The organism is Actinoplanes sp. CA-015351 (assembly GCF_050955685.1).
In the GTDB taxonomy this organism is placed as follows: Bacteria; Actinomycetota; Actinomycetes; order Mycobacteriales; family Micromonosporaceae; genus Actinoplanes.
Genome location: NZ_CP192102.1, coordinates 8,142,774 through 8,200,444 on the forward strand (window position 1 = coordinate 8,142,774; position 57,671 = coordinate 8,200,444).

At 69.0% G+C, this 57,671-nt stretch carries 47 protein-coding genes, 1 tRNA gene and 1 pseudogene (2 of these 49 cut by a window edge); 21 read left to right on the forward strand and 28 right to left on the reverse strand.

What is annotated here, in order from left to right:
• The 4 genes from hpt to dacB all read right to left on the reverse strand — a co-directional run.
• Window positions 1–59: the beginning of a hypoxanthine phosphoribosyltransferase gene (gene hpt, locus ACQP2E_RS37060; protein ID WP_111649658.1), read on the reverse strand. The gene continues 517 nt to the left of window position 1, outside the view; 59 of the gene's 576 nt are visible here — the first part of the coding sequence; it begins with the start codon at window positions 57–59; its stop codon lies off the left edge, out of view.
• 64 nt (window positions 60–123) lie between these two features.
• Complete coding sequence (tilS, locus tag ACQP2E_RS37065) at window positions 124–1,113, reverse strand: tRNA lysidine(34) synthetase TilS (protein ID WP_433827597.1); 990 nt, start codon at window positions 1,111–1,113, stop codon at window positions 124–126.
• A gap of 1 nt (window position 1,114) precedes the next feature.
• Complete coding sequence (locus ACQP2E_RS37070) at window positions 1,115–2,155, reverse strand: zinc-dependent metalloprotease (RefSeq protein ID WP_433827598.1); 1,041 nt, start codon at window positions 2,153–2,155, stop codon at window positions 1,115–1,117.
• A gap of 61 nt (window positions 2,156–2,216) precedes the next feature.
• Window positions 2,217–3,986 (reverse strand): D-alanyl-D-alanine carboxypeptidase/D-alanyl-D-alanine endopeptidase, encoded by a 1,770-nt coding sequence (gene dacB, locus ACQP2E_RS37075; protein ID WP_433827599.1) that lies wholly within the window; start codon window positions 3,984–3,986, stop codon window positions 2,217–2,219.
• 1,230 nt (window positions 3,987–5,216) lie between these two features.
• On the opposite strand from dacB, the gene ACQP2E_RS37080 reads away from it, so the two are divergent.
• The gene (locus ACQP2E_RS37080; RefSeq protein ID WP_433827600.1) at window positions 5,217–5,726 is read left to right on the forward strand and encodes an inorganic diphosphatase; all 510 of its coding nucleotides are present in this window, start codon (window positions 5,217–5,219) and stop codon (window positions 5,724–5,726) included.
• A gap of 491 nt (window positions 5,727–6,217) precedes the next feature.
• Here the strand turns inward: ACQP2E_RS37080 and eccD are convergent, their stop codons facing one another.
• A complete protein-coding gene (gene eccD, locus ACQP2E_RS37085; protein WP_433827601.1) occupies window positions 6,218–7,609 on the reverse strand; it encodes a type VII secretion integral membrane protein EccD in 1,392 nt (463 codons plus the stop codon).
• Between the two features lie 144 nt (window positions 7,610–7,753).
• Between eccD and eccCa the strand changes: the two genes are divergently transcribed.
• Together eccCa and mycP are read left to right on the forward strand one after the other, a co-directional pair.
• Window positions 7,754–11,563, forward strand: a complete 3,810-nt coding sequence (eccCa, locus tag ACQP2E_RS37090) for a type VII secretion protein EccCa (protein WP_433834234.1) — start codon at window positions 7,754–7,756, stop codon at window positions 11,561–11,563.
• A 135-nt stretch (window positions 11,564–11,698) separates the two neighbouring features.
• The gene (gene mycP, locus ACQP2E_RS37095; protein ID WP_433827602.1) at window positions 11,699–12,922 is read left to right on the forward strand and encodes a type VII secretion-associated serine protease mycosin; all 1,224 of its coding nucleotides are present in this window, start codon (window positions 11,699–11,701) and stop codon (window positions 12,920–12,922) included.
• Window positions 12,923–13,060: 138 nt separating this feature from the next.
• On the opposite strand, the gene ACQP2E_RS37100 is transcribed toward mycP, so the two are convergent.
• From ACQP2E_RS37100 to ACQP2E_RS37120, 5 genes are all read right to left on the reverse strand, one after another.
• Entirely contained in the window at window positions 13,061–14,239 is a 1,179-nt protein-coding gene (locus ACQP2E_RS37100) for a MarP family serine protease (RefSeq protein WP_433827603.1), read from the reverse strand.
• A 28-nt stretch (window positions 14,240–14,267) separates the two neighbouring features.
• Window positions 14,268–14,996 carry an NUDIX hydrolase gene (locus ACQP2E_RS37105; RefSeq protein ID WP_433827604.1) on the reverse strand — a complete coding sequence of 243 codons (729 nt, stop codon included), beginning with the start codon at window positions 14,994–14,996 and terminating at the stop codon, window positions 14,268–14,270.
• Window positions 14,993–15,547: a TlpA family protein disulfide reductase gene (locus ACQP2E_RS37110; RefSeq protein WP_433827605.1), complete on the reverse strand. Its 555-nt coding sequence runs from the start codon at window positions 15,545–15,547 to the stop codon at window positions 14,993–14,995. The genes ACQP2E_RS37105 and ACQP2E_RS37110 overlap by 4 nt, the downstream gene beginning before the upstream one ends.
• Window positions 15,544–16,272: an endonuclease III gene (nth, locus tag ACQP2E_RS37115; RefSeq protein ID WP_433834236.1), complete on the reverse strand. Its 729-nt coding sequence runs from the start codon at window positions 16,270–16,272 to the stop codon at window positions 15,544–15,546. The genes ACQP2E_RS37110 and nth overlap by 4 nt, the downstream gene beginning before the upstream one ends.
• Window positions 16,273–16,379: 107 nt before the next feature.
• Complete coding sequence (locus ACQP2E_RS37120; RefSeq protein WP_433827606.1) at window positions 16,380–17,561, reverse strand: CapA family protein; 1,182 nt, start codon at window positions 17,559–17,561, stop codon at window positions 16,380–16,382.
• A 206-nt stretch (window positions 17,562–17,767) separates the two neighbouring features.
• Here ACQP2E_RS37120 and ACQP2E_RS37125 point away from each other — a divergent pair, with 206 nt between their 5' ends.
• From ACQP2E_RS37125 to ACQP2E_RS37140, 4 genes are all read left to right on the forward strand, one after another.
• Window positions 17,768–18,445 (forward strand): Crp/Fnr family transcriptional regulator, encoded by a 678-nt coding sequence (locus ACQP2E_RS37125; RefSeq protein ID WP_014447921.1) that lies wholly within the window; start codon window positions 17,768–17,770, stop codon window positions 18,443–18,445.
• A 171-nt stretch (window positions 18,446–18,616) separates the two neighbouring features.
• The gene (locus ACQP2E_RS37130; protein WP_433827607.1) at window positions 18,617–20,002 is read left to right on the forward strand and encodes a carboxyl transferase domain-containing protein; all 1,386 of its coding nucleotides are present in this window, start codon (window positions 18,617–18,619) and stop codon (window positions 20,000–20,002) included.
• Window positions 20,003–20,052: 50 nt separating this feature from the next.
• Window positions 20,053–22,059: a biotin carboxylase N-terminal domain-containing protein gene (locus ACQP2E_RS37135; protein WP_433827608.1), complete on the forward strand. Its 2,007-nt coding sequence runs from the start codon at window positions 20,053–20,055 to the stop codon at window positions 22,057–22,059.
• 235 nt (window positions 22,060–22,294) lie between these two features.
• Complete coding sequence (locus ACQP2E_RS37140) at window positions 22,295–22,801, forward strand: hypothetical protein (protein ID WP_433827609.1); 507 nt, start codon at window positions 22,295–22,297, stop codon at window positions 22,799–22,801.
• 425 nt (window positions 22,802–23,226) lie between these two features.
• Here ACQP2E_RS37140 and ACQP2E_RS37145 read toward each other — a convergent pair whose 3' ends face one another.
• The 5 genes from ACQP2E_RS37145 to ACQP2E_RS37165 form a co-directional block, all read right to left on the reverse strand.
• On the reverse strand, window positions 23,227–24,213 hold the full coding sequence (locus ACQP2E_RS37145; protein WP_433827610.1) for a serine/threonine-protein kinase: 987 nt from the start codon (window positions 24,211–24,213) through the stop codon (window positions 23,227–23,229).
• 31 nt (window positions 24,214–24,244) lie between these two features.
• Complete coding sequence (locus tag ACQP2E_RS37150) at window positions 24,245–27,883, reverse strand: adenylate/guanylate cyclase domain-containing protein (protein ID WP_433827611.1); 3,639 nt, start codon at window positions 27,881–27,883, stop codon at window positions 24,245–24,247.
• A complete protein-coding gene (locus tag ACQP2E_RS37155) occupies window positions 27,880–28,719 on the reverse strand; it encodes an MBL fold metallo-hydrolase (protein ID WP_433827612.1) in 840 nt (279 codons plus the stop codon). The genes ACQP2E_RS37150 and ACQP2E_RS37155 overlap by 4 nt, the downstream gene beginning before the upstream one ends.
• A 95-nt stretch (window positions 28,720–28,814) precedes the next feature.
• On the reverse strand, window positions 28,815–29,306 hold the full coding sequence (locus ACQP2E_RS37160; RefSeq protein WP_433827613.1) for a RidA family protein: 492 nt from the start codon (window positions 29,304–29,306) through the stop codon (window positions 28,815–28,817).
• 85 nt (window positions 29,307–29,391) lie between these two features.
• The gene (locus ACQP2E_RS37165) at window positions 29,392–29,547 is read right to left on the reverse strand and encodes a DUF4177 domain-containing protein (protein ID WP_433827614.1); all 156 of its coding nucleotides are present in this window, start codon (window positions 29,545–29,547) and stop codon (window positions 29,392–29,394) included.
• A gap of 121 nt (window positions 29,548–29,668) precedes the next feature.
• On the opposite strand from ACQP2E_RS37165, the gene ACQP2E_RS37170 reads away from it, so the two are divergent.
• From ACQP2E_RS37170 to ACQP2E_RS37180, 3 genes are read left to right on the forward strand one after another with little or no spacing between them, the layout of a single operon-like run.
• The gene (locus tag ACQP2E_RS37170; protein ID WP_433827615.1) at window positions 29,669–30,430 is read left to right on the forward strand and encodes an Rv0361 family membrane protein; all 762 of its coding nucleotides are present in this window, start codon (window positions 29,669–29,671) and stop codon (window positions 30,428–30,430) included.
• A 15-nt stretch (window positions 30,431–30,445) separates the two neighbouring features.
• Window positions 30,446–31,396 (forward strand): ArsA-related P-loop ATPase, encoded by a 951-nt coding sequence (locus ACQP2E_RS37175; protein WP_433827616.1) that lies wholly within the window; start codon window positions 30,446–30,448, stop codon window positions 31,394–31,396.
• 48 nt (window positions 31,397–31,444) lie between these two features.
• Window positions 31,445–32,572: an ArsA family ATPase gene (locus tag ACQP2E_RS37180; RefSeq protein ID WP_433834238.1), complete on the forward strand. Its 1,128-nt coding sequence runs from the start codon at window positions 31,445–31,447 to the stop codon at window positions 32,570–32,572.
• A gap of 35 nt (window positions 32,573–32,607) precedes the next feature.
• Here the strand turns inward: ACQP2E_RS37180 and ACQP2E_RS37185 are convergent, their stop codons facing one another.
• A complete protein-coding gene (locus ACQP2E_RS37185) occupies window positions 32,608–32,907 on the reverse strand; it encodes a WhiB family transcriptional regulator (RefSeq protein WP_111654190.1) in 300 nt (99 codons plus the stop codon).
• A gap of 310 nt (window positions 32,908–33,217) precedes the next feature.
• On the opposite strand from ACQP2E_RS37185, the gene ACQP2E_RS37190 reads away from it, so the two are divergent.
• The gene (locus ACQP2E_RS37190; protein WP_433827617.1) at window positions 33,218–35,647 is read left to right on the forward strand and encodes a transglycosylase domain-containing protein; all 2,430 of its coding nucleotides are present in this window, start codon (window positions 33,218–33,220) and stop codon (window positions 35,645–35,647) included.
• Window positions 35,648–35,705: 58 nt separating this feature from the next.
• Here ACQP2E_RS37190 and ACQP2E_RS37195 read toward each other — a convergent pair whose 3' ends face one another.
• On the reverse strand, window positions 35,706–36,158 hold the full coding sequence (locus ACQP2E_RS37195) for a GatB/YqeY domain-containing protein (protein ID WP_433827618.1): 453 nt from the start codon (window positions 36,156–36,158) through the stop codon (window positions 35,706–35,708).
• A gap of 24 nt (window positions 36,159–36,182) precedes the next feature.
• Here ACQP2E_RS37195 and ACQP2E_RS37200 point away from each other — a divergent pair, with 24 nt between their 5' ends.
• Together ACQP2E_RS37200 and ACQP2E_RS37205 are read left to right on the forward strand one after the other, a co-directional pair.
• On the forward strand, window positions 36,183–37,079 hold the full coding sequence (locus ACQP2E_RS37200; protein WP_433827619.1) for a metallophosphoesterase: 897 nt from the start codon (window positions 36,183–36,185) through the stop codon (window positions 37,077–37,079).
• Between the two features lie 73 nt (window positions 37,080–37,152).
• A tRNA-Pro gene (locus ACQP2E_RS37205) sits at window positions 37,153–37,229 on the forward strand.
• Window positions 37,230–37,336: 107 nt separating this feature from the next.
• On the opposite strand, the gene ACQP2E_RS37210 is transcribed toward ACQP2E_RS37205, so the two are convergent.
• Window positions 37,337–37,612, reverse strand: coding sequence for a hypothetical protein (locus ACQP2E_RS37210; protein ID WP_111654186.1), 276 nt, complete (start codon window positions 37,610–37,612; stop codon window positions 37,337–37,339).
• 138 nt (window positions 37,613–37,750) lie between these two features.
• Here ACQP2E_RS37210 and pyrE point away from each other — a divergent pair, with 138 nt between their 5' ends.
• On the forward strand, window positions 37,751–38,275 hold the full coding sequence (gene pyrE / locus ACQP2E_RS37215; RefSeq protein WP_111654185.1) for an orotate phosphoribosyltransferase: 525 nt from the start codon (window positions 37,751–37,753) through the stop codon (window positions 38,273–38,275).
• 146 nt (window positions 38,276–38,421) lie between these two features.
• On the opposite strand, the gene ACQP2E_RS37220 is transcribed toward pyrE, so the two are convergent.
• Together ACQP2E_RS37220 and ACQP2E_RS37225 are read right to left on the reverse strand one after the other, a co-directional pair.
• Window positions 38,422–39,489: an aspartate-semialdehyde dehydrogenase gene (locus ACQP2E_RS37220; protein ID WP_433834240.1), complete on the reverse strand. Its 1,068-nt coding sequence runs from the start codon at window positions 39,487–39,489 to the stop codon at window positions 38,422–38,424.
• Window positions 39,490–39,494: 5 nt separating this feature from the next.
• Window positions 39,495–40,760: an aspartate kinase gene (locus tag ACQP2E_RS37225; RefSeq protein ID WP_111654183.1), complete on the reverse strand. Its 1,266-nt coding sequence runs from the start codon at window positions 40,758–40,760 to the stop codon at window positions 39,495–39,497.
• Between the two features lie 148 nt (window positions 40,761–40,908).
• On the opposite strand from ACQP2E_RS37225, the gene ACQP2E_RS37230 reads away from it, so the two are divergent.
• The 7 genes and pseudogenes from ACQP2E_RS37230 to ACQP2E_RS37260 all read left to right on the forward strand — a co-directional run bounded on the left by ACQP2E_RS37230 (window position 40,909) and on the right by ACQP2E_RS37260 (window position 47,810).
• The gene (locus ACQP2E_RS37230) at window positions 40,909–41,676 is read left to right on the forward strand and encodes a hypothetical protein (RefSeq protein ID WP_433827620.1); all 768 of its coding nucleotides are present in this window, start codon (window positions 40,909–40,911) and stop codon (window positions 41,674–41,676) included.
• Between the two features lie 188 nt (window positions 41,677–41,864).
• Complete coding sequence (gene leuA / locus ACQP2E_RS37235) at window positions 41,865–43,589, forward strand: 2-isopropylmalate synthase (RefSeq protein ID WP_433827621.1); 1,725 nt, start codon at window positions 41,865–41,867, stop codon at window positions 43,587–43,589.
• 59 nt (window positions 43,590–43,648) lie between these two features.
• Window positions 43,649–44,314: an HNH endonuclease family protein gene (locus tag ACQP2E_RS37240; RefSeq protein ID WP_433827622.1), complete on the forward strand. Its 666-nt coding sequence runs from the start codon at window positions 43,649–43,651 to the stop codon at window positions 44,312–44,314.
• Window positions 44,315–44,373: 59 nt separating this feature from the next.
• Window positions 44,374–44,610: pseudogene (locus tag ACQP2E_RS37245) on the forward strand (hypothetical protein); the annotation flags it as partial.
• A 93-nt stretch (window positions 44,611–44,703) separates the two neighbouring features.
• Window positions 44,704–45,378 (forward strand): hypothetical protein, encoded by a 675-nt coding sequence (locus ACQP2E_RS37250; protein ID WP_433827623.1) that lies wholly within the window; start codon window positions 44,704–44,706, stop codon window positions 45,376–45,378.
• A gap of 11 nt (window positions 45,379–45,389) precedes the next feature.
• Complete coding sequence (locus tag ACQP2E_RS37255) at window positions 45,390–46,256, forward strand: calcium-binding protein (protein ID WP_433827624.1); 867 nt, start codon at window positions 45,390–45,392, stop codon at window positions 46,254–46,256.
• A gap of 30 nt (window positions 46,257–46,286) precedes the next feature.
• Entirely contained in the window at window positions 46,287–47,810 is a 1,524-nt protein-coding gene (locus ACQP2E_RS37260; protein ID WP_433827625.1) for a beta-N-acetylhexosaminidase, read from the forward strand.
• 28 nt (window positions 47,811–47,838) lie between these two features.
• Here ACQP2E_RS37260 and ACQP2E_RS37265 read toward each other — a convergent pair whose 3' ends face one another.
• The 8 genes from ACQP2E_RS37265 to ACQP2E_RS37300 form a co-directional block, all read right to left on the reverse strand.
• A complete protein-coding gene (locus tag ACQP2E_RS37265; RefSeq protein ID WP_433827626.1) occupies window positions 47,839–48,876 on the reverse strand; it encodes an ABC transporter ATP-binding protein in 1,038 nt (345 codons plus the stop codon).
• Between the two features lie 18 nt (window positions 48,877–48,894).
• On the reverse strand, window positions 48,895–49,935 hold the full coding sequence (locus ACQP2E_RS37270; protein WP_433827627.1) for an ABC transporter ATP-binding protein: 1,041 nt from the start codon (window positions 49,933–49,935) through the stop codon (window positions 48,895–48,897).
• Window positions 49,936–49,946: 11 nt separating this feature from the next.
• Window positions 49,947–50,948, reverse strand: coding sequence for an ABC transporter permease (locus tag ACQP2E_RS37275; protein WP_433827628.1), 1,002 nt, complete (start codon window positions 50,946–50,948; stop codon window positions 49,947–49,949).
• Window positions 50,949–51,065: 117 nt separating this feature from the next.
• On the reverse strand, window positions 51,066–52,850 hold the full coding sequence (locus tag ACQP2E_RS37280) for an ABC transporter substrate-binding protein (RefSeq protein WP_433827629.1): 1,785 nt from the start codon (window positions 52,848–52,850) through the stop codon (window positions 51,066–51,068).
• Window positions 52,851–52,923: 73 nt separating this feature from the next.
• Entirely contained in the window at window positions 52,924–53,931 is a 1,008-nt protein-coding gene (locus ACQP2E_RS37285; protein WP_433827630.1) for an ABC transporter permease, read from the reverse strand.
• A gap of 407 nt (window positions 53,932–54,338) precedes the next feature.
• Window positions 54,339–54,932 (reverse strand): recombination mediator RecR, encoded by a 594-nt coding sequence (gene recR, locus ACQP2E_RS37290; RefSeq protein ID WP_433827631.1) that lies wholly within the window; start codon window positions 54,930–54,932, stop codon window positions 54,339–54,341.
• A 4-nt stretch (window positions 54,933–54,936) separates the two neighbouring features.
• Entirely contained in the window at window positions 54,937–55,260 is a 324-nt protein-coding gene (locus ACQP2E_RS37295; RefSeq protein WP_111654168.1) for a YbaB/EbfC family nucleoid-associated protein, read from the reverse strand.
• 156 nt (window positions 55,261–55,416) lie between these two features.
• Window positions 55,417–57,671: the 3' portion of a DNA polymerase III subunit gamma and tau gene (locus tag ACQP2E_RS37300; RefSeq protein ID WP_433827632.1), read on the reverse strand. It continues 730 nt past the right edge of the window; the window shows 2,255 of its 2,985 coding nt (coding positions 731–2,985); the start codon falls outside the window, past its right edge; the stop codon is at window positions 55,417–55,419.

Here is a 57,671-nt window from a genome sequence, read left to right on the forward strand (position 1 = left end):
TGCTCCTCCGAGATGATCACGTGGTCGATGTCGGTGTCGTACCAAGAACCATCAGCCATGGCCTAAGCCTGCCCCATGGAGGTTACCGATAGTCGAACGGGGCCGGATTCCGTTCTGCTTGTCTCACTTGATATGGGCCGGAACCACCCGAACGAGGTGATCGGACCGGCGCGCAACGGCGATGCCGTCGGGCAGGAACACCGGACCCTGGCCGTGCCAGTCGGCCACCAGTGCGTCCATCGCCACCACGTGCTTGTATGCCAGCGCGCCACCAGGCGCGCCCAGCTCCCGCGCCCACCGGTGCAGCACCCGCCCGCGGACCGCCCCGGAGAGCCCGGCCAGCGCCGCGACCGACAGCCCCTCGGGAGCGCGGACCATCTCCAGCGCCTCGCCGGCCAGCTCGTCCAGCGCCTCGTTGTCCGCCGCCACCAGCGAGGCGGTACGCGCCAGGTTGCTCACCACGGCCGGGCCGAGCGCGTCGACAAGCGCCGGCAGCACGGTGCCGCGGACACGCGATCGGGCGTACGCCGGATCGGTGTTGTGCGGGTCCTCCCAGGGCGCCAGCCCGAGGGCCGCGCACGCCTTGCGGGTGTCCGACCGGGCCACGTCGAGCAGCGGGCGACGGAACACCCCGCGCCGCCCCGGCATCCCGGACAGCCCGCGTGGGCCGGCGCCGCGGGCGAGCGCCAGCAGCACGGTCTCCGCCTGGTCGTCGCGGGTGTGCCCGAGCAGCACCGCGGCCGCGTCCAGCTCGGTGGCGGCGGCGGTCAGAGCTTCGTACCGGGCGGTACGCGCGGCCGCCTCCGGTCCACCGGTCAGCCCGGCCACCGAGACGGTATCGATGCGCACCGGATCGAACCCGGCGTCACGCGCCCAGGCGGCCACCGAGCGGGCCCGGCGGTCCGAGCCCTCCTGCAGGCCGTGGTCGACGGTGACCAGACCGACCCGGTCAAAGGCACCCTGCTGCTTCAAGAAGTGGGCAGCCGAGGCGAGCGCGAGCGAGTCGGCGCCACCCGAGCAGGCCACCAGGATCAGCGCGTCACCGGGCAGGTCGGCCAGGCCGCGGCGGACCGCGGTTCGCACCGCGGCGACCGGAGCCGGGATCCGGGCCATGTCAGCCGTGCACCCGGGCGACGTACGCGTCCGGGTCGGCCAGCTCCTCCAGCCGCGGCAGGGTCAGCGGCGACTCGAATGCCTTGTTGAACCCGGCCATCCCGACCCGCTCCACCACCCCGTGCACGAACTTGCGGCCCTCGGCGTACTGACGCATCTTCACGTCGAGGCCGAGCAGCCGGCGAACCGCCTTGTCCAGGGAACTGCCGCTTTCCCGGCGCCTGTTGAACTTGGCCCGGATCGAGTCGACAGTCGGGATGACCTCGGGGCCGACCCCGTCCATCACGAACTCGGCATGCCCCTCAAGGAGCGTCATCAGCGCCGTCAGCCGATCAAGCACGGCACTCTGCGCGGGTGTCTGCACGATGTCGAGCATCGAGACCCGGCTGTCCGGATCGCGGACCGCGTCGGAGAGTGTGGCGACACCCCGGCGCAGCCGCTCCAGGATGTGCTCGCCGCCCTGCGACGCGTCGACGAACGCCTGCACCTCGCCGAGGAAGTAGCCACGCATCCACGGCACCGCGGTGAACTGGGTGCGGTGTGTCACCTCGTGCAGGCAGACCCAGAGCCGGAAGTCGCGGGGATCCGCCTCGATCCGGCGCTCCACCTCGACGATGTTCGGAGCGTTCAGCAGGAGCTGGCCGGGCTCGCCGGAGAAGACCTCGTATTGCCCGAGGACGCGACCGGAGAGGTACGCCAAAATGCTGCCGGCCTGCACCCCGGTGACCCGGGAGCCGATCGCGTCGGCGAGCGGGCCGGGCGGCTTGTCACCGGCGATCCGGCTCACCAGCGGGCCGATCACCCGCTGAAGGCCGGCGATGTTCACCTTGGCCCAGTCACGCCTGTCCACCACACGGACCGGTGGGACCTCCACCTGCGAGGTCAGCCCGGTGTAGGCCGCCACGTGCCCGGCGGCCTCCTCGGTGAGCGCCCGCAGCTCGGAGACGACCTGTGTGGCCTCCTCGAGCGAGACCGCGGGGCCGGTCTTGGAGAGCGCGCCCGCGGTGGCGGCGGCCAGATCCCAGTCAACGAACTGCGCCATGCAGCCCACCGTACCCGTGCGGATCCAGGTGGCACTCCGGTGAAACCCCGGGTCTTGTCAGTCAGCAGCCGCACGCCACCAATCGCGCGGCGATCTTGTCGAGTCCGGCCCGAGCCGCGATCGCACTCGCCCCGCCGACCGCCATGATCGCGAAGACCAGCACCCGGCCGTCCTTGGTGATCAATACTCCGGCCAGGGTGTTCACCCCGCTCAGCGTCCCGGTCTTGGCCCGGACGATGCCTTGCGCCGACTGGTTCGGACTCGGCGTCACGAATCGGGTCCGCAGCGTGCCGGACCAGCCCGCCACCGGGAGGCCGTTGAAGAGCGCACTCAGGTCGGCGTTCGAGCCGTTCGCCGCCAGGGCGAGGGTCTGCACCAGCATGTTCGGGCTGATCCCGTTGTGCCGGGAGAGGCCGCTGCCGTCGTACAGATTGGCCTCCTCGGCCGGGAGGCCGAGCTCTTTCAGCTTCGCGATCATCGCCTCGGCGGTGCTGTCGAAGCTGGCGACCTTGCCGGCGGCGAGCGGAACCTGCCGCGCGACCGCCTCGGCCAGCACGTTGTCGCTCTGCTGAAGCATCCAGTCGACGATCTGCACGAGCGGCGGCGAGTCGACCTTGCCCAGCTCCTTGCCGGGCGTCCAGCCGGTCTCAGCGGGCGCCGACGCGCCCGGAGCAGCACTGGCCCCGGTGGATTCCGCGAGCTTCGGCGCGGTTCCGGCCTTCACCGACGCGGTGACACCGAGGTATTCCGCGAAAAGCTTGCCCGCCGCGTTCGCCGGGTTGGAGTACCGCGGGTCGCCACCGAAGTCGTTGTGCACCGGCTCGATCCGGCCACCGTTCGTCATGAACGGCTGGATCCGCGCCACCTGCCCGTCACCGATGTCACTCGAACCCCAGCCGGTCGCCGTCTCCGGACCCTCATAGAGCGACATGTCCACGAAGACCCGGGTCGCCGCGGTCCCACCGAGCGCGTTCTTGACCAGCTCGGCGAGCTTGTCCAGCCGCGCCGCACCGGGGAAGAGCTGGTTCTTGTCCACCGACATCGTCGGATCGCCCGCCCCGATGATCACAACCTCGCCCGGGTTCTCCCCGGCCACCACGCGGGTGGTCAGCCGATAGGCCGGCCCCCGGGCGGCGAGTGCGGCGGCCGCGGTCAGCAGCTTCGTCGTCGACGCCGGAGTGGTCGGCACTTCGGCGTTCTTGGCGTACAGCGAGGTCGACGTGGCCGCGTCCAGCACCGAGACGTGCACCTCGTTGCCCAGCACGCTCGAATTCACCAGCGGGTCGAGCGCCTCCTGCACCGCCGCGGTGTCCGGCGTCGCTCCTCCGGCCTCGGCCGCGGCAAGCACCGGCGTAGGCGTCGGGTCCGGCGACGGCGGCGCCACGCTGGGCGAACTCTCCGCCTCAGCGCCCAGCCATCCATCGACCGGCCCCGGCCGCACCACCAGACCCACTGCCGCCACCAGCGCCAAGAGGATCACAACCGAAAGAACAGAAACCAATTTGATACGGGATTTGCGCACCGGCGCCGCCTCGACCAAGCGATCACCGTCGCTGGTCGCGGCCGCTGCGCCGCCGCCGGGAGGACGCGCGTCTCCGCCCTCCCGTTTCCCGGCCTCGGGTGCGGGCGGGACCGGCCGGGTCATGTTGAGTGGCACGGAGGCCCGCCCGTAACTGCCACCCGAGGTCGGCTTGACCTCAGGCACACCGGCGGCCCCCGTACCGGCGTTGCTGATGTCGCTGGCGTTGCGGACGTTGCTGGCGTTACCGACATTTCTGACATTCGCGACAGGAGCAATGGCCGCTCCGGACGCCGCAGCGGCGTTCCGCACACCGGGGAACTGTGCGGTCGCGCCCGCGTCCGGCCGCGAAGCCGGGACGGGCGGAGTCTGCGGTACACCAGGGAACTGAGCCGTAGCGTCCGCTTCCGGCTGCGGGACGGGCTCGGCAGATCGCGGCGGGCCGGATCCCCACGGGCTACGCGGCGAATTCCACGACCCGACCGGCCCGGGACCGCTGGGCGGATACTCCCCGCTCCCACCGGTCGGCTCACCCTGCGCGGTAGGCGGCGGGTTCGCCCAGGTCGGCTCGGCCGGCCCCGGACTGGCCCAGCCCGGCTGCTCGGCCGGCGGGGAACTGGCCCAGCCCGGCTGCTCGATAGGCATCACGGGCTGCTGCCCCAGCACATTCCCACCAGCAGGCGGCCGCGACCAATCCACCGGCGGAACCGCAGCGTGCCCAGCAGACGGCAGAGCAGAAGCCTGACCGGCCGAAGCCGGAACCGCCGCGCCACCCGGACTGGCCTGCGGCGCTGCGGATTGCGGCGTCACGGCTTGCGGCGTCACGGACTGCGGCGTGACGGGAAGCGGCGCCACCGGCGGTGAGGCCGGAGGCGGCGTTACCGATCCGCGCCCCGGTTGTGGCGCCACCGGCGGCGAAGCGGGCGGCGGCGTCACCGACGCACGACCGGGACCGGATAACGGCACCGAAGGCGGCAGTGGGCTCTGCCCCGAAGCAGGCGGCGGCCCGCTCACGCGCCCCGGAACCTGCTGAGTGCTGCCCGCCCAGCCATAACCGGCCGACGGGTCCGAGATCGGTGAGCCGGGCCACGGCACCGTACCGGGCACGCTCGCACGCCCCGGAGTAGCCGGCGGCTGTTGCCCGGCCGAATACTGGCCCCCCGGGGCCGAATCTTGCTGCCAGGGGAAAGGCTGTCGATGTGACTCGGGCGACGGCGGCACCCCGGCACGCCCAGCAACCGGCTGCGCCGGGTTCACCTGCCCGGATTCGGCCTGGTCAGACCCGGGCACGCCGGACCGTCCAGTGGCCGCTTTACCCTGTTCGGCACCGGATTGCGAACTCGACACGCCGTCATTGGCCGCGTCGTCATGTGAATCTTGCCTCGTCACACGCCCCTCCTCGCCCGTGGCGTCAGACTTAGGGGAGACTAGCGACATCCGGCACACCGTTGCGCGCGGATCCTGCGGGCCCCTGTTCCATGCCCCGCTTCCCCGCCCGGCGAACCGGTCTCATCACGCGGGCAAGCAAAAGGGGAGCAAATAATGGATTTCGACGTCTTGGTTGAGATCCCCAAGGGGCAGCGCAACAAGTACGAGGTAGACCACAAAACAGGTCGTATCCGGCTCGACCGGACCCTCTTCACCGCGACACAGTATCCCGCGGACTACGGCTTCATCGAGGGCACCCTGGGCCAGGATGGCGACCCGCTGGACGCTCTGGTGCTGATCCAGGAGCCGACTTTCCCGGGCTGCCTGGTTCGTGCCCGCGCGATCGGCATGTTCCGGATGTCCGACGAGAAGGGCCGCGACGACAAGGTTCTCTGCGTGCCGTTCGAGGACCCGCGCCAGGAGCACCTGCGGGACATTCACCACCTGGGCGAGTTCGACCGGATGGAGATCCAGCACTTCTTCACGGTCTACAAGGACCTGGAGCCGGGCAAGTCGGTCGAGGGCGCAACCTGGGTGGGCCGCATCGAGGCCGAGAACGAGATCCGCGCCTCCTTCAAGCGCGCCGAGGTCGCCGAGGCCGAGGGCGACGGCGAGCACCACTGACCAACAGCTCCCGCCTGAACCGCTGACGACCGCACCTGCGTGCCCCAAAGCCCGCAGGTGCGGTCGCTCAACTATCGCCATCTGTGGACCGGTAGCGGTTTCGGGGCGTCGTGGCAGTTTCCCGGTGCAAGGTGGCGCTCGGAGATCTTGTGCGGTTCGGCCGGCCGATCGACCACGAGTGCACGACTTTGCGGGACGGCCACCCGTGCCGTTTCGACGTGGTGAGCGAGATGCTTCGCAGATCTTGTGGAGTTCGGCGCACCGCTTGCGCACAACTCCGCAAGATCGGCCAGGCCTCTTCGATCTTGCGGAGTTACGCGCACACGTGTACGGAGAAGTCCACAAGATCCAGCCGAGGCAGAGCGGCGCGCGGCAGAGCGGCGCGCGGCAGAGCGGCGCGCGGCAGAGCGGCGCGGGGCCAAGCGCGGCAGAGCGGCGCGCGGCAGAACGCGGCGGGGCGGCGCCGGGCGGAGCTGGGGTGGACCTCGGGTTCAGGGCAGGCCGGATAGGGCTGTGTAGAGGCCGGCCACCGCGCAGGCCAGCGGGATCACGGCGATCACGGTCAGGCCTTCCAGCAGGTCGGCGGCTCGGCTCAGGTACGGCGAGGGCGGCCGGTGGACGTACCGTGCGCCTGCTGTGACCGTGAGCGTTCCGATCAGCAGGACCGCTCCGATCAGGCCCGGCAGCAGGGTCTTGTCCCACGCCACGGTGAGCAGGAGATCGGCGCCGAGCGCGGCGAAGCCGCCGAGGCCGGCCGTCAGGAGCGGGATCCGCAGCCGTCCGGTCACGAAGAGCCGGGCACGCAGCAGCAGCGCCGTGGCGCAGACGCCGGTCAGGATCCGTGCCGAGAGGCCGCCTTCGAGCGCGAGCAGGACGAACGCCACCAGCGCGAGCAGTGCATGACCGAGCAACAAACCAGTCAAGATCTCATCGGTACGGTCGACCGCGGCGAACACGGCAACCCGGTCCGGCGGTTCGTCAGTCTCGGAGTCCGGGCGGCCCGGTCCACGGGCTGGAAGCGCCAGCGGTGGCAGCGGCATCCGGCCCAGCCGGACGGCGAGCACCGGCAGCGCGCCGAGACCGCAGACCAGCACCGAGATCAGTGCCGCCGCTGCGGCTCCCGGTGATGCCAGCGTCCCGAGCAGGGCGGTCAGGGCACCCAGCAGCCCAGTGGTCACACCGGCCGCGAAGATCCGCACCCCGGCGGTGATCGCCAGACTGCCGATGAACCCGGCCACCAGCAGCGCCAGCGACCCGGCAAGCGGATCCCAACCGCCGACCGATCCGGCGCCGCCGGCGAAGGCCGAGGCGGCACCGCCGAGGAAGGCGTAGGGCAGGGCGTATCCGCCGAGGGCCACGCCGGCCGTGGTCTGCCGGTGCCCCCGGGCGGCGATCGTCCCGGCGAGCAGAAGCAGTCCGGCCGCCCCCAGACCGATCAGGGCCGGATCACTGCCGCGGAGGCCCGGGCCCGCCGTGAACAGCGCCAGCAGTCCGAGGCCGAACGGCACCCCGGCGGCGGCCAGTGTGGCGGTCCGGGTGGTCACCGGTGTCCAGATCCCCCCGCGCCGGCGGGCGCCCTCGGCGACGGCTTCCACCACGTCGTCGTATTCGGCCTCCGGCCACTCGTCGTGTGCCGGGACCAGGTGGAGCACCTCGCCGTCGCGTACCCCCTGGGTTTGAAGACCTTGACCGGTCGCGAGAGCGACCCCGTCCGCGCGCCGGAGCACCCACCCACCGTGGTTCTCGCCCTGGTCGGCGAGATCTTCGCCGGCATGTCGCAGCACGTCGGGGAGCAGTTCGGCCAGGGGCACCCGCTCGGGCAGGGCGACGTCCACCCGGCGCTGCGGGGCGCTGATCGTCACGCGGGCGAGACCGGCGGCCATCAGGCACCTCCGCACTGTCCACAGGCGATGGTCCACAGGGGATATCGGAGTTGTCCACAGGCGTGAAATCAATGCTGCGGAACGCATCGAACTCTACCTAGCATCGTGATGACAAAGCTACGGAGAGCGATGAATCGGGGTCCGATGGGGACGGTGACGATCCGCCGGCCGCCGCGTCGCGCCGCACCCTCGATTCCGGCCGGCGAGCTCACCGTCGATCCGCCGCCGCGGATGCCGCCGCAACCGGCCGGTCGCTGGCACCAATGGCTGCTGGCACTGCCGATGCTCGGCGGCACCATCGCGATGGCGATGATGATGGGCCAGGGACAGAGCGGACCTTTTTCGTACGTTGTCGGTGGCCTGTTCGGGATCTCGTCCCTGGCGATGCTGACCATGTCGTTCAGCGCGTCCGGCTCGCCGCGCAAGGCCGAGATGATCGCCGCGCGGCGTGATTACCTGCGGCATCTGGCGAGCCTGCGGCGACGTGCCCGGGAGACTGCGCGAGCGCAGCGGACCGGCCTGTTCCATCGCCACCCCGATCCGGAACGACTCTGGTCCACAGTCGACAGCGGGCGGGTGTGGGAGCGACGCCCGGAGGATTCCGATTTCGGCGTGGTGCGGATCGGGCTGGGTCCGCAGCTGCTCGCCACCCCGCTGGTGCCGCCGGAGACCCGGCCGCCGGACGAGCTGGAGCCGATGACCGCGGGCGCGCTGCGGCGGTTCCTGGAGGCGTACTCGGTGGTGCCGGACCTTCCGGTGGCGATGTCGGTGCGCGGTTTCGCCCGGATCCTGATCCGCTCCGAGGGTGATCCAGACGCCGCCCGGGCACTGGTCCGGGCCGTGTTGACGCAGCTCGCGGTCTTTCACCCGCCGGATGATCTGATCATCGCGATCTGCGCGGGGCCGGGTGCTCGCGCGGCGTGGGAGTGGGTGAAATGGCTGCCGCACAACGGCCATCCGGACCGGTCCGACGCGCTCGGGCCGGTGCGCCTGATCGGCAGCCCGAACCTGCTGGACGGCCTGCGACCAGGTCCGCACCTGGTGATCGTCCAGGACGGCTGGGGCGTCCCGCTGAACCCGAGCCTCGACGGGGCAACCGTGCTGGACCTGGACACCACACCACCTAGGCTCCCGGATGAATCAACCCTGATAATGACAATTACCCAGAACGGAACACTCAGCACGTCCACTCTGGACCAACATGCCGAAGTTGGCCGCGCGGATCAGCTCGACGCCGCTCAAGCCGAGGCGACAGCCCGGCGACTGACCCCGCTGAGGCTTGACACCGGCACCGACCCCACCGAACAAACAGGACGGACAGCGGATCCAGGCCTCGCCGAACTGCTCGGCATCACCGACCCGGAAACCCACCGCTGGATCCCACGACCGAATCGTGAACGCCTCCGCGTCCCGATCGGCGTCGACCCCGCCGGCCGCCCGGTCGAGCTGGACCTGAAGGAGTCAGCACAGGACGGCATGGGCCCGCACGGACTGCTTGTCGGCGCGACCGGATCCGGCAAATCCGAACTCCTGCGCACCCTCGTGCTGGCCCTGGCCGCCACCCACTCGCCGGAGACCCTCAACCTCGTGCTCATCGACTTCAAGGGTGGCGCCACGTTCGCCTCGATGGACCGGCTGCCGCACACCGCCGCCCTGATCACGAACCTGGCGGACGCTCTGCCGATGGTCGACCGGATGGCCGACGCGCTCGACGGCGAACTGCTCCGGCGGCAGGAGCTGCTGCGCCGGTCCGGCAACTTCGCCGGGCTGCGCGAGTACGACCGGGCCCGTGCCGCCGGCGCGGTCCTGCCACCGCTGCCGTCGCTGCTGGTGATCTGCGACGAGTTCTCCGAGCTGCTGCAGCGCAAGCCGGAGTTCCTCGACCTGTTCCTCCAGATTGGACGGCTGGGCCGTTCGCTCGGCGTACATCTGCTGCTGTCCAGTCAGCGGCTCGAGGACGGGCGGCTGCGCGGGCTGGACACGCATCTGTCGTACCGGATCGGGTTGCGGACGTTCTCGGCGCTGGAGTCGCGGGCGGTGCTGGGTGTCGCGGACGCGTACGAGCTACCGCGCTCGCCCGGGCACGGGTTTCTGAAGTCCGGAACCGAGGCGCCGGCGCGGTTCCGTGGTGCGTACGCCTCCGGGCCGTCCCGCCGGCATCGCGCAGCCGGCACCGGCACACCGCGGATCCTGCCCTGGACCAGTGAACACATCCCGCTCACCGAGGCGCCGGCCGACGACGTCGCGGACCGCAGCCTGGCCGACGTGCTGGTCGGCCGCCTCGCCGGGAAAGGGCCGCCAGCGCACCGGGTGTGGCTGCCACCACTGGACACCTCCGCCACATTGGACGATCTGCTCGGCTCGGTTGTACCCGATCCGCACCGCGGCCTGACCGTGGCGAACCCGGCACTGCACGGCACGCTCCAGGTGCCGATCGCGCTCGTCGACAAGCCCCGTGAGCAGGTTCGTGACACGCTCTGGCTCCAGCTCGCCGGCTCGGCCGGGCACGTCGCGGTCGCCGGCGGCACCCGCAGCGGAAAATCATCGGTACTGCGCGCGCTCGTCTGCGGCCTCGCCCTTGCACACACCCCCGACGAGGTACGCGTCTACTGCCTCGACTTCGGCGGCGGAACCCTCGCCGGTCTGCGCGACCTGCCACACGTCGGCGGCGTCTTCGGCCGTCTCGAACCCGAGGGGGTACGCCGAACCGCCGGCGAGATGACGGCCCTGCTCGCCGGACGGGAACGGCACGCCGCCCCGTTCTGGTCGCACGTCTTCCTGGTCGTCGACGGGTGGGCGACGCTGCGCTCGGACTTCGAGGAGCTGGAGCCGGTGCTGACCGACCTGGCCACGCGCGGTCTCGCGTACGGAATCCATCTGGTCGCCGCCACATCGCGATGGACCGATTTCCGGCCGCCGATCCGCGATCTCTTCGGTTCCCGGGTGGAGCTGCGGCTCGGCGATCCCGCCGACTCCGCGGTGCACCGGAGGGCCGCCCTCGCCGTTCCGGAGGGCCGGCCCGGACGTGGTGTGACCGAGGATCCGGCCGATCGGGACCGGGGACTGCATCTGCTCACCGTCCGGCCGGAGGTGTCGACGCTTGGCGACACGGCGGCTCTGGTGAAGGCGGTGGCCGGGGCCTGGCGTGGACCGGTCGCTCCTCCGGTGCGGTTGTTGCCGGCCGTTGTGGCGTACACAAGACCGGAGAGCGATCCGGCAGGGAGCCTGCGCGTGCCGATCGGGATCGCCGAATCCGATCTGCTGCCGGTGGCGATCGATTTCGCGGCCGATCCGCATCTGCTGGCCCTCGGCGACGCGGAGTGCGGCAAATCGTCGCTGCTCCGCGCACTCGCCACCTCGGTGACCACCCTGTTCACGCCGGAGCAGGCCCGGATCATCCTGATCGACTACCGGCGCAGCCTGATGGATCTGCCCGTTTCGGAACACCGGATCGGGTACGGCGTGCAGGCTCAGCAGACCGCGGAGCTGATGCGTTCGGTGGCCGGTTACATGGAACGCCGGCTGCCCGGGCCGGACGTCACGACGGCCCAGTTGCGGGACCGTTCCTGGTGGACCGGCCCGGAGCTGTTCGTGCTCGTCGACGACTACGACCTGGTGGCGGCCGGGCCGGTCAACCCGCTCGCGCCGCTGCTGGAGCACCTGCCGCAGGCTCGCGACATCGGGCTGCATCTGGTGCTCACCCGGCGGGCCGGCGGCGCGGGGCGGGCGCTGTACGAGCCGGTGATCCAGCGGCTGCGGGAACTCTCCGCGCCCGGCCTGGTGATGTCCGGCTCCCCGGAGGAGGGTGTGTTGCTCGGCACGGTTCCGGCACGACCGATGCCACCAGGGCGTGGCCACCTGGTGACCCGTCGTGAGGGAACGCGGCTGATCCAGCTGGCGTACCTGCCACCGTTTCGGGATTCGGCAAAATCAACAGACTCCGAGTGCGATTAGGCGTCCCGGACCGGAGCAACACGCCGCCCGTTGGGAGTAATCTCCCTCCATCGACTGACCACCCGACCGTAGCGAAGGCGGTGTTCGTTGCTGAGTCTGTCGCGCCGGGTGGGAGCCGCCACACTGGCTGGCCTGATGTCGCTCGCCACCCCGGCCGCCGCGGCCTCGGCCTCGCCGCCGCTCACCGAGCCGGTGATCACCACCGATGACACGGTTCGTGCCGATCAGTGGCAGCTCCAGGCGCTCGACCTGGCCGGCGCCTGGGCGTACGCGGACGGCACCGGCGTGACGGTCGCGGTGATCGACTCCGGCGTCGACGGGAGCCACCCCGACCTCGCGGGTCAGGTGCTGCCCGGTCTCGACCTGGTCGACACGAAAGCGGAGAGCGTCACCGACCCGGTCGGTCACGGCACCACGGTCGCGGCGTTCATCGCCGGCCGCAACGACGACGACGACGGCGTGGTCGGCATCGCGCCGAAAGCCAAGATCCTCCCGATCCGCGTCCTCGACGAGGAGAACCGTTACGACGACGCGCTGATCGTGGCGAAGGGCGTGCGCTGGGCGGTCGACCACGGTGCCAAGGTGCTGAACCTGTCGCTCGGCGGCAGCGGCTCCAGCGCCACCCTGGCCGCCGCGCTCGACTACGCGTTCGCCAAGGACGTCGTGGTGATCGCCTGCACCGGCAACGCCAGCGCGTCATCCACTTCGGACAACAACAACGGCGTGTGGTACCCGGCTCGCGAGCCCGGCGTCGTGGCGGTCGCCGGCATGGAGCGCGACGGCACGACCCTGTGGTCGGGTGCCATCACCGGCAAGGAAACGGTGCTGACCGCGCCGGCCACCCAGCTGGTCGGCGCCCGCGGCCCGGACGATTACTGGCGGGTGCAGGGCACCAGCTTCGCCGCGCCGATGGTGTCCGGTGTCGCTGCCCTGATCCGTTCCCGCTGGCCGGACATGCCGGCCGGCGAGGTGATCAACCGGTTGATAAAGACCGCTGACGACCGCGGCGAGCCCGGCCGGGACGGCCAGTTCGGGTACGGCCTGGTCAATCCGACCGCCGCGCTCACCGCTGACGTCTCGTTCGTGACCGACAACCCGCTCGACACCACGCCGCCGCCCGGTGTTGCCCGGTTCGGCAGCGCACCCGTCCCCGGCCAGGCACAGTCCGCGCCGGAGGAGAGCAACCCGCCGTGGGTCGTCACCCAGGCCCCCACGACGAACTCGGGTGGCTGGGCCGCGCCGGCTCAGCCTGTCGACGACGGCAGCGGCCGGGCCCGGTGGATCGCGATCGCGCTTTTCCTGATCTCCGCGCTGGTGGCGGCGTTCACCGTCCGCCGGTTCGCCGGCAGCGCCGGCTGATCAAGCGCCGGACAACCGGCGGCTCGGGGCTGACTCAGACGCCGATTTCCCGGCGGGTCGGGCTGACTCAGACGCCGATTACCGGCGGCTCGGGTCGGCTCAGCCGCCGTTTACCGGCGGCTCGGGCTGGCGACTGGCTCAGGCGCACTCGCCGGTCTGCACGCCCTTCGTGCGGGTCTTGCCCGCCTCGGCGACCCCCGCCGCCTCGTCCGCGGTGAGGGCGAAACCGACGTTCTTGTCGTCGGCCGCGGCCGCGAAGATGACGCCGAGGACTCCGCCGCTCGGGTCGATCAGCGGGCCGCCCGAGTTACCGCTGCGGACCAGCGACTTGATCGTGTAGATCTCGCGGGTCACGTCACCCGAGTCGTAGATGTCCGGCCCGGTGATCCGGCTGACGTCCCGGACCCGTGCGGACTGAGCGTTGTACGGCCCGTCCTGCGGATAACCCAGCACGATCGCGCTGGCCCCGCTGGCGGCCTCCTTGCTGACGAATTTCATCACCGGCGCTTCAAGGCCTGGAACATGCAGCACGGCGAGGTCGCGTTTCGGGTCGTAGACCACGACGGTGCCCTCCAGCTGGCCGCGTGAGGTCTCCACCACGACCTCCTTGGTGCCGGCCACCACGTGCGCGTTTGTCATCACTCGCTCGTCGTCGTAGACGAACCCGGTGCCCTCGATCCGCCGGGAGCAGCTCGGCGCGGCGCCCAGCACCTTGAGCACCGACTTCTTCGACTCCTGCACGATCTTGGAGTTCTTCAGTTTCGGGTCCGGCTCGGCGACCTCTTTCGCCTGAGTACGCGCGAGACCGCCGAAGACGTCCGGGAAACCACTGGTGTCCAACGTGTCGCGCAGCGCCGACGAGAGAGCCTGCGCCTGCTCCGGCATGAGGCCGTTGATGCCGCCCAGGATCGCGCTGCTGCGGAATTCCCGGTTGATCGCCGGGAAGGGTGTCGATCCGAGCGGAACGGCCACCAGCCACGCGGCGAGCAGCAGCGCCACGACCGACACGACAGCCCCGCCCGCGTCGTCGATGTGCTGCAACGGCCTGCTGAAGATGCCCCGCCGCAGGTTGGTGCCGAGCCAACCGGCCAGGGTCTGACCGAGGACCGCGAAGGTGAGGATGACGGCCAGCGCCACGACCAGCCGCACCGTCCCGTCGGCGAACTGTTTCGCGATCAGCGGTCCGAGTTGGAGCCCGATCAGCACACCGCTGAAGAAGCCGCCCAGGGAGAACGCACCGATGACAAAGCCCTGCCGGTAACCGCTGACCGCGAACAGCAGCATCAGCACGACCAGAATCACATCGACCACGGGCACTCACTCAGCGTAGAAGGAGGAGGCCACGTCACGGCACCACCTCGTCGGGAGCACCACCACGAGCCGCCGGAACGGGCGCCGAGGCGTCGGGTAACTCGACCACACGATCCTGTGCCCAGGGCTGTGACCACCCGGCCATGTCGAGCAACGACGAGATCACCCCTGCCGTGAATCCCCAGACGAGCAGCCCCCGGACCTGGAAGGCAGGTCCGATCCAGCCGCTCGGATGACGCACCCGGATACGGTTCGCCGGGTCCGCGAGTTCACTGATCGGCAGACGTGCGACATGTGCGACCTCGGTGGCCTGCAGCGGATGCACCGGGTGCGGCGCCCGCCACCAGGCCAGAACCGGGGTCACGACGAAACTGCTGACCGGAATCCACAGGTCCGGCAGCAAGGCCAGCACCTCGGCGCTGCGGCGGTCGAGGCCGACCTCCTCGGAGGCCTCGCGCAGCGCGGTGTCCGGCGCGTCGAGGTCTTCCGGATCGGTGGCGCCGCCCGGGAAAGCCGGCTGCCCGGCGTGGTTGCGCATGGTCGCGGCGCGTTGCAGCACCAGCAGATCGGGGCCGCCCGGTGTGCCGGCGGCCGGCTCGCTCTCGCCGAGCAGCACCAGGACCGCACTGGCCCGGCCGTTGCCGCCGGCCGGCTGGCGCAGCGTGGTGAAGTCCTCGGTCCGGCAGGTGGCGACCCTGGTCAGCAGCGGCTCGAACCAGGACGGCAGGTCGTCCGGCCGGCCGAGCAACTGGCCCTGGCTCATCGGGTCACCGTCACGCCGGTGTGTTCCCCGACCAGTTTGATCAGCTCGTCGACGTCCAGGGCGTCGCGGTGGACGTAGATCGCGCCGTCGGCGTCGACGAAGACCGTGGCCGGCAACGCGGTGGCTTTGACCGCGATGGCGAATTTCTGATCAGGGTCGTAAAGGGTCGGCAAGCTCACGTCCTTGTCGGTCGCGAAAGAGGCGGACGCCTCACGCGGGTCGCGGCTGGCGACGCCGAGAACGGTGAGTTCTCCCTCGGTCCGGTCGGCCAGGCCCTGCATGATCGGCAGCTCCTCGCGGCACGGCGCGCACCAGGAGGCCCACACGTTGATCACCGCGGGGCCGCGCAGGCCGCTCATGGCGACCGGCTGCCCGCCGGTGAAGCACGGCAGCGACAGATCGGGTAGCTCGGTCTCGCTGCTGGAAACTGCGAAGTCACAGGCCGCGAACGGCGAGGGGGTCTCCGGTTCACTCGTCTCCACAGCCGCCGTACAGGCGGTGAGAAGACCCAGCGCCACGACTGCAGGCAGCGCCCGTGCGAACCGGATCACGGTTCCTCCGGGGCCAGGACCGCGGCGGCCGGCACGAGGTCGGGGTCGACCCCGACGGCTTCGGCGAGATCGCGGGCCCGGGGACCCTTCAGCAGTTTCGCAGCGGCGGCGGCCTCGGTCGGACCTGTCCCGTACGACGGGCAGACGCTCGCCAGCGTGCAGGCGCCGCAGGCCGGCTTGCGCGCGTGGCAGACCCGCCGCCCGTGGAAGATCACCCGGTGCGACAGCATGGTCCAGTCGCGTTTCTCGATGAGCTCGGCGACCAGGAACTCGATTTTCACCGGATCGTCCTCGGCGACCCAGCCGAATCGGTTGGTCAACCGGCGGAAGTGGGTGTCGACAGTGATGCCGGGCACCTCGAAAGCGTTGCCGAGGATCACGTTGGCGGTCTTGCGTCCGATGCCGGGCAGCGCGACCAGCTGATCGAGCTTGCGGGGCAGCTCGCCGTCGTATTTCTCGACAAGCATCTGACCGAGCTTGATCAGCGAGTCGGTTTTCGCCCGGAAGAAACCGGTCGGCCGCAGCAACGTCTCCATCTCGGCCCGGTCGGCGCCCGCGTAATCAGCGGCCGACCGGTAGAGCTTGAAGAGCGTCGGGGTCACCTGGTTGACCCGCACGTCGGTGGTCTGCGCCGAGAGGATCGTCGCGACGGCCAGCTCGAGCGGGGTGGTGAAGTCCAGCTCACAGTGCGCGTCGGGGTGGGTCTCGGCGAGGACCCGGGCCATCTTGCGGGCCCGGCGCTTGCGCCCGAGCAAGGTCTCACCCGCGTAGCGCGATGCGGAGACGGGTGCAGTCACCGGTAAAGAGTACGCCGAGCATGCGACATCGTCGGTCACGCCGAGGGCTTGATCGTCCCGTCGTCACCGATCGACGCCGCGGTGTCGTCGAAGTCAGAGGCGGAGAGATCGTTCACGAGCTCGCGGCCGCGTTCGTTCTTGGCGTCCCGGGTCGGCACCCCGGTGGTGTTCAGGTAGGTCGACAGGAACTTGCCGCCGGCGTACTCGCCCTCCTTGGTGAGCGAGACGTGCAGGATCCCCGCGTACTTCAGCACCCCGTTGCTGGAGAGCGTCTTGCCGCCACCGGCGAAGTTGCCGAGGCTGTACGCGATCAGCTTGCCCTTGTAGAACTCCATGCCCCGCAGAACGTGCGGGCCGTGCCCGACGACCAGGTCAGCGCCCGCGTCGATCACGGCGTGGCTGAACTTGATCGGGTCACCGCGGTTCTCGCCGAAGAAGAGCTCGTTACCCGGTTTCACGTGCTGCTTGTCGGAGCCCTCGGCGCCCATGTGCACCTGAATCACGACCAGGTCGGCCTCGGACTTGGCCTTCTCCACAATCGTCGAAGCAGCGTCGAGGTCGTTCAGGTTGTTCGCTCCCGCGTACGGAGAAAAGCCGATGACCGCGACCTTGACGCCCTTGATCTCCACGACGGTGATCTGGTCTTCCGCGCCGGTGTGCTTGAGCCCGGCGCTCTCCAGAGCCTCGACCGTGTTCTGATAACCGGCCGTGCCGTAGTCCTTGGAGTGGTTGTTCGCCGTGTTCAGCAGCTGGAATCCGGCTTCCACCAGGTGGTTGGCGTATTTCGGCGGCGAGCGGAAGGCGAAGCAGTTGGCCCGCGCCGGCGACCCGCACTTGGACGTGCCGGTGTCACCGGTCAGAGGCTGTTCCAGGTTGCCCATCACCAGATCGGAGGCGAGGCCCTTCTTCACCGAGTCGAAGAAGCCGTCGCCGTCGTTGGCGGGAAGTTTGTTCGGCGCGCTGCCCATGATGATGTCGCCAGTGGCGGAGAGGCTGATCGACTCGACCGCTGCGGACTCTTCGACGGGCTTGCCTGTTGCGGCAGCCGCAGGAGAACCGGACGCTGGAGCCTGCCACGATGCGGTGGGCGAATTGTCCCGCTTTGCCAGCGCGACACCGCCGAAAGCGAGGCCGGCGAGGACAGCCAGGACAATCGTGACAGTTAGGGCAGGGTGTCCGAAACGTGCCTGACGGTGGGACCGGGGGTGCGAATTCATCGACCGGGACGATACCGTCAGCTGGCAAGCGGGATCGACCGACGAATGGCCTGTCCTGATATGCCCGGACCGCTGATTTGTCACCGGCGGTAATGGCAAATCTGGTTACCGTCCAGTATCTGGATCAAGGGGTGGCCGCCCGTTTCCCGCCCGCGTGCGCCTAGACTGATCGAGCGCAGACGTTGCGCGTTTTCGGAGGTGCGGCGATGGATGAGGTACTGGCTCGCAGCGGGATCTTCCAGGGCGTTGACCCGGAAGCCGCAGAGGCGCTCGCCAAGGAGATGGACACGATCGAAGTCCGCAAGGGCGACGTGGTCTTCAACGAGGGCGAGGCCGGCGACAGCCTGTATATCGTTCTGTCCGGGAAGATCAAGCTAGGACGGCGGGCCGCGGACGGCCGGCAGAACCTGGTGTCGATCATGGGTCCGTCGGACATGCTCGGCGAGCTTTCCCTCTTCGACCCCGGTCCGCGGACGGCGACCGCCACCGCGGTGACGGACAGTCGTCTGGCCCGGTTGAAGAAGTCGTCGTTGCGGCCCTGGCTGAACAACCGGCCCGAGATCGCCGAGCAGTTGCTCCGGGTGCTGGCTCGTCGCCTGCGCCGGACCAACGACGCGCTCGCCGACCTGATCTTCACGGACGTTCCGGGGCGGGTGGCGAAAAACCTGCTCCAGATGGCCGGCCGGTTCGGCACCCGGGACGGCGGCGTTCTGCGGGTGACCCACGACCTCACCCAGGAGGAGCTGGCCCAGCTGGTCGGCGCGTCCCGGGAAACGGTCAACAAGGCTCTCGCCGACTTCGCGTCCCGCGCCTGGCTGCGGCTCGACGGCAAGAGCGTGATCATCCTGGACCCGGAGCGGCTCGCGCGGCGCGCCCGCGTCTGACCCGCCTCCCGATCGGGGCTGTCCTGGCGGGCAGCCCCTCCGCCGTGCCCCTGTCACCGTGTCGCACCCGCCAGGCCACTCGTTACGGAGGTGGCCGAGAGGCACCGGCGTGACAGGGAAGGGCGCGGCTTTGAACGCAGGTAGGGGCGGAGCGGGCATCGGGGTGTCTGCATGACCGTGCTCGACACCACGCTGAACCCGCGTGACCCCGCCTTCCTGGAGGGTCGCAGCACCACGCTGCAACTCCTCGCCGACCTCGAGGACGCGCTCGACGAGGCGCGTGCGGGCGGCGGCGAGAAGTGGGTGACCCGGCACCACGCCCGGGGGAAATTGCTCCCCCGGGAGCGCATCGAGATGCTGCTCGACCAGGACAGCCCGTTCCTTGAGCTGGCCCCGTCGGCAGCCTGGGGATCCGAGTACCCGGTCGGCGCCAGTGTGGTGACCGGCATCGGCGTGATCGAGGGCATCGAGTGCGTCGTCATCGCGAACGACCCGACCGTGGACGGCGGTGCGGTCAACCCGTACACCGCCGCGAAGATCCGCCGGGCCGCGCGGATCGCCTCGGTGAACCGGCTTCCGCTGGTCAACCTGGTCGAATCGGCAGGTACCGGTAATCCGGACGGCGGTATCGCCCGCGAGTTGAGCCGGCTCACCCCGGACCGGGTGCCGACCATCTGCGTGACATTTGGGCTGACCACCGGTGACGCTGCGTACCTGCCGGCGCTCTCCGATTACACGATCATGGTCCGTGGGCACGCCAAGGTCCTGACGATCCACCCGCAGCCGGTACGCAGCGCGGCCAACGGCGTCGAGGTACGCGCCACCCCGGTGGTGCCCGCCGGCCCGGCCGGACCCGCTGACCAGCTCGCCGAGGACGAACGGGACGGCCTGCGGCTCGCCCGGCAGTGCGTGCGGCGGCTCAACTGGCGCAAGCAGGGGCCGGCTCCGCGTACCCGGCAGCCGCTGCCACCCCGGCATGACCCGGACGATCTGCTCACCGTGGCCGCCAGCGATCCGGCCAAGTTCGAGCCACGCGAGGTGCTGGCCCGGATCCTCGACGACAGCGACTTCGACGAGTTCAAGCCCGGCCAGGCGGTCACCCTGCTGACCGGCTGGGGCGAACTGCACGGGTACCCGGTCGGCGTGGTCGCCACCCCGGCGACACCGTGCTCGGCCGCCGAGGCACAGAAGGCCGTGCACTTCCTGCACCTGGCGAACGCGACCGCCACACCGTTGCTCTTCCTGCGGCACACCGGCGCACCCGGCAGCGACGAGACGGAGACACCGGACACCCGGCACGACGCCCCGCTGGTGCACGCCGCGTCCCGGTCGACAGTGCCGCACCTGGTGCTCACCGCCGGGCCGGTCACCGAACACTCGCCGGACCGGGTCGGCGAGCCCCGCTTCACGTTCAGCTGGCCCGCGAAAGAGCGCACCTGCGCCGACGACGGCGTCATCGACCCCCGCGATACGCGTACGGTCCTCGGCCTTTGTCTCTCCGCGGTGCACAGCGCCACGGTGGAGGGTGCCGGCCAGATCGGCGTTTTCCGACCTTAAGCGGATTTTTCGAAGCTTGACCGGCCTTTTTCGACTTGAAGGGTAGTGCAGTGATTCGACGACTTCTGGTGGCCGACCGAGGAGAGGTCGCCCGCCGGGTGTTCGCCACCTGCCGGCTGGTCGGCATCGAGACGGTCGCCGTCTACTCCGACATCGACTCCTCGGCGCCGCACGTCGACGAGGCCGACTACGCGGTCCACCTGCCGGGGAGCACTCCGGCCAGTACTTATCTCCGTACCGAAGCGCTTCTCGCGGCCGCACAGCGGTCCGGTGCGAACGCCGTGCACCCGGGCGTCGGCATGCTCGCCGAGGACCCGGACTTCGCGGCTGCCGTCGTCGACGCCGGGATGATCTGGGTCGGGCCGACCCCGGCGACGCTGCGTGCTCTGAGCGTGAAGCCGGAGATGAAGCAGATGGTCGCTGAGGCCCGGGTTCCGGTGCTGCCGACCTTCACTGATCCGGAGTCGGTGCCCGGGTTTCCGGTACTGATCAAGCCGGCCACCGGCTCCGGCGGCATCGGGATGCGTGTGGTCCGGGACGCCTCCACGCTCGCCGAGGCGGTCGCCTCCACCCGTCGCGAGGTCGGCGGCGACGTCTACTGCGAGCCGTACGTCACCAACGTCCGCCACATCGAGGTGCCGATCCTCGCCGACGCGCAGGGCTCGGTGGTCCCGTTCGGTGAGCGCGAGTGCTCGGTCCAGCGCCGATACCAGAAGATCATCGAGGAGACCCCGTCGCCGGCGGTCGACGCCGCTCTGCGCGAGGACCTCTGCCGGGCCGCGATCGTGGTGGTCCGCGCCCTCGGTTATGTGGGCGCCGGCGCCGTCGAGTTCCTGCTCGACGAGGACGGCAAGTTCTGGTTCCTCGAACTCACCCCGACGCTGCAGGCCGACCACGCGGTCACCGAGTGCGTCTCCGGTTACGACCTGGTCCGCCTGCAACTGCTGGTGGCCGAGGGCGGCAGCCTGCCGATGCCCGGCCCGCCGCCAATCCGCGGGCACGCCATCGAAGTGCGCATCTGCGCCGAGGATCCGGCGTACGCCTGGTTGCCCGCCGCCGGCACTCTGCACCGGTTCGCCGTACCGGACATCGCCGGCACGTTCCGCCCGCTCGCCCAACCCGGCCTGCGCCTGGACGCCGGAGTCGCCGACGGCTCCACGATCGGCATGCACCACGACCCGATGCTGGCGAAACTGATCGCCTGGGCACCGAGCCGCCAGGAAGCCGCCCGGATGCTCGCGTCCGCGCTGGCCCGAGCCCAGATCCACGGCGTCGTGTCGAACCGCGACCTGCTGGTCCGCGCCCTGCGCCACCACTCGTTCCGCGCCGGCGACCTGGACACCGGCTTCCTCGACCGGCACCCCGAGGTCTTCGCACCCCTGCTCTCCTCGGTCGACGCGGTCCGCCTGTCCTGCCTGGCCGCGGCCCTGGCCGGAGCCGCGGCCCGCCGTGCAACCGCCCCGGTGCTGAACTCCCTGCCCTCAGGCTGGCGCAACGTCCCCTCCGGCTCACAGACCGCGGTCTACGACGGCCCGACCGGCCCGGTGGAGGTCGGTTACCGGATGAACCGGCACGGCGCGCTGGCCGGCTGGTGGGTCCGCGCGGTAGACCCGGAGGAGCTGGACCTGGCCGGTCTCGGTCAAGCCCCGGTAGCCGACGAACACCCACCCATCGTGATCGTCCAGGCCTCCGCGGACCGGGTGGTGCTCAACGTCCAGGGCATCCGCCTGGCCGTCCTGGTCAATCGCGTAGGCGACGTGTCATATGTGGACAGCCCCGAGGGCTCGGTAACCCTCCGCGAGATCTCCCGCTTCCCGCTCCCGGCCCCGGAGGCCACCGAGAGCTCCCTGATCGCCCCCCTCCCCGGCGCCGTCCGCCGGATCCTGGTGGTGCCCGGCCAACGCGTCCGAGCAGGCGAATTGCTGCTCACACTGGAAGCGATGAAGCTGGAACACCCGGTACACGCACCGTCCGCGGGAGTGGTCGCTTCCCTGCCGGTCCACCCAGGCTCCGAAGTAGACATGGGTGAACTACTAGCGGTCCTGGACCCCGAATAAAACCCCTCAAATGGTACGCGTCTCGTGGCTGGACAAACGCAGCCGACAACCCCCGTGCTTACACCGCGACGCCCGTGCCCACTCCCGGCCGCAGCGCGCCTCTCGCGCCACTGCATGGCCCAATCGGCCCGGCCGGAACGCCCACACCCTGTCCAAATTCGGTCAGCCCCACCGAGAGGCGGGCAGCCACCCCCGGCACCCAGTCACGGTGGGCGAGCGGTCCCGCAGCGCGAGAGTGATCGCGGTCAAGGGGCGGGGCCGGGAAGGACAGAAGCCGCCCAAGATCCCCAAAGAGGCGGAAGTTTTCACGGCCGGCGCTCGAGTCGTAGCCGCTCGCCAACCTGCGCAAAGGGCCCAGCCTGCCGATCTTGTTGACTCACACCACGCCGTCATCGCGGTACTCAACAAGATCGACGAACGGACGAACGGACGAACGGACGAACGAAGGAACGAAGGAACGAACGGACGGGCGAACGGACGGGCGAACGGACGGGCGAACGGACGGGCGAACGGACGGACGGGCGAACGGACGGGCGGATGGACGGGCGGACGGGCGGGCGTGCTGCCGACCACTGACCGCCGAGCGCCGAGCGCCGGTTTTTCCGGGTGGGTTGTGCTGGCTTTTCTCGATCTTGTTGAGTTTCCCGAGCACGCTGCCACTCAAGTCAACAAGATCGACGAGGGCTGTCCGATCTTGTGGAAAGCCCCGCAAACGGTTCGGGGAAGTCCACAAGATCTGTGAGGGAAACAGCGGGCGCGACCACGTGCGGCTGACGATCGCCAGCTGGCCCCCGATCGCCAGCTGGACCCCGATCGTGATGCACCCATGTCCATCGCGATCAACCCGCTGCCGAAACTGGCCACAAACCCCAGCCGACGCACGCAGAGCAACCATCCACTCACCGCAACCGATTCACGCAGCGTGCGCACCCACCCCTGGCACGCCAAGCGCAACCACCCACCAAGCGAGAGCATCACCACGTACGCCAACCCACCCCTGACACACCAAGCGCAACCACCCACCACGCACGCCAACCCACCCCTGGACCGGCCATGCAGTGGCGCGAGAGGCGCGCTGCGGCCTGGGGTGGGCACGGGCGTCGCGGTGTAGGCCCGGTCATCATCTGGTGCTTTTGGCCAGCCCCGAAACGCGTACCAAAGAAGGTTTTAGCTGAACCACCGGCTGAAGAAACCCTTGCGGCTGTTCTGATGCACGGTCGGGGTGTCGTCCTCGCGGGTCGGGGTGCTCGGGACGATCGGGCGGGGGCGTGGCGGGACGAAATTCTGGGTAGAGCGGTAAACCGTCGGCGGCGGGCCGGGGATGTTGGGGTCCAGTTGCAGGTTGTTCAGCAGGTCGCGGAGTTGTTCGGTGGTGGGGCGCGCGGCGGGATCGTTCGACATGCCGTAGCGCAGGACCTCGGTCAAAGCCCGCGGTACGCCCGGAATGTCCGGCAACGGCTGGGTGAACAGGTCCATCAGGGTGATCAGACTCGGACTGCGGTCGGTGGCCCAGCGGGGTGGGCGGCCGTTCATCACCGCGTAGAGAGTGGCGCAGAGCGCATAAACGTCGGCAGCGCCGGACGGGCTCTCGTGGCGGAACATCTCCGGGGGCGCGTACGCCGGCGTCAGCACCTCCAGCGTGACCGACGAATCGCGCATCTCGCCCAGGACGGCGAGGCCGAAGTCGGCCAGGACGGCGGCGTTGAACTGGGAGTACAGGATGTTCGCCGGCTTCACGTCGCGGTGCAGGACGCCGTTGGCGTGCGAGTGCACCAGCGCGTCGGCGATCTTGATGCCGACGTCGCGGGCCTCGGCCGGGGTCAGCGGGGAGACGCGCATGCGGTCGAGGTAGGAGCCGTCGCAGAGTTCCATGATCAGGTACGGGTGCTGGTCGACCGTGACGCCGACGTCGAAGAGGTCGACGACGTGCGGGTGGGACGACATGCGGCCGGCGGCCCGAGCCTCGCGCAGGAATCGGGCCTGGTCGCGGGCGTTGTCGAGGGTGCGGTTCTCCATTTTGATCGCTACTTCGCGACCGACCGAGTCCTGGGTGGCTCGGTAAACAGTTGCATAACCCCCGCGCGCCATGACCGACAATCCGGACATGCCCGGAACGTATGGTACGGGCAGGGCACCAGGCGGAGTCTCCGTCACGGAATAGAAAATACGCCAGGCCGAGGGAAGATCATCCCGGCACGTCAGACGCGTAGGCGACAGTTTCCGGTTCGATACCCGCGAGGGCCATCGTGTCGCGCAGTTCCTCGGCTGCGGAACGCTCGCTGACCTGCTCAGTCGAGTACGCCAGACGCACCGCTTCGTCGGCCGAGGCGCGTGCCTCGTCGAAGCGTTCGGCCGCCGCCAGAACCCTGGCGCGGACCATCGCGGCAAGCACGCTGCTGCGGACGTCCTCGGCCGGAACCTCACGGGCCCGCTCGATCCAGGTCATCGCGGACTCCACCCGGCCCTCGGCGAGCAGGGCTGACGCGTACGCCGCAAGCGCGTGCCGCCGCGAGAACAGCAGCGACGGCGTCGACGTGTCACTCGCGATCGGCGCCAACAGCCCGATCGCGGTACGCGCGTCCCCAGCCCGGGTACGCGCCTCGGCAAGCAGCACCCGAGGACCCACCTGCGCCGGGGCGAGCGGATTGTGCGGCTCGACCGCGATCATGACCCGCTGCGCGTCGGCCTCAGCGGTGGCCAGGTCACCACGCTGGAGCGCGACGAACCCGTGCAGCGTCCCGGCCATCCCGAGCAGCAGCGGGTGCCCGGTGCGATCGGCGTAACCGAGTGCGTCGGTGAGCAGATCGCTGGCGTGGTCCAGCTCGCCCAGCCCGCGGGCGATCGCACCCCGGACCACCAGGGCAAGACCGCGCCCCCAGTCGTCGGATACCTCGTTGAACTCCCGGTACGCCCGCCTGGCCTGCCCGTCGGCCGCACCCAGGTCGCCCAGCTCGGCCGCCGCGTACGCCTCAACGACGCGCAACGTGCCAACCGCCCAGCCCTCACCGACCCGGTCACCGAACGGCAGGAAGATCCGGGCCAGCCGGCGCGCTTCCTGGAGCCGGCCGGCCAGCAGCCGGGCGAACGCCGTGGTGCCGCGCAACCAGGCCCGCCCGACCTGGTCGCCCAGCTCGGCGAAGAGCCGTGCGGCCCGGCCCAGGACCGCGTCGGTGCCGGCGAAGTCACCTCGGGTAGTGGTCACCCAGGCCAGATTTTGCAGCGCCCAGGCCTGACCGTGCCGATCACCGGCCGCGAGCGTGACCTGGTACGCCGCTGCGAACCGGCTGCTCGCCTGGCTCAGCTTGCCGGCCAGGAAGTCGGCCATGCCGAGGCGGCGCATCGCGTTGGCCCGCTCCGGCAGCAGCTGCGCCTCGGTCGCCACTTCGAGCGCTTCCTGCCAGGCCGCCACGGCCTTGCCGGTGTCGCCGAGAGCCTCGTGCGCACGGCCGACCAGGATCATGCCCTCGGCCCGGCACAGCGGCTCCTCGGCCGAAGCCTCGGTGATGCTCACGCCGGCGGTCAGGGCTTCCTCGGCCCGGCCCAGACGCAACAGCGCCCGGGCGTGCACCAGTTGGTCGGCCAGCGGCAGACCGTCGTCCCGGGACAGTGCGCTGGCGCGTTCGGCGTACTCCAGGGCGGCGGCCGGCTCGATGTTGGCCAGTGACCGGCGGGCCATCCGGCCGAGCGCGGCGACACCGAGCGGCGCCACCTCGCGGGCCACCGCGTCCGGGCGCAGCCGCACGGCGTCGGCCAGCTCGACCGCGCACTCGGCGTGGCTCGCGATGAACGCGTCCCGATCATTTCCGGCCAGGTTCAGCCGGACCGCGCCGTCGTGGCCGGGCCGGCTCACCGCTTCCGGCGCCGCCCAGGTCGCCAGGTACGCGTGCCGCTCAGCAAGGTCGGCCTTGCCGATCCCGGCGTACGCCGCCTCGCGCATCAGCGGGGTGGTGAACCGGTAACCGCCGCGCGACCGGTGCAGCATGCGGCGCTGGAGCAGCTCGTCGATGGTGCGTTCCAGTTCGACAGTGGAGACCGCGCCGGGCCGGGACTCGGCCGCGCGGCGTTCCTGCAACGCTTCCAGCACCCCGCTCGGCACTGTCGCGCCGGCCACCGAGGCGTCCCGCAGGACCGCCCGTGGCTCCGCCGAGAGCGCGTCGATGCGGGCGGCGAGCACGGCCGCGAGGTCGCGGGAGAGCAGTTTGCTGTCCAGCGATCCGGCGGCGAGCTGCCATCGGCCGGCCGCGTTGGCGCCGACGGCCGGGATGAGCGCACCCCGTTCCATCAGCAGGGTCACCATCTCGGCCAGGTAGAACGGGTTGCCCTGCGCGGTGGCGAGCAGCCGGTCGTTGTCGGCCTGCGGCAGCTTGCCGCCGTTGAGGTACGACGTGAGCAGCCGGGACGCGTCGGCGCCACGCAGCGGCGGCAGGGTGTGCACCTCGGCGTCGGCGATCCGGGTCATCACCCCGGCGGTGCGTACCAGCTCGGGGCGGCCGAGCAGCAGGACCACGACCGGGCCTTCGAGCTGGGACAGGGTGCTGCCGAGCGCGTCGACAGTGGTGGCGGTGGCGTCGTGCAGGTCGTCGACGATCACCATGAGCGGGGCTTCGGCGGCGAGCGCGTTGAGCACCCCGGCCACCGCGATCGAGATGGCCTCGGCGTCGACCCGTTTCGCGCTGGGCGGCCAGTCGGCTGGCGCGATCGGGCCGCCCGGGTTGGCCGGTGCTTCGCCGTAACCCAGCAGGACGAGCAGCCGGTCGGTGTCGAACTGGGCGCCGAGCCGGTTCGCCAGTTTGCGCAGGCGTTCCTCGACGACCGTGCGGCCGACCGTGGCGGTGACGTCCTTGGGCAGGCCGGCGGCCTTGCGGACCAGGTCGGCAAGGGGTGCGAAACGGCGGCGCTCGCCGAACGCGCGGCAGCGTACCCGCAGCACCCGGGCGCCGTGTCCCGAGTACGCGCCGCTGCCCACGTCGTATCCGGCGGCGAGCCGTTTCACCTCGCCGGCGAACCGGGACTTGCCGATGCCGGCCTCGGCGGTCATCACGATGATCCGCGAGGTGCTGGAGTCGATCGCCTCGGCGAGCCGGCCGGAGACCCGGCCCAGCTCGGTTTCCCGACCCACGAACGGCGCCTCGTCGCCGAGACCCGACCGGGTGCCCGGCGCATCGTGCAGGCCGAGCAGCTCATAGGCGGGAACCGGCTCGCGCTTTCCCTTGAGCCGCAGCGGGCGCAGCTGACGCCAGGACGCCACGTGCCGGGTGCCGCCGCTGGTCCGCTCGCCGGCGTAGACCGCGCCGACCGCGGCGGCGTCGGCCAGCCGGGCCGCCGTGTTCACCGTGTCGCCGATGACCGTGTATTCGATGCGGGCCTGCATGCCCGCGACCACCTCGCCGGTGTTGAGGCCGACGCGCAGGCCGAGCGGCGCGCCACCGCCACGCTCGTCGTCGAGCACCCGGCGGACCGCGCGCTGCATGCTCAGGGCGGCCCGGACGGCACGCTCGGCGTCGTCCTCGTGCGCCACCGGCGCGCCGAACACCGCCATGATCCCGTCGCCGGTGAGCTTGTCCACGTGCCCACCGAAGGTTTTCACCGCGCCGGCCAGGGCAGCGAGCACCCGGTCGGTGACCGCGCCGACCCGTTCCGGGTCGAGGTCTTCCGACCATGAGGTGAAGTCGGAGAGGTCGCCGAAGAGCACTGTCACGATGCGGCGCTCGGCAGCCGGCAGCGAGGCCGCGTCGGGCAGCGCGACATCAGGCAGGGCCGCACCGCAGTGGTGGCAGAAGCGGGCGCCGGGCACGGCGACGGTTCCGCAGACGGGGCAGGTCACAGCCGATCCAACCGGTCAGTACCGGTGCCGGATTCCCGCAAACCCTTGCCGGATTCCCGCAACAGGTGATCGATCTGCGCAGCAGCTGACCATTCCGCCGCAAAGCGGACAGCCGGGTCGATGTCCGGGTAGACCAGGTCGACCACCGCGGCCGGCGTCTCGGCTCCGGCCGCCATCGCGGCCGCCACCTGCGCCAGCCGCTCCCGCCGATGATCAAGATAGAAATTGGCGCGCTCGGCGGTATCGCTGCGGGCCGGTCCGTGGCCCGGCAGCATCAGGACATTCGGGTACGCACAAAGCAGCGCGAGACTCGACAGATAGGAACTCAGGTCGCCGTCGGGCCGGGCCACCACCGTGGTCCCGCGGCCCAGGATCGTGTCACCGGTGAAGACCACGCGATCGTCCCCGCACTCGACGAGAAAGCACACTGAATCACTCGTGTGCCCCGGAGTGTCCAGGACCGTTATTTCAAGACCGTTCCCACCGAGGTGCTCACGTGGGTCCAACGGCTCACCGTGCCGGCAGTGCGCCGGGTCGACGGCGAGTACCGGGGTGCCGCCGAGGATCCCGGAGAGACGCTCGGCGCCTTCCACATGATCGTGATGACCGTGCGTGATGAGAATGAATTGGAATGGGCCGTGCTCGGCGATCCGCCGCAGGTGACCCTCGTCCAACGGTCCGGGATCGATCACGGTCGCGTAATCCGAGCCTGGCGCGCGCAGGATCCAGGTGTTGGTGCCGTCCAGCGTCATCGGTCCCGGGTTGGGCGCTCGCAACAGCGTCACCCAACCCGGTAGCCGGTCGACCTGCGCCGACTCGGGCTCAGCACCCCCCATGACCCGAATCGTACGTCGGACGAGGGGCGGTAGCCGAGACACGATGTCCGTTCCCGTCACCTTCGGTCACCAAAAGGGGCCGAATCACCGCAAGATCACGCTACTTCGGCGATGACTTCCACCTCGACGGGCGCGTTCAGCGGCAGTTCGGCCACCCCGACGGCACTGCGCGCGTGCCGGCCCTGCTCGCCGAAAACCTCGCCGAAGAGGTTGGAGGCACCGTTGATCACGAGCGGCTGACCGGTGAAGCCCGGCGCGGACGCCACGAACCCGGTCAGCTTGACGATCTTCACGACCCGGCCGAGGCCGACGAGCGACTCGATCGCGGCGAGCGCGTTGAGACCGCAGATCTTCGCCAGCTCGGCGGCTTGCTCCGGGCTGACCTCGGCGCCGACCTTGCCGGCGTACGGCAGCTTGCCCTCGACAAGCGGAAGCTGGCCGGAGACGTAGACGTAGTTGCCGGACTGCACGGCCGGGACGTAGGACGCCAGCGGCGGCACCACGGTCGGCAGGGTCAGCCCGAGTTCGGCGAGCTTGGCGTACGCGTCGACGCCACCCTCACCGGCGACGGGGGCCGGGGCGGTCATGCTCGAGCCCCCTTTGGCATGCTCTCCTGGCCTTCGCCTGCGGCGTCGCTGCTCAGCGCGGCCGGGTGCCGCTCGGTGCAGTCGCTCATCCCTTCGGCCGCTTCAGGTAGGCCACCAGGTTGTCGGGGTTGGGGCCGGGCACGACCTGGACAAGCTCCCAGCCGTCCTCTCCCCAGTTGTCGAGGATCTGCTTGGTCGCGTGTACCAGCAGGGGCACGGTCACGTACTCCCACTTCTGCATGACTTGGCCTCTCCCTATAAGTCGGATACCGGCACAGCTTAGGGCCCGGGGATCATCCCGAGTGGCTAGCCTGTACTGGCACGACGCACGTAGAGCGACATTGCATTCACGAAGGGTGACCATGACCCAGAACGCCGACAGCGGGCTGCCGGTCGCCGGAGGCCCGCCACCGCCGGTGGGGGCGCATCGAGCCGAGCCGGACGCCACGGGAGAGCCGCCAGGCTTTCCTCAGCTCGACGCGACCGCTGAGCATCCGGTCTACGTGCCGGCGCCCGACGCGACCGAGGTGATACCGCACACGCTCGCGCAGAACTCCTGGCATGCCCAGCATGAGAAGCCCGGTGAATGGCAGCACTCGCCGCCGGAACACCTCTCCTTCCTGCACTCCCCCGCGCAGCCGGAGCCGATCTGGGCGGCGGGTCAGTCGGCCGGCCGGTCCTCGGGCCGGCGCTCGACCGTCTTCCTGTCCCTGGCCTTCGTGGCCACGCTGGTGCTCTGCGGCGGCGGGGCGGTCTCGGCGTACTTCCTGTTCCGGGACGCCGACAATCCCGGCTCGCCGGACCCGGCAACCGCGGTGAACCGGTTCCTGACCGCCGTCTACACGCAGCAGGACGCGACGGTCGCCGAGAACCTGGTGTGCCGCAAATCCCGCGACGACCAGAAACTCGCCGAGCGGGTGGACCAGATCGGCGCGTACGCCGAGAACTACGCCGGCGCCGTCTTCCGGTGGGACGACCCGGCCGTCTCCACCACCAGCGACGAGGAGGCCCAGGTCGCGGTCCGGGTCATGCTGTCGACCGAGGACGAGCGGACAGCCGCGCAGGACCTGGAGTTCACCGTCGTCCGCAAGGCCGGCTGGCTGGTCTGCGAAGTCTCCGGTTAGTCGTACCTTTAGAACATGGGCGAACACCGCAACTGGCCGGAGCGACTGCACGTGGTGACCGGCAAGGGTGGCACCGGGAAAACCAGTGTGGCCGCTGCCCTGGCTCTCGGCCTGGCCGCCGGCGGCAGGCGCACCCTGCTCGTCGAGGTGGAGGGCCGGCAGGGCATCGCGCAGCTGTTCGGCCTGGCTCCCTTGCCTTACACGGAGAAGCGGATCGCCACCACGACCGGTGGCGGCGAGGTCCGCGCGCTGGCGGTCGACCCCGAGGAAGCCCTCCTCGAATACCTGGACATGTTCTACAAGCTCGGCGCGGCCGGTCGTGCCCTGCGCAAGGTCGGCGCCATCGACTTCGCCACCACGATCGCCCCCGGCCTGCGTGACGTGCTGCTCACCGGCAAGGTGAAAGAGGCAACCACCCGGACCGAGAACGGCCGCCGGGTCTACGACGCGGTGATCCTGGACGCGCCGCCGACCGGCCGGGTCGGCCGGTTCCTGAACGTCACGGCGGAGACCGCCCGGCTCGCCAAGATGGGACCGATCAAGACGCAGAGCGACGGTGTCGCGTCGCTGCTGCGCTCACCGATGACCGCGGTGCATGTGGTGACGCTCCTCGAGGAGATGCCGGTGCAGGAGAGCCTGGACGCGATCACCGACCTCACAGCGCTGAACATCCCGGTCGGCCGGATCATCGTGAACGGCGCCCGGCCGGCGCTGCTGACCGGAGGCAAGGTGACCAAGGCGGAGGTCAAGCGAGGTCTGACCGCGGCCGGCCTGCCTGCCTCGGCGGCGACGGTGAGTCAACTCACCGTCCAGGCTCAGGCTCATCTGACGCGGCGGGAGCTGGAGGAGTCGCTGCGCATCGAGCTGGCCGAGCTGAACCGCCCGATGGTGGAGCTGCCGCTGCTGCCCGACGGGGTGAACATGAGCGGCCTGCAAGATCTCGCCGGCCGCCTTCTGAGAGCGTGAAGTGGGGTTCGTCCGATCAAGACGCACTACGCTTGAACGGTGGCTGACTTGACCGCTGCACGGCTAGACGTCGATGGCCTTCTCTCCGATCCGGCGATCCGCATCGTGGTGTGCTGCGGTGCGGGTGGCGTTGGCAAGACCACCACAGCCGCGGCTCTCGGCCTGCGCGCCGCCGAGGTGCACGGCCGCCGCACGGTGGTGCTCACCATCGACCCGGCTCGCCGGCTGGCGCAGTCGATGGGCCTCACCGAGCTGGACAACACGCCCCGGCAGGTGAAAGGCATCGACTCATCGACCGGCGGTGAGCTGCACGCCATGATGCTCGACATGAAGCGCACCTTCGACGAGGTGGTGGAGCAGCACACCAAGCCGGATCGCGCCGCCGAGATCTTCGCGAACCCGTTCTACCAGGCCATGAGCTCGACATTCGCCGGCACGCAGGAATACATGGCGATGGAGAAACTCGGCCAGCTGCGTGCCGCCGACGAGTGGGACCTGATCGTGGTGGACACCCCGCCGTCGCGGTCCGCGCTCGACTTCCTGGACGCGCCGGCCCGCCTGTCCCGGTTCCTCGACGGCCGCATGCTGCGGATGCTGCTCGCTCCGGCGCGGGCCGGCGGCAAAAGCATGTTCAGTTTGGTCACCGCGTCGTTCGGGCTGTTCTCCCGGGCCGTACAGAAAATTCTCGGCGCGCAACTGCTGACCGATCTCTCCGGTTTCGTCGCGGCGCTGGACTCGATGTTCGGCGGGTTCCGGGCCCGTGCCGACCAGACTTACCGGGTCCTGCAGGACCCGCAGACGGCGTTCCTGCTGGTCGCGGCGCCGGAACGAGACGCGGTCCGGGAGGCGGCGTACTTCGCGGAGCGGCTGGTGGCGGAACGGATGCCGCTGGGTGGGCTGGTCCTCAACCGGATGCACCAGGCCGAGCCCGCAGGCCTTACGCCGGAGCAGAGCGAGGCAGCGGCGGCCGAACTGGAATCCGCCGGCGATCAGACGGTCACCGCGGACGTGCTGCGCATTCACGCGGGTCTGCTGCGGCAGACCGAGCGAGAGGTACGCGTCGCCGCCACGTTCACCGACGCCTTCCCGCACGTCCCGACGACAGTTGTCGCGGCACAGCCCGCCGACGTTCATGACGTCGACGGGCTGCGAACGATCGGAACGCTGCTCGCGTGACCGGCTGCTTGATCACCCGAGCAACGCTCGCGGGATCAGCTGGAGACGAGCACCTTGTCGGCGCCCTTCTCCTTGAGTGCGGCCTCGAAAGTCTTCCGCCAGCTCGCCACGTGCGGGTGGCGGCGCAGGAGCGCCCGCCGCTCGCGTTCCGTCATGCCTCCCCAGACGCCGAACTCGATGCGGTTGTCCAGGGCGTCGGCGAGGCACTCGTAGCGGACCGGGCAGCTGCGGCAGATCCTTTTCGCCACGTTCTGCTCGGCACCCTGCACGAACAACGCGTCAGGGTCGCCACTCTGACACGCCGCCATGCTGGGCCAGTCGCTGATCATCCCCATCGGTAAACGTCCCCCCTTGTTTCCCCCCGACGCCCGCGGCCCATGTCCCCCATGCCACGCGGACGCCCTCTGCGATGTCTCGCCGGACCATCATGCTCCGTAGTTGGTCGATTACGCAACGTTGTCCCTCAAATACGTATAGCCCGGTAGTTCCGGGCATAGCGGCCAGGTGGAGGGGGCCGAACGGGGGCATCTTTGGTGCATAAGCCGAAAAACACTCCGCCAAGTGGGGTGACGGGTCACACTCATATCGGGCGGAGGGGGCCTTCTCGCCGGGCGGTCGCGTGCGGTGTTCGCGTACCCTGCTCGGGTGACCTCCTGGCTTCGCAGACGCGATCACAACATCTTCACCAACGCGACCTCGCTTTTGATATGCGGGCTGTTGGCCGGGGTCGTCGTGGCCGCGGCCGCTTTCCCCGCCGCCGCGATGACTGGACTCGCCGCGAAAGCGGGTGGTCAGACGTTCGCGAACCTGCCCAGTGAGCTCAAGGATTTCAGTTCACCGCAGATCACCCGGATCTATGCCTCCGACGGGCGCACCCAGATCTCGCAGTTCTACGACGAGTTCCGCAGCGACGTTCCGCTGAAGGACATCTCGAAGAACATGCAGAACGCGATCCTGGCCGCCGAGGACCGGAAGTTCTACGAGCACAACGGCGTCGACGTCAAGGGCGTCGCCCGTGCGTTCGTGGGCAACAGCCAAGGCGGCGCGCAGCAGGGCGCCTCGACCCTCACCATGCAGTACGTGCGGATGTCGCTGGCGTACTCGGCCACCAACCCGCAGGAGGTGATCGACGCGACGAAGGACAGCCCGAAGCGCAAGATCACCGAAATGAAGTACGCGCTCCAGGTCGAGAAGCAGCTCAGCAAAGACCAGATCATCGAGCGTTACCTGAACATCGCGCCCTTCGGCAACCAGGCGTACGGCGTCTTCGCCGCGAGCCAGGTCTACTTCAACAAGAAGCCGAAGGACCTGTCGGTCGCCGAGGCGGCCATGCTCGCCGGCATGGTCAAGGCCCCGAGCAGCTTCAACCCGACCACCCCGTCGGGGCACCAGCAGATCACCGAGCGCCGCGACAACTACATCATCCCCGGCATGGTCTCGCTGGGCATGATCACGCAGGCGCAGGCTGACGAGGCGAAGAAGTCCAAGGTTCCGGACAAGGTCAAGTCGGTCGGCAACGGTTGCGCCTGGGTGGCGAAAAACAACTGGGGCTTCTTCTGTGACTACTTCTACCGCTGGTGGCTGGGCCAGGAGGCCTTCGGCGCCACCGAGTACGACCGGGAGCGCCGCCTCAAGAGCGGTGGCTACCGAGTGGTCACCACGCTGGACCTGAAGGGTCAGGCCGGCGCCCGCAAACAGATCGTCGAGCGGCAGTCGGACAACAGCAAGAACGCCCTGCTGCTGGCCGGCATCCAGCCCGGCACCGGCAAGGTGCGGCTCCTCGCGACGAACCGTAAGTACAAGCTCGACAACCCGGACGACCCGCAGAACAAGATCTCGTCGGACCCGAAAAAGGCGGCCAAGGGCATCCGCGGCACGTACCCGAACACCACGAACCCGCTGCTGAGCGGTGGTGGCGACATCACCGGTTACCAGGCCGGCTCGGTGTTCAAGATCTTCCCGATCATCGCGGGTCTTGAGGCGGGTCTTCCGCTGGGCACGACGATCAAGGCGGAGAAACAGTACAAGTCGGGCTATATCGTCCAGCGCGGGTCACCTGCGGCCTGCGCGGGCACGCACTTCTACTGTCCGAAGAACTCGGGTGGTGGCGGCGCCGGCGTCTACACGATGTGGTCCGCCTTCGCGAAGTCGATCAACACGTACTTCATCCCGCTCCAGGAGCGGGTCGGCACCGACAAGGTGGTGGCTGTCGCCAAGCGCTTCGGCGTGCAGTTCCGCGAGCCGAACGACGCCTTCATGGCAACAAAGGAGGGCGGCGTCGAGCAGTGGGGCGCCTTCTCCCTGGGTGTCACCGCGTCCACGCCGCTGGACATGGCGAACGCGTACGCCACGCTCGCCGGTGACGGCATGTACTGCGAGCCGACCCCGGTCGAGCAGATCACCACGAAGGACAACGAGAAGATCGACGTCGGCAAGCCGCACTGCATCCGGGCCACCACGAAGGACGTGGCTCGCGCTGCTCTCGACGCGGCTCGCTGCCCGGTCGGCGACTCGGCCCAGATGGGCGCCTGCAACGGCGCGACCGCCGGCCCGACCAAGGGCATCGTCGGCCACCCGGTGTTCGGCAAGTCCGGCACCACCGACGCCGACAAGACCGCGTCGCTGATCGTCGGCACGACGTCGATCGTGGTCGCGGGCTACATGGTCAACCCGGACTATCCGGACCACAAGGACCACATGTCGCACCCGATCATCAACCCGGCCGTCCAGTACACGGTCGCGAACTACATGAAGGGCAAGCCGAAGGTCCAGTTCAAGAAGCCGGCCAGCACCAAGATCGCGTACGGCGACCAGAGGTCGATCGCCGACGTGACCTGTGACTCGGTCGGCGCCGCTCGCGACCGGCTGGAAGGCCAGGGCTTCTCGGTCTCGACCGGTTCGACCGTCGACTCGAAGTGCCCGGCCGGCACCGTGGCGGGCACCAACCCGTCCGGCCGGACCATCAAGGGCGGCGTCGTGGTCCTCGAGATCAGCAACGGCAAGAACGACAAGCCGGATCCCGCGGAAAGCGAAGCACCGGCAGCCCCCGGTAACAACAACGGCCCCGGCAACTAGCCGGGAGAAAAAGCGGGCGGGAGATCAACGATCTCCCGCCCGTTTCATTTGGTCCGTGTCAGACCAGCTGGCGCCGCACCTCTGCGGCAACCCGCCCGCCCTCCGCGCGTCCCGCCACGGCGCTCTGAGCAGCCTTCATGGCCGGGCCCATCTGCGCCTTACCGGTGATGCCGGCCGCCGCGAGCGCCTGCGTCACGATCTCGGCGATCTCCGCGTCGGTGAGCTGCTTCGGCAGGTACCGGTCCAGCACCTCGCCCTCGGCGACCTCCTTGGCGGCCTGCTCGGCCCGGCCCGCACCGGAGAACGCGGTAGCAGCCTCGCGGCGCTTCTTCGCCTCCTTGGTGAGCACGGCCAGCACCTCGTCGTCGGAGAGCGCGCGAACTGCGTCACCGGCCACCTCGGCGGTACGCACAGCGGACAGCGCCATCCGCAGCGTGGACGTGGTCAGCTCGTCCCGGGCCTTCATTGCCGTGTGCAGGTCATCGTTCAGGCGGTCTTTCAGCGTTCCCATGGCGGAGAAACTACCCTTGCCGTCATGCGCAAGCGCTCCCTTATTACCGCCGCCGCGGCGCTGACCGCTGTTGGCGGCGCGACGTTCGCCTATGCCTCCCTCATCGAGCGCAACCTCTTCACGCTGCGCCGCTTCGACGTACCGGTGCTCGAACCGGATGCGGAACCGCTGCGCATCCTGCACCTGTCGGACCTGCACATGATGCCCGAGCAGCGCCGCAAGCAGGACTGGGTGGCCGCGCTGATCGGCACCGACCCGGACCTGGTGATCACCACCGGCGACAACCTGTCCTCGCCGTACGCGGTCCCCGGGGTGCTGCGCGCCCTGGAGCCGTTCCTCGACCGGCCGGGCGCGTTCGTCTTCGGCTCCAACGACTACCGGGGCCCGGTCTTCAAGAACCCGCTGCGTTACGTCCTGCCCGGTGAGCGGGAATACGTGCAGGGTGTCGACCTGCCCACCGACGACCTGCGAGCCGCTCTGGTGGACGCGGGCTGGGCCGATCTGAACAACGCCCGCACTGTCCTGAAAGCCGGCGGCCGCTCGATCGAGCTGGCCGGCGTCGACGACCCGCACGTCGAGCGCGACGATTACGCCTCGGTGGCCGGCTCGATCAGCAGCGGTGCCGACCTGCACCTCGGTGTCACGCACACCCCGGCGTCCCGGGTCCTGAACGCGATGGCCGCGGACGGGTTCAGCCTGCTCCTGGCCGGGCACACGCACGGCGGTCAGGTCTGCGTGCCGTTCTACGGAGCACTCGCCACGAACTGCGACCTGCCCCAGTCGATGGCGAAAGGCCTGCATCGCTGGCCCGGCTCGGATTCCTGGCTGCACGTCTCCGCCGGCCTGGGCACCCACCCGACCGCCCCGATGCGATTCGCCTGCAAGCCGGAGGCCTCACTGCTCACTCTGATCCCACGCTGACCTGGCATTTCACGGGTGGGGGGTCCCGATTTCCGTGGCTGCGGGAGGGTCAGCTAGTATTTATCTCGCAGCTCGGGGTGTGGCGCAGCTTGGTAGCGCGCTTCGTTCGGGACGAAGAGGCCGTGGGTTCAAATCCCGCCACCCCGACCACGTAGTTGCAGGTAGGCCCGGCACACCGGATTGATTCGGTGAGCCGGGCCTACGGCTTTTTCCGTCCGGGACGCGCATCTGCCTTGTGGGCGTGCGCGCCCCCAGTTCTAGAGTGCGAGCTGCGGGCGGGCCGGCATGGTGCGGGGCGCCGCCTGCTGGGGCACCGCGTACGGGCCGATCATCTGCTCCACGGCGGGCGCGACCGACGGGCGGTCGCCGAGTTGCATGAGCCGGGTGGCGCGGGCCAGGGAGCCGGTCTCGCCGTCGCGGAAGCCCTCTCGGTAACCGCGCTCGTAGCGTTCGCCGCGGCCGAGGGCACGGCCCAGGGCAAAGCACGAGGAGCCGGCGAGAGCGAGCAGGAAGAGCATCGCGAAGGGTGTCACAGAACTATCCTTCCGGGGCATAAGCCACTAATTAGGCGAAAAGTACCCCAAAAGGACATATTTTGCGGTAAAGCATGGATCAAGTACCTGTACGGGTGACGAGAACGTGGGAAGCGGCATGTGACAAGCTGGGTCCTTGTGACTGACTCCGACCTTGCCCGGCAGGTTCGCAGCGTGAGCCGGCTAACCGGCGAATTCACCCTGCGCTCCGGCCGCACCGCGACCGAATACTTCGACAAGTACCAGTTCGAGGCCGACCCGGAACTCCTCGACAAGCTGGCCGAACAGCTGGCCGTGCTGATTCCGGAAGGCACCGAGGTCCTCGCCGGCCTGGAGATGGGCGGCATCGCGGTGGTCACCGCGCTGGCCCGGCACGCCAAGCTGCCCACCGCGTTCGTTCGCAAGGAAGCCAAGAAGTACGGCACCGCCCGGCTCGCCGAGGGCGCCGAGGTGGCCGGCCGGCGTGTTCTGATCGTCGAGGACGTGGTGACCTCGGGCGGGCAGGTTGTGCTCTCCACCAACGACCTGCGACGCCTCGGCGCACATGTGGACCACGCGGTCTGCGTGATCGACCGTCAGGAGGGCGGCTCACAGGCCCTCGCTGCCGAGGGCATCACCCTGCGCGCCCTGCTGACCCGAGCCGACCTGGACGCCGTCGCCTAACCCCCTCCAGCCTTCTCCAGCTCCCTCCAGCCCTCCGGCTCGCTCCAGCCCCCTGCGGCCCTCTCCGGCCCCCTCCTTGCGCGATCTTGTGGAGTTCCGCGGCACCGTTCCCGTGGAAGTTCACAAGATCGCGCTAGGAAGGGTGGCTAGGAGCGGGCTTTGGTCAGCTCAGCTGCCAGCAATTCGGCGATCTGGACCGTGTTCAGGGCTGCGCCCTTGCGCATGTTGTCGCCGGTGACGAAGAACGAGAGGGCTCGGGGGTCGTCCATCGCCCGGCGGATGCGGCCCACCCAGGACGGATCGGTGCCGACCGCGTCGATCGGCATCGGGAACTCGCCCGACTCCGGGTCGTCCACCACGATCACGCCTGGCGCGTTGCGCAGCACCTGCCGGGCCCCGTCGGCGGTCACCTCGGCCGCGAAAACGGCGTGCACGGCGATCGAGTGTCCGGTGACGACCGGTACGCGTACACAAGTGGCCGAGACCTTCAGCGCCGGAATCCCGAGGATCTTGCGCGACTCGTTGCGGAGCTTGAGCTCCTCGGAGGACCAGCCGAGCGCCTCCAGCTGCCCGGACCAGGGCACCACGTTGAGCGCGAGCGGCGCCGGGAACGGGCCAAGATCGTCGCCGACCGCCTGGCGGACGTTGCCCGGACGGGAACCGAGAAGCCTGTCGCCGGCCACCTTGGTGAGCTGGTCATGCAGGGTGTCGACGCCGACCTGACCGGCGCCGGATGCCGACTGGTACGACGCCAGGACCAGCTCACGCAGCCCGAATTCGTAGTGCAGCGGCGCCACCGCCATGATCATCGCAGCGGTGGTGCAGTTGGCGCTCGACACGATGCCCCGTGGTCGGTACTGGAGCACCTCGCGGTTCACCTCGGGCACCACGATCGGCACGTCCGGTTCCATCCGGAACGCGGCCGAGTTGTCGACCACGATGACGCCGCGCGCGTTCGCGATCGGCGCCCACTGCTCCGACACGTCGTCGGGCACGTCGAACATCGCCACGTCGACGCCGTCGAAGGCCTCGGCGGTCAGTTCCTGGACGGTCAGCTCCACTCCGCGGCAGGTCAGGACCTTGCCGCTGGAGCGGGCCGACGCGATCAGCCGGATCTCGCCCCAGACGTCGCGCCGGGACGAGAGCAGTTCGAGCATGACGGAACCGACGGAGCCGGTGGCTCCGACGACGGCGAGCGTGGGCTTCGCCATCAGCCGGGTTACCGGCCGGTGCCCGCGTAGACGACTGCCTCCTCGTTGCCACCGAGCTCGAACTGGTCGTGCACGGCGCGCACGGCGGTGTCGAGGTCGGTGTCACGGCAGACGACCGAGACCCGGATCTCCGACGTGGAGATCATCTCGATGTTCACCCCGGCGGCGCCGATGCAGGCGAAGAAAGCCGCCGCGACACCCGGGTGCGAGCGCATGCCGGCGCCGATCAGCGACACCTTGCCCACGTGGTCGTCGAAGAGCAGGCTCTTGAACTTGATCTGGTCCTTGATCTTGTCCAGGGCGGACATCGCGTTCGACCCGTCGGCCTTGGGCAGGGTGAACGAGATGTCGGTGCGACCGGTGCCCTCGGTGGAGACGTTCTGCACGATCATGTCGATGTTGATCTCGGCCTGGGCGACCGTCTCGAAGATGCGGCCCGCCGAGCCCGGCTCGTCCGGGACGCCGACGATCGTGATCTTGGCATCGCTGCGCTCGTGCGCGACCCCGGTGATCAATGCTTGCTCCACGTCAGGGTCCTCCATCGATCCGGTGACGAGCGTGCCTTCTTTATTCGAGTACGAAGAGCGTACGTGGATCGGCACCTTGAAACGGCGCGCGTATTCCACGCATCGCAACATCAGCACCTTTGCCCCGCCGGCCGCCAGCTCGAGCATCTCTTCGTACGTGATCTGCTTGATGTGCTTGGCGTTCGGCACGATCCGCGGGTCCGCGGTGAAGACGCCGTCCACGTCGGTGTAGATCTCACAGACGTCGGCGTGCAGCGCGGCGGCGAGCGCGACGGCGGTGGTGTCCGAGCCGCCCCGGCCCAGCGTGGTGATGTCCTTGGTGTCCTGCGAGACACCCTGGAAACCCGCGACGATGGCGATCGCGCCCTCGTCCAGCGCGGTACGCAACCGGCCCGGCGTGACATCGATGATGCGCGCCTTGCCGTGCGCCGAGGTGGTCAGCACGCCGGCTTGCGAGCCGGTGTACGACCGGGCTTCGTACCCCAGGTTGTGGATCGCCATGGCGAGCAGCGCCATCGAGATCCGTTCGCCGGAGGTGAGCAGCATGTCCAGCTCGCGGCCCGGCGGCAGGGGGCTGACCTGGTTTGCCAGGTCCATCAGCTCGTCGGTGGTGTCACCCATCGCGGAGACGACGACAACGACGTCGTCGCCGGCCTTGCGGGCGGCCACGATGCGCTCGGCCACGCGCTTGATGCGCTCGGCCGTCGCCACCGACGAACCACCGTACTTCTGCACCACTAGAGCCACGGCAAAACCATTCCTTCCAGGGCGGTCCTGACCACCCTAGCCGCGCTGGCACGACCGCTCGACAGGCGATCCCAGATTCCGGCCACCGTGCCGCGACACGCCGGGGGCGCTGGAGGGGCGTGTCGCACGGCCCGGCCAGAATGTCCCGATGCGGCTTTTCGCGTTTACCGTCACGCTGCTGGCGCTGAGTCTGACCGCTTGTTCCGGCGGCGAGACCCCGGCGCCGGCGCCCACCTCGGCGGCGCCCCCATCGGCGGACGGGGCTGCGGTGGAGGGGCCCGCGGGGGACGCCGGCAGCGCCCTCGCCGGTCTGGCCGCGCTGGCGCTGGACCGCCGATTTGCCGCGCTCTACACCTGGGACACCGGCGACGGCAGTCCCCGCGACGTGATCGCCATGGTGGCGAACGACGGCAGTTGGCGGGTCGACATCCCGCGCGGCGCGCTGGGCGGGACCGCCGACGTCGCGATCGTGCGTACGGCCGCCGGCGTGCACCAGTGCTCGCTCGGGGTCAGCGCCACCTGTGTCCTGGTCGCCGACCACGGTGAGAAGGTGCCCCGCAAGTACGACCCGAAGGTGCAGCGCCTGTTCCGGCAGTGGCTGCCCGCCTTCACCGACCGGCACGAGGCGCTCGCGGTCTCCGCGGTCCGGCCGCTCGACGGCGCGGAAGGCACCTGTTACTCCGTCGACTCGGTCGCGGCCGGCTTGGACGCGCCGGTCGACGTCGGCATCTACTGCTACTCGGCGGACGGCCTGCTCACTGCGGCCCGGGTCAACTTCGGGGTGTTGAAGCTGGTCAAGCAGGTGGCCGCGCCGGCGGCGGTTCAGCTGCCCGGCCCGGTGGTCACCGGGACGCCACTGGGGATGGATGCGCCGCCACCGGTGGTCGTCCCGTCCTCGGTGGTCGCACCGGGCTGACGGTCAGGTTTCCCACGATCCGGTCGTTCTATTAGCCACCTCGAAACTGATCACGTAACGTCGGTGACGACATGTGGCAGGTGAACCTTCTCCTTCGCTGCCGCGACGAGGCCCCATTCCAGGCCGGCACCTCGTCGCGGAGTTGAGTCGCGCCGCCTGCTCGTCTTTTTCCTGACTGGAGCAGTCACATGTCCGAGGCCTTCAAGACCCAGCGTCCGAGCGCGATGCCCTTCCAGCGCTACGAGTCGTACCAGAAGCAGTTCGCCGTTCCGCTGACCGACCGTCAGTGGCCCTCCCGCGTGGTCGAGGCCGCTCCCCGCTGGTGCGCGGTCGACCTGCGCGACGGTAATCAGGCCCTGATCGACCCGATGTCCCCGGAACGCAAGCGGCGCATGTTCATGCTGCTGGTGAAGATGGGTTACAAGGAGATCGAGGTCGGCTTCCCGGCCGCGAGCCAGACCGACTTCGATTTCGTACGCCAGCTGATCGAGCAGGACCTGATCCCGGACGACGTGACGATCCAGGTCCTGGTGCAGTGCCGTGAGCACCTGATCGACCGGACGTTCGAGTCGATCCGCGGCGCCAAGCGCGCCATCGTGCACTTCTACAACTCGACCTCGACGCTGCAGCGTCGTGTGGTGTTCGGCCTGGACAAGGACGGCATCACCGACATCGCGACGACCGGCGCCCGGCTCTGCCAGAAATACGCGGAGATCCACACCCCGGACACCGAGATCTTCTACGAGTACTCGCCGGAGTCCTACACCGGCACCGAGCTGGATTACGCGCTGGAGATCTGCTCCGCCGTGATCGACGTGATCGACCCCACGCCGGACCGGCCGCTGATCATCAACCTGCCGGCCACCGTCGAGATGGCAACCCCCAATGTGTACGCCGACTCGATCGAGTGGATGCATCGGAACCTGCCCCGCCGGGACAGCGTCGTGCTGAGCCTGCACCCGCACAACGACCGTGGCACCGCGGTGGCCGCCGCCGAGCTGGGCCTGCTGGCCGGTGCGGACCGCATCGAGGGCTGCCTGTTCGGCAACGGCGAGCGGACCGGCAACGTCGACCTGGTCACCCTGGGGCTGAACCTGTTCTCCCAGGGCATCGATCCGCAGGTGGACTTCTCCACCATCGACGAGATCAAGCGGACCGTCGAGTACTGCAACCAGCTGCCGGTGCACGAGCGCCACCCGTACGCGGGCGACCTGGTCTACACGGCGTTCTCCGGGTCGCACCAGGACGCGATCAAGAAGGGCTTCTCCGCCCTGCAGGCCGACGCGGACGCCGCCGGCACCCCGATCGACGACTTCACCTGGGGCGTGCCCTACCTGCCGATCGACCCGAGGGACGTCGGCCGCACCTACGAGGCGGTCATCCGGGTCAACTCGCAGTCCGGCAAGGGCGGCGTGGCGTACATCATGAAGGAAGAGCACAAGCTGGACCTGCCGCGACGGCTGCAGATCGAGTTCTCCGGCGTCGTGCAGCACCACACCGACGAGGAGGGCGGCGAGGTCGGCCCGCAGCAGATGTGGGACATCTTCGCCGGCGAGTACCTGGTGGAGCACCAGTCCACCCCGGCGTTCACCGTGGAGAATTACAGCACCGCGACGGTCGACGGCAAGGTCGAGATCGACGTCGAGGTCTTCCACCGGGGGGTCCGCCGCCCGCTGGCCGGTGTCGGCAACGGCCCGATCGCCGCGTTCGTGCAGGCCGTCGAACCACTGGGGATCAGCGCCCGGGTTCTGGACTACCAGGAGCACGCGCTCACCTCGGGCGGCGACGCGCAGGCGGCCGCGTACGTCGAGGTCCAGGTCGGTGACGTTTCGGTCTGGGGTGTCGGGATCGACGCCAACATCGTCAGCGCCTCCATCAAAGCGGTGACCAGCGCGATCAACCGCGCGCGTTGAGATTCATCCCCGCGTGCCGCCGAGGGGCGGCACGCGGGGATCACGCTTAGGCTGGCGTCGTGCCACGAAAAGCCCCCCGCTCGCTCCTGTTCCTGCTCACCGCCTCCCTCGCCCTGACCGGTTGCGAGGTCGTCGACGCCGGCGACCCGGGTCAGGATTCCGGTTCCGGTTCCGGCGCCTCTTCCACCTCGGCGGAAGAGGCGAAGGAGGCCAAGACCCAGCTGGACGCCTTGACCGTCGCCAAGGCCGCCACCATGAAGGGTTACTCCCGGGAGAAGTTCCCGCACTGGCGTGACGCCGGCTCGAACTGCGATGTCCGCGACACGGTTCTTGAGCGGGACGGCAAGAACGTCAAGCTCTCCGGCTGCAACGTGGTCGCCGGGACCTGGAACAGCATCTATGACGACCAGGTCATCGACTCGCCGACCAAGGTGGACATCGACCACATGGTCCCGCTGGCGGCCGCGTGGCGTTCCGGCGCTGCCAAGTGGGACGACGACAAGCGCGGCGACTTCGCCAACGACCTTGACCGTCCCCAGCTGATCGCGGTTTCGGCGACCTCCAACCGGTCAAAGGGTGACCAGGATCCGTCCACCTGGAAGCCTCCGGCGGAAAGCGTCTGGTGCGAATACGCTGTGGACTGGATCACAGTCAAGAGCTACTGGAAGCTGAGCGTCACCGACAAGGAGAAGTCGGCGCTCGACGACATGCTGAGGACCTGCTGATGACCGCACCGGAACAAAGCAAGGAACAGAGCACAGAACCGAGCACGGGACAGAGCAAGACCACCGACATCGTTCCCGGTCCGGGCGGCGTGATGACCGATGAGGTCGGCGTCGTGACCGGTGACCTGACCCTGCGTACCGAACTGGCCGGGTCCGACGTGGTGCTGCGCGTGCAGTACAAGGACGCCGACGAGTGGTACGCGGTGACCGGCGGCAAAGCGCCCCTGGCCGACCCGGCCGGCCTGGACACCGTGCACACCATCGCGGTGGGTCTGCTCAATCGCCCGGAGGGATGACGCAGGTCACAAAACCGCAGGACCTGAACCGGCATCCAACCTCATGTGTGGATTTCAGGTTCCCGTAAGCGCTGGCTGACGCGTGCCGGCGTCATGCTCCTCGCGACCATGACAGCCGGCGCGATCGGCGCACCCGCCATGGCGGCCTCCACCGGCGCGGCGTCGGTGTCCAGCACGACCGTCACCTACCAGGCCGGCCTGCGGAAGATCAACGCCGTCACCCTCACCCGTTCCGGCCGCACAGTCACCATCGACGACCGCGTCACGATCAAGGCCGGCAAGGGCTGCAAGAGGGTCAAGGGCAGGGTCGGTGCCGACGGCACGCACGGCGAGCCGGGCGAGGGCGATGTGATCGTCGGCCCGATCAGCCAGATCTTCGGCTCTCCGTCCGCCGACGTCCTGCACGCCACCGCGACCCACCACGCCGGTTACATCCACGGCGGCGCGGGCGATGACGAGTTCAGCGGCGACGGCGAGGTCGACCTTTACGGCGATGACGGCGCGGACCGCCTCACCGACGGCAACCTCCTGTTCGGCTCCGGCTCGTCCGACAGCGTCCCGCTCAAAGCCGGCAAAGGCTGCAAGCCGGGCAAGAGCGACAAGACCAAGGTCCGCTGCACCACCAAGAGGACGCCCACCCAGATCACCGCCCATCTCGGCGACAAGAACGACGTCCTCGCCAACAAGACCAAAATCAACTTCTTGGGGTACGCCGGAACGGGCGACGACAAGCTCTACGGCGGCACCGGCACGGACCCACAACCATGACGGGAAATCACATGTCACGTTCAACCTGGCTGACGCGTATCGGCGTCACGCTCCTCACCACGATCGCGGTCACCGCGGTGGGTGCGCCCGCCCTCGCCGCGTCAACCGGCGCCGCTTCGGTGTCCGGCACCTCAAAGGTCGTCTTCAAGGCAGGCAGCGGTAAGGCCAACTCGGTCAAGATCACCCGGTCCGGCCGTACGGTAACCATCGACGACCGGGTCGCGATCAAGGCCGGCAAGGGCTGCAAGAAGGTCAAGGGCGACAAGACCAAGGTCCGCTGCACCACCACGAAGAAGACCATCCTGATCACCGCGTACCTCGGCGACAAGAACGACGTCTTCGCCAGCAAGACCGGCACCGCGCTGAAGGTCTACGGCGGCTCGGGGAACGACAAGATCACCGGCGGCACCGGCAACAACACCCTCTCCGGTGGGAGCGGCGACGACCGGCTCTACGGATGGGTCGGCAACGACGTCATCTACGGCGGCTCGGGCAAGGACCGCATTCTCAGCGCGGCCGGCAATGACAAGGTCTACGCCGGCGACGGCAACGACACGATCCTCGATTACCGGGGGAACGACCGGCTCTACGGCGACGCCGGCGACGACGTCATCCAGGGCGGCGACGGCACCAGCCTCAAGATTTACGGCGGCAGCGGGAACGACAAGCTCACCGGTGGCGACGGCAACGACACTCTGGACGGCGGCGCCGGAAATGACTGGCTCGACGGCTCGAACGGCAACGACACCGTGATCGGCGGCGCCGGCAACGATCAGCTGTATGGCATCACCGGCGACGACACCCTGCAAGGCGGTGACGGCACCGACCTCTGCCGCATCGGCGAATCCGGCACCAAGCAGGACTGCGAGATCGAGTAAGCATTGATCCACCTCGGTACGGTCAGGCGGGTGCGTGTCACCCACCTGGCCGTCGCCGCGTTTCTGGCCCTTCCACTGGCCGTCACCACGGCCTCGGCCGGCCCCGGCCCGGCGCCGCTGCCGTTCTCGATCAGCAGCGTCCTCCCCGCTCCGGCCGAAGCGATTCCCGGGTCGGAGAGCTTCGGCCTCACCCGGGACACGGTGATCACTGCCGGCGGACCGGCCGCCCCGATCGCCGAGCAACTCGCCGCAGCCTGGCGACCGGCTACCGGCTTCGCACTACCGGTGGCTGCCGACCCCCAGAACAGCGCGATCAGAATCGGTCTCGACGCTCGGATGAGCGGCGAGGCATACCGGCTCGGCGTCGATCGGGACCAGGTCGAACTGACGGCCGGCTCCCTGAAAGGCCTCTTCAACGGCGTGCAGACGCTACGTCAGCTGCTCCCGCCGGAGATCGAGAGCGCCACTATCCAGAAGGGACCCTGGACGATCCCCGGTGGCGTGATCAACGACAAGCCACGTTTCGCCTATCGGGGCGCCATGCTCGACCTGGCCCGCCACTTCCACACACCGGACGAGGTCAAGCGGTACATCGACCAGATCAGCCGGTTCAAAATCAACTTTCTGCACCTGCATCTCTCCGACGACCAGGGCTGGCGGATCCAGATCGACAGCTGGCCCCGGCTCACCACCGTCGGCGGCGCGAAAGGCACCGGTGTTCGCGGCCTCGGTGGTGGGTTCCTCACCAAGAACGACTATCGCGATCTCGTCGATTACGCCGCCCAGCGGTACGTCACCATCGTCCCCGAGATCGACATGCCGGGTCACGTGAACGCGGCCCAGGTCGCGTACCCCGAACTGACCTGCGACGGGGTGGCGCCGAGGCCGCGAATCGACATCCGGGTCGGTTACAGCTCGCTCTGCGCCGGCAAGGAGATCACGTACCGGTTCGCCGAGGACGTGATCCGTGAACTCGCCGCGATGACGCCCGGACCGTTTCTGCACATCGGCGGCGACGAGGCGCATTCGACGCCGCACGCCGACTATCTGTCTTTTCAGCAACGGGTTCTGCCACTGGTCGGCAAATACCGAAAGACAGCGATCGGCTGGCAGGAGATCGCGGCCGTCAGAACAGATGCGATCGTTCAGTACTGGAACCACCAGGCGCCACTCGAAACCACGCAACGCGTCATCATGTCCCCGGCCGACAGAGCCTATCTGGACATGCAGTACGACCTACTCACCCCGGGCGGACTGCACTGGGCAGGGACGACCGAGGTACGCGACTCGTACTCCTGGGATCCCGGCACGCTTCTTTCCGGCGTACCGGAGGAATTGGTTTTTGGGGTTGAGGCGCCGCTCTGGTCGGAGACCTTGACCGATCTCGCGGAGATCGAGTTTCTGGCTTTTCCGCGGCTCGTGGCCATCGCGGATATCGGGTGGTCCCGGAAAAGCGACTGGGACTCGTTCAAGATGCGGCTGGGCGCATATGGCCCGCGGTGGACCCGGCAGGGAGTGCATTTCTACAGCTCGCCGCAGATCCCCTGGAGTTAGGGAATCCGCGGCGAGCGGCAGAAAATGATCAGGCGGACGCCGGCTGCGGGCGGCGGCCGGCCACGACCTCGTCCGAGACCACCGGGAAGTGGCACGCGGTGAGGTGCGACTGCGGGTCCTCCAGGCGGGTGACCAGCGGCGGTTCCTCGGTCGCGCAGATGTCCTGCGCCTTCCAGCAGCGGGTGCGGAATCGGCAGCCGGACGGCGGGTTGATCGGGCTCGGCACGTCGCCGGTGAGAAGCACGCGCTCGCGCTGCGCGCGATCACGCCGGACCGGGTCCGGCACCGGGACCGCCGACATCAGGGCGACCGTGTACGGGTGACGCGGGTTCTTGTAGAGATCGTCGCGATCGGCGATCTCCACCACCTTGCCGAGGTACATCACGGCGACCCGATCGGAGATGTGCCTGACCACCGAGAGGTCGTGCGCGATGAAGACGTAGGTGAGGTCGAACTCGTTCTGCAGGTCCTCCAGCAGGTTCACGACCTGGGCCTGAATCGACACGTCGAGAGCCGAGACCGGCTCGTCCGCGATGATCAGTTTCGGCCGGAGCGCGAGCGCCCGGGCGATGCCGATGCGCTGACGCTGACCGCCGGAGAACTCGTGCGGGTACCGGTTGTAGTGCTCCGGGTTGAGTCCGACGAGTTCCAGCAGCTCCTGCACGGCCTTCTTGAGGCCCTGCGGGGTCGGGATGTTCTGGATCTGCAGCGGCGCCGCGATGATCGATCCAACCGTGTGCCGCGGGTTCAGCGACGAGTACGGGTCCTGAAAGATCATCTGCACGTCGCGGCGGAGGGGCCGCATCTGGGTGACCGACTTGTGGGTGATGTCCTGACCCTCGAAGACGATCTTGCCGCCGGTCGGCTCCAGGATCCGGGTGAAGAGCCGGCCCAGCGTCGACTTGCCGCAACCGGACTCACCGACCAGACCCAGCGTCTCACCGGACCGCACGTCCAGGTCGATGCCGTCGACAGCGCGCACCGAACCGACCTGACGCCGGAACAGGCCCTTCGTGATCGGGAAGTGCTTCTGCACCCCGGTCGCCTCGAGCAGGTTCTCGCTCATCGTTCTATTACTCCCCGCTCAGAGGTTCGGAGCCACTTCTTCCTGGAAGATCTTGGTTCGCAGGTCGGGCGGCAGATGGCAGGCGACCGAATGGGTCCCGCCGATCAGCACCGGCACCTCTTTGAAGGACCGGTCACCGTTGCGGCCCGCGTAGGGGCAGCGCGGGTGGAAAGCACATCCGTCCGGCAGGTTGATCAGGCTGGGCGGCGATCCCTTGACCGGGTTGAGCCGGTCGCGCACCTCACGGTCGAGGCGCGGCATCGATCCGAGCAGACCCCATGTGTACGGGTGCTGCGGGCGCTGGAACAGGTCGATCGTCGGGCCACGCTCGATGACCTTGCCGCCGTACATCACCAGGACCTCGTCGGCGAGCTCGGCCACCACGCCGAGGTCGTGCGTGATCATGATGACCGCGGAGCCGAACTCTTCCTGCAGGTCGCGGATCAGGTCCAGGATCTGCGCCTGCACGGTCACGTCGAGTGCCGTGGTCGGCTCGTCGGCGATCAGCAGTTTCGGGTCGTTGACCAGCGCCATCGCGATCATCGCGCGCTGGCGCATACCGCCGGAGAACTGGTGCGCGTAATCGTGGAAGCGCCGCTCCGGCTGCGGGATGCCGACCCGGGCGAGCATGTCGATGGCCCGCTCGCGCGCGACCTTCTTGTTCGCCGCGGGGTGGTGCACCCGGTACGCCTCGACGATCTGCGACCCGACCGTGAAGTACGGATGCATAGCGCTCAGCGGGTCCTGGAAGATCATCGCCATCTTGCCGCCGCGAAGCTTACGAACCTCTTCGTCGGTGGCGGTGACCAGTTCCTTGTCGTCGAGCCAGATCTCCCCGCTGACCTTCGCGTTGCTGCGGGTGCGGTGCAGGCCCAGCAGTGCGAGCGACGTGACGCTCTTGCCGGAGCCGGACTCGCCAACGATGCCGAGCGTCTGGCCGGCCCGCAACGAGAAGTTCGACCCGGAGACGGCCTGCACGATGCCGTCGTCCGTCTCGAAGCGAACCGTGAGGTCTTTGACCTCGAGGAATGGGCGGTCGGTTGCCGAGTTGACGGACATCTTTCTCTCCCTCAGCTCAGCCGCACGCGCGGGTCGATGACGCCGTAGACGAGGTCCACGAGCAGGTTGGCGAAGACGATGAAGAACGCGGCGATCAGCGTGACGCCGAGGATCACCGGAAGGTCGTTGGCGCGGATCGCGTCGAGAGCCTGGTAACCGAGGCCGCGCAGGTTGAAGACGCTCTCGGTGAGCACCGCGCCGCCAAGCAGCGCGCCCAGGTCGAGACCGAAGACGGTGACGATCGGGGTGAGGCCGGAGCGCAGACCGTGCTTACCGATGACGGTCCGCTCCCGCAGGCCCTTGGCCCGAGCCGTACGAATGTAGTCCTCACCCAGGGTCTCCAACATGTTCGCCCTGGTCAGACGAGCGTAGGTCGCCGCGAAGAGGAATGCCAGCGTGATCCACGGCAACAACATCTGCACGAACCATTCGCCGGGATTCTCGGTGAACGGCACGTACTGGCCCTGTGGTAACCACTCCAGCCAGTAGATGAAGATCGCCGACGCGAGCAGGCCGGTGAAGTAGATGGGCAGCGAGACGCCGGCCAGGGCTCCCGTCATCACCGCCCGGTCGATCAACGTTCCTCTTCGGAGCGCCGAGATGACGCCCGCCGAGATGCCGATGATCAACCACAGGATCGCCGCGCCGATCGCCAGCGACAGCGTCACCGGGATGTCGGCGAGCAGCGTCGGCGTGACCAGCCGGTCGGTCTTGAACGAGTAACCGAGGCACGGGGCCGGGCAGTGAATGACGTCAGGTCCGCTGGAGTAGTCCCGGCCGACGGCCAGGCCCTTCAGGAACTTGCCGTACTGCACCAGGATCGGATCAGCGAGACCCATCTTCGTGCGGATGCCCTCGATCGACGCCGCGTCTGCCGTCTTGCCGATGTAAAGCAGTGCGGGGTCGCTGCCAGTGATCTTCGGGACGCCGAAGAAGATCCCGAAGGTCACAAGCGTGACCACGAGCAGCGTGATGACGGCATTGATCAACCGCCGGATGATGTAAGTCAGCACGTCGTTCGGCCGAAGGACGGGCGGGCACCGGTCTTGCGAACCGGTGCCCGCCCGCCGCGGGCGGCCTTCACCAACCCTTCGAATTACCCGTTGCCACTAAGGGCGTTGCCGACTGACTTACTTGCCGTCGCTGACGCCGACGGCCTGGAAGTCGACCATGCCGAACGCGTCGTGGATGTAGACGTTCGTCAGCCGCGGGTTGCGGTAGTTGAGCGCCTTGTCGACCACGAACGGCAGGTAGTAAGCGCCCTCCATGATCTTGTGGTTGATCTGGCTGTAGAGCTCAGCGGCCTTGGCCGGGTCGGTCTCGAGCTGCGCGTCGTCGTACAGCTTGTCGATCGCCGGGTCCTTGATCTCAGCCAGGTTGTAGTTGCCGTTCTCCGGGATGAAGCGGCTGTCGGACAGCGGCTGCATGTAACCGGCGCCGGTCGGGTAGTCAGCACCCCAACCGCCGATGATGATGCCGTAGCCCTTGCGCTTCACGTTGTCGGGCGAACCGGTGATGGAAGCCTGCTGGGCGCCGTCGTACTGCTCGATCTTGGCGTTGATGCCGACGACCTTGAGGGCGGCCTGGAGGGCCTCGGAGGTCTTGACCTCGGCCTCACGGTTGTTACGAACCGCGATGGTGACGTCGAAGCCGGTCGGCTTGCCACAGGCGGTCAGAGCCTTCTTGGCCTCGTCGACCTGGGCCTTGCCCTGGAGCCGGTTGAACGGGTCGTACTTGGCGTCCGAGCCGGCGATGTTCGGCGGCAGCATGCTGGTGCCGATGTCGCCACCCGCGATCGGGCCACCACGAGCGGACTGCAGAGTGGTCGGGTCGGCCGCGTAGATGATGGCCTTACGGCACTCGATGTTGTCCAGCGGAGCGACCGAGGTCGCGAGGCCCGCGTACCGGAGGAAGCCGGTGGTGGGGGTGTCGGCGTTCGCCTTCAGGTTCGGGTCGGTAAGGAGCTTGGTCCGAGCCGCCGCCTGCACACCGGTCTGGCCGACGTCGAGGTCCGCGGTACCGGCGAGGAGCCGGCTGTCGAGGTCATCGGCGTTGGTGGTGATGGTGAGGTTGATCGCGTCCGGCAGCGCCTTGCGGATCGGGTCGGTCGCCTGGTCCCAGTTGGGGTTACGGACGAACGAGACACCCTTACCGGGCTGGATGCTGCCTTCCTTGAACATGTACGGGCCGGACGCGGCCGGCGCCGAGCCGTACTGCGCGCCGGTGTCACGCTTCTGCGGCACCGGGCCGGAACCCGGCATCGCCAGCAGGTAGATGAAGTCCGAGGACGGCTTCGCCAGCTTGAAGATGATCGTGGAGTCGTCCGGCGTGGTGACCGACTTCAGACCGAGCTTCTCAGCGTCGGTGTCCTTGTACGGGCCCGGGTAGTTCTGGCCCTGGTCGAGCAGCGCCGGCAGGTAGACCGGACCGCCGGAGATGGCGTCCGCGGCCCAGACCCGCTCGATGCCGTACTTGACGTCCTTCGACGTGATCGCCGCACCGTCGTCCCACTTCAGGCCGCTGCGCAGCTTGAAGGTGTAGGTGAGCTTGTCGTCGCTGATCGTCGGCAGCGCCTCGGCGAGGTCGGCCTGGAGCTCCAGACCCGCCTTGCCCGGGACGGCCGAGTACTCGACCAGCTTGCGGGTGTAGAGACGGTTGAGGTTCCAGACGAACGCGTAGTAGCCACGTGCCGGGTCCCACGAGTCCGCATCCTGCGAGCTCCACAGGTTCAGCGTGCCGCCCTTGGTCGTCGACGGGTTGACGACGTCCGTGATCGCGGCGTTGTATGCGGCCTTGCCACCAGAGGTGCTGGTGCTTCCGTTGTCGTCACTGTCCGAACCACCACACGCAGCGGTGGTCAGCCCCAGCACGACAGCGACACCTGCTGCCGCTATCGCCCTTGTCTTTCGAGACACCTGTTCTCCTACCTCCTCGAACAGCGGAGCCGAACGGTCCGCCAAACATGCGTGTTCTGCGTTGACCCCTGTATCAGCGGGCTTTGGGATCGAGCGCGTCGCGCAGGCCGTCACCGAAGAGGTTGAAGGCCAGCACAGTGATGAAGATCATTCCGCCCGGGATGATCATGAACATGGGGTCGATCGAGTAGAAGGTGACGGCGTCCGAAAGCATGCCGCCCCACGACGGGTTGGGCGGTGGGATACCGACGCCGAGGAAGCTGAGTGCGGCTTCCGTGAGGATGTTCGTCGGGATGATCAGCGTCGTGTAGACGAGGATCGGCGCCGCCAGGTTCGGCAGCAGTTCCCGGAAGAGGATGCGCGGCGATCGGGCCCCAAGGCTGCGAGCCGCTTCGACGAACTCCCGCTCGCGCAGGGAGAGCGTCTGGCCTCGCACGATCCGGCCGATGTACGGCCAGCCGAAGAAGCCGATCACCAGAACCAGCACGCTCACTCGCGACCAGCGGCTACCCAGTCCGAGGAACTCCTGCGGGAGCACCGAGACCAGCGCGATCGAGAACAGCAGCTGGGGGAACGCGAGCAGGAAGTCCATCACCCGGCTGATCATCGAGTCGACCCAGCCGCCGAGGAAGCCGGCCGCCGTGCCGAACAGCACGCCGAGAATGGTCGACAGGAACGCCGAGAGGAAAGCGACAGTCAGCGAGGTCTGCGCGCCGTAGACGATGCGGCTGAAGATGTCCCGGCCGGTCGTCGGCTCCACGCCGAAGATGAAGTCGCTGGTGATGCCGCCCCACGGGTGGATCGGGGTGGCGAACGTCGGATCGACCTGATCCGGGTGCCACTCGTCGATCGGGTGACCGAACAGCTTGGTCAGCACCGGGGCGAGGATCGCGATGAGGATGAGGAAGAGGACGACACCAGCGCCGCCGATGGCGACCTTGTCCTTCTTCAGGCGACGCCAGGCGATCTGCTTCAGCGATCGACCCGCGATCGCTGACTCGCCGGGGCTCCGCACCTCAGCCGCGTCGGCTGTCGGCGTCGTCGCTTCTTCAGTGATCGACGCTTCTGGGCCAAGCGACATCTATTCGCCGGTCCTCTCCCAGTCGCCGGGCGACGGGAGTCCACGGCCACAGTTCGAGGACACACGGAAGATCCCCCGAGCGGTGGCGATGGCCCACGCAGCTAACGGCAACCGATCGGTTATCGCATATGCCTCGAGTGCCGGACCCTCATAACGCCGACCGAGATCTGACCGGACACCACGAGGGCACTCGACGGCGGGTGTTGCCGCCATCGAGAGGAACATTCACCTAGTGAGTGCTCTGGGTCAAGTTCACGGACCGCACGCGGATGTTTCCGTGTCTCCCTCGTGATGTCACCGTGACCTAGAACGCCGACCAATCGGAAATTACCTTGTGGACGGCGGTTAAGTGGCGAATCGGGCGCAAACGCTCGCAGCCCGTTACGTCCCTGTTACGAGACGTAAAATTAAATCGCGCGCCGACCCTCGAAGGCCCGGCCCAAAGTGATCTCGTCCGCGTACTCGAGGTCGCCGCCGACGGGCAGACCGCTCGCGAGACGGGTCACCGCGATACCCATCGGCTTCACCAGAAGGCCGAGATAGGTCGCAGTGGCCTCACCCTCCGTGTTCGGATCGGTGGCCAGGATCAGCTCCTTGACCTCACCGGTACCGAGCCGGATCAACAGCTCACGGACCTTCAGATTGTCCGGGCCGATGCCTTCGAGCGGATTGATCGCCCCGCCGAGCACGTGGTACCGCCCGCGGAACTCACCGGTCCGCTCGATCGCGACGATGTCCTTGGGCTCCTCGACCACGCACAGCACCTCGTTGGTGCGGCGGGTGTCCCGGCAGACCCGGCACTGCTCCGACTCGGCCACGTTGAAACAGATCGTGCAGAAGCGGACCAGTTCCTTCACCTTGCGCAGCGCGCCGGCCAGCTTGTTCACGTCGGCCGGGTCCGCCGAGAGGACGTAGAACGCGATGCGCTGGGCCGATTTCGGGCCGACGCCCGGAAGCCGGCCCAGCTCATCGATCAAATCCTGGATAGCACCCTCGTACACGGGATCAGAACCCCGGCAGGGAGAAGCCGCCGGTGGCCGGTCCCATCTTCTTCTCGGCGAGCTCACGCTGCGACTCGGCCGCGTTGTGGATCGCCGCAAGAAGCAGGTCCTCGAGGGTCTCGACGTCGTCGGCGTCCACCGCCTTCGGGTCGATCTTCACAGCCTTGAACTCACCGAGACCGGTGATCGTCACCGTCACCAGGCCGCCGCCGGCCGTGCCGGTCAGCTCCGCCTCGGCCAGCTCGGCCTGTGCCTGCGCGACCTGCGCCTGCATCTTCTGCGCCTGCTTCATGATCTGCTGCATGTTCGGCTGTCCACCGGGGCGCATGGCACCGCTCCTCAACTGATTGATTTCGTGACCACCATCGACGGCACACAGCGGTCGAAAGTTCCGCCGCCAGCGTAGCCGCCACCAACCTCATGCCCGCCGACGCGCCAACGGACACCCCATCTTCGGTACGCGCGAAGAGCGCACCCACCGACGTCAGATTTCGGCGATCTTCTCGGCCCCGAAGGCATCGCGAAGCAGTTGCATCGCCAACTCCTCGCCACTCTGCCGCGCCGTCTTCTCATCAAGCACGTCGTCGAGCGGCTCATCCCCAGGGTCGAAGCCCTCGATCGTCGCCCCACCCCTGGGCTGGCCGACCCCCCGCGGCTGGCCGCCGGCACGGGGCGGGCCGTCGTACTCGGGGTCGTACGGCGCTTCCTCGGTGGGCGACCCGTCCGACCAGGCTCCGGGCTGCCCGCCGGCAGCGGGCTTGGCCGCCGCCGGGGCCGCACGCCCACCGCTGGAGACCGCGCCGCTGCCACCACGGGCGGCAGCCCGAGCAGCCTCCATCGCCGCCGACCGAGCCGGAGCGGCCTTGGGCGGAGCCGCGCTGACCGGAGCCGCGCTGGCCGGAGCGGCATTGACCGGAGCCGCGCTGACCGGAGCCGCATTGACCGGAGCCGCGCTGGCGGGCGGTGTCGCAGGGGCCGTTTGCGGAGGTGCCTCGATCGGTGCTGGAGCCACGGGCTGCGGGACGGGGATTGGCGGTGCGTTGTTCGCCGAACTGGTCACTACAGGGGCCGGTACCTCATCGACCGCCGAGCCACCGGGCCGTCCGGAAGGATCCGCGCTTGCCGGTCCCGGAGGCGATGCGTCGGCCTGCGGGCGGGTGAGCGCGCCGCCTCCCGGTTTGGCGGTCTCCGGCCATGCTTCTTCCACGGCGGGTTCGGCAACGGCCGGAACTGGCGGTCGCGGGCCGGCACTCCCCGGCCGAGCCGGCTCAGGCCAGTCGGTGTCACCCGCTGAGCCACTGTCGTCCTGCTGCCGGACCGCATCCGCCGGGCGGGCCGGTTCAGGCCAGTCGTCGTCGGAATCCGAAGTCGCCGGGCGCTGCGGGCGGGACGGGCGCGACTCGGTCCGCCCGGAATTGCGCTCCGGCGCCGACGTCCCGGTCACCGGCCGGTTCGGAGCCGCCGCTGACGCGGGCCGGCGGTCGGCCGGCTGGTCCCTGCTGCCTGCGGCCGGCCCGCTCGCGGCCGGGCTGCCTGCGGCCGGGCTGCCTGCGGCCGGGCCAGGTGCCGGTGCTGCGTCGCCCACGTCGCAGCGGATCTGCCACTGGCCGCCGAGCGCGCGCGCGAACGCTCCGGTGATCACGTCTTGATAGCCGCTGACCAGGCGTTCCGCGTATTTCGTCGAAGGCGCCCCGAACACCACGGTGTCACCCTCGACAGCGCGCAGGTCGATCCCGACCTTCTGCATCACGCCGACTTTGTCGTGCGAACGGCCAAGCTCCAGCCAAGCGGCCCGAACCTCGCCGAACCTGTCAACAACCGGCGCCGGAGCGAGCACCGCAGCCGGGGCCGGTTCGACCGGTTCCTCGTCCCACGGCGGCGGCTCTTCGTCGTGGCTGCCCTCGGCGACAGCGTTCCAATCGGCGGCCGCCTCGACAACCGGCGCCGAGACAGGCGCAGCTGAAACCGGGGCCGCTGAAGCGGGAGGCGCGGAAACGGGGGCTGCCACTGGCGCCGGAGAAACCGGGGCCGGAGAAACCGGCGTTACGCGGCCCGCGCCGGCCGGCTTGCCTTTCGCCGCTGCGGCAGCCGCGGCGGCCGCTGCCATCGCGGCGGCCTTTCCACCGCCGCCGCCACCGCCGCCACCGGCGGCACCGCCACCACTGGCGCCACCGGCGGCAGCAGGACCGGCGGCGGCCGGAGCGAACCCCGCCCCGCCGACCAAGTCCTGCGGTGCCATTGGAGGACGGGAGCCGTCACTGCCGGAGTCGCCAGGGGGCGTGTGGTCCGTGCGTACCGAAGAGGGGGTTGAAATGCCGCCTCGCTCGAGGCGCTCCAGGCGCTGGAGCAGCGCGCTGGAGGAATCGTCGGCGCCGGGCAGCAACATCCGGGCGGTGACCAGTTCGAGCAGGAGGCGGGGCGCGGTGGTGCCGCGCATCTCGACCAGGCCGTTGTGCACGATGTCGGCGCTGCGGGACAGCGTCGCCGGGCCGAGCTTCGTCGCCTGGCGGGCCATCGCTTCCAGCTGGTCGGCAGGGCCGTCGATCAAGCCTTTCGCGACGGCATCCGGCACCTGCTGGAGGATGATCAGGTCACGCAGGCGTTCGAGCAGGTCGGACGCGAAGCGGCGCGGGTCGTGGCCGGCCTCGGCGACACGGTCGATCGTCGCGTAGGCAGCGGCACCATCAGCGGACGCGATCGCCTCGCACATCTCGTCGATCAGGGCGGAGTCGGTGACGC

What these genes read in the sequence shown, in the direction of transcription:
- eccD (WP_433827601.1), bottom strand. Translation starts at nt 7,609, where the DNA reads ATGGCCGCCGGTCTCGCCCGCGTGACGATCAGCGCCCCGCAGCGCCGG.
- ACQP2E_RS37295 (WP_111654168.1), bottom strand. Translation starts at nt 55,260, where the DNA reads ATGCGCCCCGGTGGACAGCCGAACATGCAGCAGATCATGAAGCAGGCG.
- ACQP2E_RS37265 (WP_433827626.1), bottom strand. Translation starts at nt 48,876, where the DNA reads ATGAGCGAGAACCTGCTCGAGGCGACCGGGGTGCAGAAGCACTTCCCG.
- ACQP2E_RS37105 (WP_433827604.1), bottom strand. Translation starts at nt 14,996, where the DNA reads ATGAGCCAGGGCCAGTTGCTCGGCCGGCCGGACGACCTGCCGTCCTGG.
- nth (WP_433834236.1), bottom strand. Translation starts at nt 16,272, where the DNA reads ATGGCCCGGGTCCTCGCCGAGACCCACCCCGACGCGCACTGTGAGCTG.
- ACQP2E_RS37070 (WP_433827598.1), bottom strand. Translation starts at nt 2,155, where the DNA reads ATGGCGCAGTTCGTTGACTGGGATCTGGCCGCCGCCACCGCGGGCGCG.
- ACQP2E_RS37200 (WP_433827619.1), top strand. Translation starts at nt 36,183, where the DNA reads ATGCGCAAGCGCTCCCTTATTACCGCCGCCGCGGCGCTGACCGCTGTT.
- ACQP2E_RS37195 (WP_433827618.1), bottom strand. Translation starts at nt 36,158, where the DNA reads ATGGGAACGCTGAAAGACCGCCTGAACGATGACCTGCACACGGCAATG.
- ACQP2E_RS37230 (WP_433827620.1), top strand. Translation starts at nt 40,909, where the DNA reads ATGCGGCTTTTCGCGTTTACCGTCACGCTGCTGGCGCTGAGTCTGACC.
- ACQP2E_RS37250 (WP_433827623.1), top strand. Translation starts at nt 44,704, where the DNA reads ATGCTCCTCGCGACCATGACAGCCGGCGCGATCGGCGCACCCGCCATG.
- ACQP2E_RS37165 (WP_433827614.1), bottom strand. Translation starts at nt 29,547, where the DNA reads ATGCAGAAGTGGGAGTACGTGACCGTGCCCCTGCTGGTACACGCGACC.
- ACQP2E_RS37130 (WP_433827607.1), top strand. Translation starts at nt 18,617, where the DNA reads ATGACCGTGCTCGACACCACGCTGAACCCGCGTGACCCCGCCTTCCTG.
- ACQP2E_RS37270 (WP_433827627.1), bottom strand. Translation starts at nt 49,935, where the DNA reads ATGTCCGTCAACTCGGCAACCGACCGCCCATTCCTCGAGGTCAAAGAC.
- ACQP2E_RS37175 (WP_433827616.1), top strand. Translation starts at nt 30,446, where the DNA reads ATGGGCGAACACCGCAACTGGCCGGAGCGACTGCACGTGGTGACCGGC.
- tilS (WP_433827597.1), bottom strand. Translation starts at nt 1,113, where the DNA reads ATGGCCCGGATCCCGGCTCCGGTCGCCGCGGTGCGAACCGCGGTCCGC.
- mycP (WP_433827602.1), top strand. Translation starts at nt 11,699, where the DNA reads ATGTCGCTCGCCACCCCGGCCGCCGCGGCCTCGGCCTCGCCGCCGCTC.
- ACQP2E_RS37285 (WP_433827630.1), bottom strand. Translation starts at nt 53,931, where the DNA reads ATGTCGCTTGGCCCAGAAGCGTCGATCACTGAAGAAGCGACGACGCCG.
- ACQP2E_RS37080 (WP_433827600.1), top strand. Translation starts at nt 5,217, where the DNA reads ATGGATTTCGACGTCTTGGTTGAGATCCCCAAGGGGCAGCGCAACAAG.
- ACQP2E_RS37125 (WP_014447921.1), top strand. Translation starts at nt 17,768, where the DNA reads ATGGATGAGGTACTGGCTCGCAGCGGGATCTTCCAGGGCGTTGACCCG.
- leuA (WP_433827621.1), top strand. Translation starts at nt 41,865, where the DNA reads ATGTCCGAGGCCTTCAAGACCCAGCGTCCGAGCGCGATGCCCTTCCAG.
- ACQP2E_RS37160 (WP_433827613.1), bottom strand. Translation starts at nt 29,306, where the DNA reads ATGACCGCCCCGGCCCCCGTCGCCGGTGAGGGTGGCGTCGACGCGTAC.
- ACQP2E_RS37155 (WP_433827612.1), bottom strand. Translation starts at nt 28,719, where the DNA reads ATGGGGGGTGCTGAGCCCGAGTCGGCGCAGGTCGACCGGCTACCGGGT.
- ACQP2E_RS37255 (WP_433827624.1), top strand. Translation starts at nt 45,390, where the DNA reads ATGTCACGTTCAACCTGGCTGACGCGTATCGGCGTCACGCTCCTCACC.
- ACQP2E_RS37120 (WP_433827606.1), bottom strand. Translation starts at nt 17,561, where the DNA reads ATGAATTCGCACCCCCGGTCCCACCGTCAGGCACGTTTCGGACACCCT.
- eccCa (WP_433834234.1), top strand. Translation starts at nt 7,754, where the DNA reads ATGGGGACGGTGACGATCCGCCGGCCGCCGCGTCGCGCCGCACCCTCG.
- ACQP2E_RS37170 (WP_433827615.1), top strand. Translation starts at nt 29,669, where the DNA reads ATGACCCAGAACGCCGACAGCGGGCTGCCGGTCGCCGGAGGCCCGCCA.
- ACQP2E_RS37185 (WP_111654190.1), bottom strand. Translation starts at nt 32,907, where the DNA reads ATGGGGATGATCAGCGACTGGCCCAGCATGGCGGCGTGTCAGAGTGGC.